We start from the raw sequence: 57671 nt of genomic DNA on the forward strand, positions 1-57671 counted from the left end.
CTCTGGATTTACCGTATTTAGTTGAGTACCAGCATTCCGCCGGTCTGGCGGAGCGACGGTTCTTGCGACTCCCGCGCGGAGGCCATCATGGCACCTCAATTAAGTTGTCCTATCTGTCATCGCACAACCATTGAGCCGCTGCTTGAGGATCTTGGAATCACCATAGACGCCTACGGCAACCTGAAAAAAGTTGGTGGGCTCTCCACCTTCATGTGTACGGTGGAAAACCATATATTCTTCGTGCGTACATCCGATTTGGCACCGGAATACAGGCTAGAAGCAGCGAACCAAAGTTGAGGCTCTACTATGCTGAATGTGTCAGTTGTGGTTTGGACCAGCGTTGCCGTTTGGATGGTTATGGCGTTGGCAGCTCTACGAGAGGCAAGCCGGAACCGGCCTTGCCCGCATGGCTGTTGCTAACCACGTGAGTGACGCTAGTTGCGTGGATGATTGTTTGGCGCGCTTGGCACTTAGGTTTTTCCCAAGTTTGGAGGCTACCGTGTCAAATTACCCGGGATCAAAAGGACAATCGGATAGGCCAGTCGCCTATCTGGATGGTACGCCGAGCACAGTTGAGCAAAAAGTGCGAGTCAGGGCCTACCAACTATACGAATACCATCGCGGGGTGGACGGTCGTGCCGAGCAAGACTGGCTAGAAGCCGAAGCTCAGGTGGTGGGAATAAAGCGAAGCTGGTAAGGCGCGCCCACGTCCGCCGCGAAAACCATACGGAGGCCAACGGCCTTCCCCATTACGCAGTTCGGCGCGCCTCTCGCGGATTACTTATTTCTCCGATCGAACCCTTTTGATTGTGACTGTAGCTGGCCGAACATACTTCCTGGCGACTTTAAGTTATTCCCGCGCTCCCCACCGGCTTGTACTATGACCGCGTATGCTTTCGTCGCTTGATCTGTTGCTGCTGACCTCGATAGAAGAGGGGATAACGACTGTCTATCGCCTGCGTGAGGAAGCCGGACTTTCACCGGGTACCACTGTTCCGGCGCTGCGCCGGCTGGAGAAATCCCGCCTGATAAGAAAGGCCCCGGCGGCAAAGCGCAGCAAGGCGGAACTGGTGGTGACGATCACCGGCAAAAGAGAACTAGCCTCGGGGATGAAGGATCTCCTTAGTACTGCCGTTAAAGATCCGCCTCCGGAACTCGAAGCTGTGCTGCGGCTGTTCGCCATGGCCAGTTCGCGCGGCCTGGCTTCCCTGGCTAAGGCATTGCTCGGCGCCGCCAGTGAGGGACGAAAGACGCGCCTAGAGAAGCTAGCTGCCCTTAATAAAGGAAGAAGATCCCCGAAATTAAGCGCCAAATATGCCAGTCTAGTGCGGCTGTGGGAGGTCGAGCGAATCAAGGCGGAGATTCGCCTCCTCGAGCGGTTGGCACCCAGCCCTCGGACCCGCTAGCCTTTTTCCCAATCTCAGTAAAGGGTTGAACATTGGAGAACATCTCCCAATCTGGCGCCTGAGGTGCCGCCGTATGGCGGGCACCTCAGGCCGAAAGATTTCACCGCGGAGCCGCGATTACTGTTGCGAGATCTCCCTCTCACTCGTCAGGATTACTGGTGAGAAGGGCTGTTCTCAACACCAATGTCCGCGAACCCAGTTCTTACCTGAGTAGCCCGGCCCTTTGCCGCGATCGGTTCCGAATCCACCCACTTGCAACCTGGCCAATTCCGCAGAGACGCGCGAGTGACTTACGGCGCTTGCCAATCGAGGGCGTAGATTTCCTTGCTTCCGGTGTCGCGGACTAGCAACGGCGAATCATCGGGCGTCAGCCCTGTCCATGATCCCAGATCTCCCGAGTACCGTCGCATTTCCTTGAGGCTGACCAGCCGCTCCACCTTATGGTCTGAAATCCGGACGCGAAAAACGTTAGCGTCCTGGGTGAAGGTTGTGTCGAAGTAAATGTATTGCCCATCGTGCGACCAACTGGGATATCCCATGGGCACCTTCACTAGTTGTTCCCATTGCTGGCGGACCCGATCGAATAACATCAAGGTGCCCGAGTCGTTTGTAAGCGCCGCAATGTACCTCCCGTCAGGGGACCAGCGCGGGGAGAAAAATTGTTTTGCTCCCGGCAGGGGAGAGATTTTTCCGGTGACCGAATCAAGGATCACAATGCCCGGCCCGGTCGGCATACTACTGGGCGAGCCCGCCTCGTTCAAAGTCAACACAATTGACTTACCATCGGCTGACCATCCGGGATCATATCCAGCTTCCGCGCCGGGGATCAGCTCGCGCAGCCCCGGGCCATCGCTGGAGATCAGGTACGCACGCCATCCGGTTTTCAAGGTTGTGCCCATGAATACGATTCGTTTTCCGTCAGGCGACCATCGGGGCAACGCTGCCGTCATCGGATCGAATGTAAGTTGAAGCCGCTGGCTGCCGTCCACTCGGCTCCGCCAAAGCTGACCCTCCGGGACGGAGATGTACGCGACCCACTTTCCATCAGCCGAAAAGGCCAGGTCGGTTGCCGATATGCCGCCAAAATAAGGTGCGAAGCCAGACTTGCTGTCGTAACGCACCAGCTCGCCACGCGGTTGGGACCCGACCGCGAAAATCCGCCTGCCGTCCTTGCTGGCTACGGGAGAATTGAAATCTAGTGGGCCATTCGTCAACTGCACAGGTTTGGGTTCTCTACTGAGCCAAGCTGATTTCTCGGCCAAGGCCCACAAACTGGTCCGACCATCTCGAAAGCTCTGAAAAAGGAAGTACTTCCCATCGGGAGTCCAGTTGCCGCAACATTCACGAGGGTTACTGTTCCAACCGGGGAGTAATGGATGCAAATCGGTTCCATCACGACGCATTTCCCAAATTGCGCTGGCGCCATTTCTCGGATCGACCACATCGAAGCGAAGTCTCCCGCCATCGGGTGAAACACGAATCCCAAAAACCTGGCTGCCGACAGTCGCCAGCTTCCGTGGTTCGCTGCCGTCACTCTTCGCCACATAAATCTCCGGTCCTTTGGAGAACAACAGTCGGCTCCCATCGGGCGACCAAGTTGCCGAGTCGATGACGAAGTCACCGAGCCTGCGTGCCGCCCCGCTAGGCAAGGGTAAAGACCACAGCTCCATGCCTTGGGCTGTGTAGCGAAATACTCCTAACAGAAGTGCAGAGCCGTTCGGAGCGACGCTAAAAGGACCAGCATTCTCGAAAGGAGTTGCCAACACGCTTGTCTCGCCACCTGCGACCGATACCTGGCTGGCCACAGCACGATCACCTTGCAACTCAGCAAAGTACAGTCGTTCGGCGTCGGTGGAGACAAGGCCCTTTCCCCGCGCATCGTGCGTGATCTGCGTGTAGCCCAGGATAGTCGGCTGCCGGGAAGGAGCGAGCCAGTACGCGGCCGCCCCCACGATGAAGAGGAGTAAGAGGATCGCTAGGTAAAAAATTGAACGTTTTCGCCGAGTCGAAACATCAGACGCAGCCCGACTCGACATCGGTTCGGCGGACGCCGCTGACAGCGAACCGATCTCAACGAGCGGAATCTGTTCAGGGTTTGGGGCTCCGCTTACCGGCGCGATGAATCGATATCCGCGACGGTACAATGTCTCAACAAACCGCGGATTTTCTGAGTCGTCATTGAGCGCCTGCCGCAGTTTCTTGACCGCACTGTTTAAGCTTAGGTCAAAGTCAACGAATGTGTCTCCGGGCCAAAGTGTTCTCTGCAGCTCGTCCCGAGTGACAATAGCGCCCGGCCGCCCCACTAACATGGCAAGGATCTGGAACGGTTGCTCCTGCAGTTTGATTCTCACGCCGGACTTGCGCAGCTCGCGTGCGTCCAGGTCGAGTTCAAAGAGTCCAAATCGAACCACTCTACTAGTGGCGGCCTGGGCCATCTTCCCTCACCCCCTTTGATTCAGAAAGTTTACACCTCATTGCCCTTCGCACACATTGGACGTCTCAGGTCACATTCTGTTTATATCCCATTCTTTTCAATAAATTAGCTGGCCTTATTTATTCCTAGCCCAAACCATTGGTCATCCATTGTTCTGCCTACTGCGTGCGCCGAAAGTTGCACCTGCAAGCCGCAAAAAGCGGCCAGGGCGGGAGGATCCAAACCGCCGGCAATAAGAAACAAGGAGAAATCGAATGAAAAAGCAAACTCTGATCGTCGCAAGCTTCTGTCTGGTATTTGGGTTGGTTTCGGCTCACGCTCAGGCAGGTGGTATCCAAGCGAACGTCCCATTCAGCTTCGCCGCCTCCGGCAAGACTTTTCCCGCCGGCGAATACACGATGATCGCGACCCCGCACCAGGTCAAAATCCAGGATGCCAACGGTAAAACGGTGGCTATGATTTTGGCCAATGAAGTGTCAGGCCGCACTGGTGGCGCGAACGGGCGGATCATCTTTCACTGCTACCGCGAGGGCTGTTTCCTCTCGGAACTCTGGTCACCGGTACAGGAAAACGGGAAGCAGTTGCTCGTGTCCCGGACCGAGGCAAGGTTGGCGATGGAGGAACGCGGAAATTACTTCGCAGTTATGGGAGGGAAGCCGCAGAAGTAGATTCACAGTGGTGGGCACTGCGCCGACCCGCACCGAAATGCCGATATTCCTCGCGGCAACCACCATGTCCGGGATGGAAAAGGAGTCTTGCGTAGCATCTCAGCGGCAAGGCTCCTCCCGGAATGCCGAACTGCTACGGAGGTCAGGTGCGTAACTCAGAAGAAAGCGCTGGCGTAAATTCTTGTCCTCTACATCAGAAAAACGATTGAACTTAGGAGGAAGCGCGTGAGAGATCGCTTGCGGCGATTTTTTGTCAGGGATGATTCTGAGTATGTTGCCCTAGTGGAGAAGTATCAGGCCAAATCAGTTGCTTCGAAGGTCTTCTATTTGTTCTTTCACCTGCTGCCGGGATTGCTGGTTTACGTCATCATCAATGTACTCCCAGTTCATAGCGCCGCACTTAAGATTACTGGCTTATCGGACTCGATGCTGCAAGGTTCTGCAGTGCTGGCAATGTTTTTCACCTGGCACTTGATAATGCCGTTTCTGGTTCTTGGTCTAGCGGACAAGCTCTCGTTCCGCGAGTCAATCAGCTTTCTAAGCTTGCACCAGTTTGACACTAAAGGTTTCTTTATTGTCCTGCCTGTTGTCTTCGCGGTCTTCACGATCGGCTCATTGCCGTATATGAATACGCCTTTCCGCTGCTCACCTCTTGGATAGAGTCGATTCCGGGCTTGAATCCCCCGCATACAGCATTTATCGAGACCCCAGTGCGGTCTACAGCCTGTTTCCCGCATGGTTGGTTGCGGTTGCGCTGGTGGGCAATTTCTTGTGTGAGGAAATCTACTTTCGGGGATACCTGCTGAAGAAGGTGGGCTTCCTCGGCTCATGGGCTTGGGTCGTCAACTCTCTACTGATGGCTCTGTACCATGTTTGGCAGGCACCTACAACCTGGGCACTGATCCGGACCGGCGTTGGCCTTCGGGTTGCTCATGCAGTGACGCAAGAATCTCTATCCGCTTATTGCCTTTCATTTTCTGATCAATATTGTCCGGGGCGCAATCATTGGTGCGGTTCTAGCAAACTGAGGTGTCGTCGTGGCAGTCGTGCCGCGTGCCATGTATAGGATTACAGTTGATAATGTATGGTCCGCGGCGCGACTGCAAGAAGAAGAAGTCAAAGAACGAAATTCAGTCTGCGCAAATGTATCCGGGCTCTTTGTGGAGATGGTCTCCGGGCCATGATGAGTTCCGTGCGTGCCTGTCCTGGTAAATCCCCCGGTCGTTGAAGACCATTTTTCGACCCAGGTCCTCAGGTACGCGGTTTGACTGTTCTTTCGTCCTGGCTGTTCTCCTCTGCAGACCTATTGGGTGAGCTCTGTTCGCTCACGGAACAACGCAGCAGAGCGGGGAGCCTCGCGCGGTACGGGAATATACCGCGGCCATCAGACGCCGGTCACGATGCGGGTCCGTACGGGGCTGCCCGTGCTGAGTCACACCTCTCCCGGCCCCGCGCCACAAGTCGGACGAAGGAAAGCCTGTGCCTGTTTACGGTAAGGCCACGTCCCAAAATGATAGTTAAACTAATGGAAATATATATGCTTAATAGTTATAATATTACCGTGAATACAGATTTTACTTGGCACGAAATTGGGTATCGGATCCGGGCCTGGCGCTGCGCTGCGGGCATGACCCAGCAGGCGCTTGCCAAAGCGGCGAAGATGAGCCAACCGGGTTTGGCCCGCATTGAGAACGGGACGGTGAACCCGCAACTGGACACCTTGCAAAAGATAGCAACAGTCCTCGGCCGCAGCCTGCGCGAATTATTCTGCGGTCGACAGGAGACGCGCACGGCTGCTATCGGTGGACTCTTGCAGAGAGCACGGCTGATCGCCGAATCGCAGGATGCAATCGCGTTATCCACCTTCACCAGTGGACTGATCGCAGCCGAGGCGCTGTTGAGCCGAAAAAGATGCGTTGTAAAGCGCAATATGGAAGTTCCAGAACTGCTGTTTTCGCCGGAGGCCCCGATCGTGAGGACCGTCGCTGGTAGCGAACGCAAAGGATCGTCCGCTCCGCACGCTCGGGCAGCTTTCCGCCAATCACAGTCACGGCGCACTATAGCAGCCAGAACATCGAAGCCGCGATCCAGGCAGCCACGCCGCGATGGTCCATAAGGGGGTGGAGGGTTTTTGGAACGCTTGGTCGTGCAACCGGAGTGGGGCCATGTTGAAGTCCAGCCGCAAGGCAGCTCGACGCGAAGTCCGCGGGCGGCAATCCAGGCAGTCAGAAGGCGCCGGCTTCGACCTAATCACCCCCCAAGAACTCGCGGATATTCTGCGAGTGCACAAAAATTGGGTGTACGGCCATCAAAGTGAGCTCCCCACCATCCGCTTGGGGCGCTACATCAGGTTTCGCCGTCGCGACATACACCGCATGCTCGAAGCCAGGGTCTCTTGCCTTTAGCGCTATTTGCTGGTACTCATAGCCCACGGTTGAAGCACCACGGAAGGAGAATCGTGGTGCGAGTGCGTTATCAGAGGCCCGAGGTCAAAGACCTTGGGAATAAATGGAAGCTATGGTACTGGGACTACAGCTCGGTTGCTCGGCGCAGACGTTCGAGATCCTGGTCAAAAAACGCGGTGCCCGCCCGTCGCGATGCACAGCGCTTAGCTGACCAGTTCATGAAGTCCATCAACGAACACAACAATGACCCTACTTTTTGCCAAGCTGCAGAGGACACGTATGGGGCGCTGGTCCGGATGTGCGGAGAGAAAACCTGGCCGCATCTCAAAAACTCCACCCGACAGAGCTATGACTTCTTCAACGCTAGCTACCTGCTCCCGATTTGGGGAAGGGCTCCGTTGAGCAAGATCAGGACGGTGCACTTGCAGGACTACTTCAACTCGTTTTCACCCCGGCTATCGCCAAAAACCATCCGCCTGATGCATGGCTGCATGCGCGCGACCATCAATCAGGGGAAAGCCTGGGGACTGATCGACCGCAATCCAGCGGTAGGTGTAAAGCTTCCCCGGAAGAAGGCGCGAAAGCCTCCGGTGTTGCTCGAAAAGAGGGACATCCAACGCTTCCTTCGTGCCCTGCCCGAGCCCTCGCGTTCAATATGCACATTAATAGCGTGCGGCTCTTTGCGACCAGGCGAAATTCTCGCTCTGCGCCGTAAGCGAGTGCTGCGGGATCGCATCCAGGTTGTCGAGCGAATTTACGAGGGCGAGTTCGACGAGGTCAAGACCGAGGCGGGCGTGCGGGACGTGCCGCTTGATCGCCAGGGCCACATGCGCGCGGTGCTGCAGAGAGCTTTGAACTCGTCTCGTTTTCGCGGGGCCGACGACTTGGTTTTCTGCAACCGTAACGGCGGGCCGCTTAACCGCCGAAACCTACTTCGACGCCAACTGAAACCAACAGCTCGCAGACTGGGACTGCCGGGAAGCATCGATTTCCGCAGTTTCCGCACCATGCATGCCAGTCTCATGCTGCGCAACGGTACACGACCTGAAGTGGTGCGCGACAACATGGGCCAGGCCAACATCGATACCACCCAGAACATTTACGGTAAGACCTGGTGGGGGGAGCGCGTTGAGGCCGTGTCGCGCACCTCGGATTCCATCTTTGGAAAATTCTCCGCGGTTCGGCGAAGCAAGGTGCCGCAACCACGGTCGCGTGGACGTCAGCGGAATCTGTAACAACGGAGCGCAATGGGCACCCCTTTGGGAACCCCAAGAGCATGCCGGATGTAGCAAACCTCAAAAACATTGGTCGGGGAGAGAGGATTTGAACCTCCGACCCCCTGGTCCCGAACCAGGTGCTCTACCAGGCTGAGCCACTCCCCGACGTCAGGCAGGAACAACGTTTCCGGGCAGAATCAGAGCGATCGGCCAGAGCGATTGGCGAAACGTTTCGACTGAAATTATAGCATTCGCATCTTTGGACTCTGCCGCGAACTCTGCCCCGAACTCTGCCGCGAACTCTGCCCCGAACTCTGCCGCAGCTAATTGCCAGAATCAGATGTGTGCGAACCTTTCCCAGCCTTGCTAGTCGTCGCTTGAATGCCGTTCGTGAGACCGAGGCGACACGCTCTTCCCTGGAATCCTATTGACTGTCGAAGGCTTCATCGCGATGGCGTGTGGCACGAGCGCCGTTTAAGCAAATGGTCCTACATCGGAAGTCGCACAGAACCGGCCACCTTAAGCTGCTCGCGCATCGAAATGAAGGCCATAGGAATCAAAGGTATCGAACCTTGGTACCCATCAGGAGGAAGTGAAAGGCAAGAAAGTGATTGATGAACAACGAGTCACCGAACGGCAATGGACAAGGCGCAATGTTTTGATAGCTGTAGCTCTCATGCATCTTTCTGTACCGGTCCTTCTCGCCGGCCAGACTTCCGTAGCCACCCCCCTGCGACCATCTACTCCGCCCGAAGATATAAGCGCGTCATCAGCCATGGTGAACTCTGCCGCGACTAATCTTTCGAACGCGCAGAATCCATTCCTGGGAAGCGTTCCCCAAAAGCCGATTCCGGGAATTTTTCCGCTATCGTTGCGCGACGCCATCGATCGCGGGTTGAACTACAACCTTGGCGTAGTGTTCGCTACCCACAGTGAGCGCCAAGCCGAGGGGGCGCGGCTGAACGCGCTCAGTAAACTCCTGCCCAATATCAGCGCGCGAGTGATAGGAACCGAGCAGCAAATCAATCTTGCAGCACTAGGTCTTCCAACAAACGCGTTTCGGGGGATTCCCACTGTCGTCGGCCCCTTCAGCGTTTTTGACGCTCGCGCATTGCTGTCGCAGCGTGTGGTAGACCTGGAATCGCTCTATCGGTTGCGCTCGAATTCAGAAGATCGCAGGGCCACCCAGAACAACTACACCAATGCGCGAGACATGGTTGTGCTAGTGGTGGGCGGACTGTACCTGCAAGCGGTTTCGCAAGCGGCACGCATTGATTCGGTCCGCGCACAGCTGCAGACAGCCCAAGCCTTGTATCGCCAATCCGCGGACATGAAAAGTGCCGGCGTAGCGGCCGGTATAGACGTGCTGCGAAGTCAGGTGGAGATGCAGGTGCAACAGCAGCGATTGCTGGCTGTGCAAAATGAATATGAGAAACAAAAGTTGATGTTGTTGCGAGCCATAGGCCTGCCTACGTCACAGGAATTCACTTTCGCGGACAAGATCCCCTTTCAGCCTGCTCCACCTCTTACCTTGGATGAAGGGTTGGCACGTGCCTTGCGCTCTCGCGCCGATTATCGAGCCGCACAGAATCTGCTGCGAGCAGCGGAGCTGGCCAGAAAAGCTGCGGTTGCTGAGCGGCTACCCTCGCTGGCCCTGAATGGCGACTATGGCGTGATCGGGCCGGAGCCGGGTAATTCTCATGGGACCTTTACTGCTGCCGCCGCGCTCAACATCCCGGTTTTTCAGGGCGGCAAAGCACACGCCGACACGGTGCAGGCCGACGCATTGATGCAGCAGCGCGGCTCCGCGCTCCAGGACCTGCGCGGCCGTATCGAGCTGGAGGTGCGCACGGCTTTCCTCGACCTGAACACTGCGGCTGACCAGGTGGCCGTGGCTCATAGCTCGGTCCAACTCGCGACTCAACAGGTGACGGAGGCGCGGGACCGGTATACCGCGGGGGTGGTGAATACTGTTGAAGTGGTGCAGGCACAGGAGGCACTGGCTACAGCCGAAGAAAATTATATTTCCAGTGTCTTTGCACATAATTTGGCCAAGCTCTCTCTGGCGCGTGCTCTCGGAGTAGCCGAAGAAGCGACCAAGAACTATTTGGGAGGTAAGTAAGTGGCGGACTCGAAAGCAGAGGCAAGATCGCTAGTTGAGGTTGAACAGCCAGCACCCATCCGCGAGCCCTGGCCGGAAGAAGTCGAAGAGCCCAGCCGCCGTGCCCGTGCCCGCTCCTACTTCCGTGAGCATCCCGGCGCTAAGTGGATTTTACTGGTTGCATTACTTGTGCTGGTGGTGGCAGTTTTTGCGATCTGGAGCTACTACGCCGCACGAGAAACAACTGATGATGCGCAGATTGATGCTCACATTATTCCTATCAGCGCACGCGTCGGCGGAACGGTGATCAAGATTAACTTTAATGACAATCAGTACGTTCCAGCCGGTGTGGTCCTGATCCAACTCGATCCCACCGACTATCAGGTTGCTCTTGAGCGCGCCCGGGCCAACCTCCAGGACGCTGTTGCCCGAGCTCAGGCTGCTCACACCGGTGTGCCGGTCACTTCGACAACGTCGTCCAGCCAGCTCCAAAATGCACAAGCCGCGCTGAGGGCTGCGCAACAGCAGGTGGACGCGGCCCGCGCGCAGCTTCGCGATGCTGAAGCCAGATACGCGCTGGCCGTCCAGGACTTGGAGCGCTACAAGCGGTTGGTGGAGCGCGACGAGATTCCTCGTCAGCAGTACGACACCGCTTTAACTAACGAACAGCGCGCAGCCGCCAGCGTGGACGCGGCCAAGGCAGCCGTGGCGGACGCGCAAAGCCGCGTCCAACAGGCCGAGTCACAAGTCGAGTCTGCCATGAGCGCGCCGAAACAGGTCGCCATCAGCCGTTCACAGGCTAGCGCCGCCGATGCGCAGGTTGCAGTCGAGAAAGCAGCCCTATCACAAGCCGAGCTGAACTTGCAGTACACCACCATTCGCGCCCCCGTGAACGGTATAGTCAGCAAGCGTACGGTCGAACTCGGGGAGGTTATTCAGGCCGGACAGCCCTTGGTGGCGGACGTTAACCTCGATGACATCTGGGCCACGGCAAACTACAAAGAAACCCAACTCAAGTACATGCGTCCCGGGCAGCCCGCCACCATTCATGTGGACACCAATGGCCGCGATTACAGGGGCCATGTGGACAGCTTTGGTGGCGCGACGGGTGCTCGCTTCAGCCTCCTACCGCCGGAAAATGCCACCGGCAATTACGTGAAGGTGGTGCAAAGGATACCGGTGAAACTCGTCTTCGAAGGCGGTCAAGACCCACAGCACCTCTTGCGACCTGGAATGTCGGTGGAACCCACGGTTCGAGTCAAATAAGGGCTTCTTCCGCATGGCTACATCCGAGCAGGCGCGCTTCCAACCCGCAATCAATCCCTGGATCATCGCCGTGGCGGTGATGATGGGCACCTTCATGGAGGTGCTGGACACCACCGTCGTGAACGTCTCCCTGCCGCATATCGCGGGCAACCTCTCGGCTACGGTTGATGAGTCCACGTGGGTGCTGACGTCTTACCTGGTGGCCAACGCGATTATCCTGCCGATGACCGGCTGGCTTGCAAATTATTTCGGCCGGAAGCGCATTCTGATGGTTTCCATTGCTGGATTCACAGTCGCGTCGGTGTTGTGCGGCCTGGCGCCGAATCTGCCATTTCTGATTATTTTTCGAGTGGTTCAGGGCGCCACCGGAGGAGGATTGCAGCCGCTTTCGCAGGCCATCATGCTGGAGGCATTCCCGCCGCAGGATCGCGGCAAGGCCATGGGTTTCTGGGGCCTAGGCATTGTGGTTGCGCCTATGCTTGGGCCGGTCTTAGGTGGCTGGATCACGGATAGCTACAGCTGGCGCTGGATCTTCTATATCAACCTTCCGGTTGGTGCCGGCGCATTGCTGATGTCAAAGCTATTCATTTTTGATCCACCCTACATACGCCGCACCACTGCACGGGTTGACTACTGGGGAATTGGATTCTTGTCCTTGGGAATCGCGTCGCTGCAGGTGATGCTGGACAAGGGCCAGGAAGAGGATTGGTTTAGCTCCAACTTTATCCGCGTCCTCACCGTCATGGCGGCTGCGGGCCTGATCGCGTTCCTCATTCACGAGCTCCGTAGCCAGCATCCGATCGTCAATTTGAGAGTATTCCGAATACGCACCTATGCCACCGGGGTATTCCTTATGACGGTGCTGGGTTTTGGACTTTACGGCAGCCTGGTACTGCTGCCGATCTTTTTGCAGACACTGCTGGGCTACCCCTCGCTTAATGCCGGCTTTGCCATGCTGCCACGAGGTCTGGGATCGTTTGTTACCATGCCGCTTGTAGGCATTCTGTTGTCAAAAATTGAGGCTCGAAAGCTGTTGCTGGGCGGATTCATGGGCGCTGCTGTCAGCATGTACCTGCTGTCGTCTATAAATCTGAATGCCGGCTACTGGAATATCTTCTGGCCGCAATTTCTGCAGGGCATAGCGTTGGGATTTCTTTTTGTCCCGCTCACCACAATTACTCACGGCCCGATCAGACAGGAAGAGATGGGCAATGCGACCAGTATCTTCAACCTGATGCGCAACATCGGTGGCAGCATAGGGATTGCCACCGTAACCACGCTGCTAGCTCGATATTCTCAGCGCAATATTAATGTCCTGGGCGCTAATGTCACGCCGTATGACCTCACCAGCCGTCGCGTGTTAGAAAGCATTCGCGCCGCCTTGATTGCCAGGGGAATGGACGCAGTCACCGCAACCCGCCAAGCTTATGGTGCCGTGTTCGGGATGGTGCAGCAACAGGCTTCCATGCTCGCGTTCAACCATATTTTCCTGTTGCTGGGCGGGTTCTTCTTGGCAGTGACACCCCTGATTTTCCTGATGAAGAAGCCGAAAAAAGGTGGGGCGCCGGTTGCAGCGCATTAAAGCCTGTTAACGGCTCGTTTGGCGCGGGCTGACGCCCTTAAGCCGGAATGTCGGCCCTCCGGGGCTTGCATTGTTGGCGACTCCTACCCAGCGCTTACGCGCTGGGCTAACGGCTGTGCCGCTGCTCCGCAGCTGGGCTGTGGTCTTTCTAAGAGCGGCTCTATAGCTGCGGAATGGATTGTGCCGCCACTCCGCTTTGGATAACGGTCGTTTAGGGACGTGCTGACGCCCTTAAGCAGGAAGGTCGGCCCTCCGGGGCTTGCATTGTGGCGACTCCTACCCAGCGCTTACGCGCTGGGCTAACGGCTGTGCCGCTGCTCGCAGCTGGGTTGTAGTCTTTCTACGAGCGGCGCTACAGCTGCGGAAAGGATTGTGCCGCTGCTCCGCTTTGGATAACGCGCTTCCGCAAACTCATCCGTTACAATGAGCGGCTTAGATGATTGCTATCACAGCCGCGGCCTTGATTACTCCACTCGAGCGAATCGAGCTGCCGTTGCTACTTGTTGATGGCAATACCATCGCCGAAGTCACTTCGCGCTCCGCACGCCAAGCCCCTGCGGATTGCCGGGTTGTGGATTTTCCCGATGCAATCCTCGCGCCGGGGTATCTGGACATTCACATCCACGGCGGCGGCGGGCACGACATCATGGAATCTGATCCTGAAGTTTTGCCCGGACTTGAGCGTCTGCTGGCACAGCACGGGGTCACTGCCTACGTACCCACAACCGTCACTGCACCTTTGGACAAAACCCTCGCCTCCCTTGAGCGGCTGGCATCCGCCATCGAAGCCGCCGCTAAGCAACCGGCGACCAAGGCCGATCTCCGTGCCCGGCCGATCGGGATTCATATCGAAGGGCCGTTTCTCAGCCACTCCAAACGGGGAGTGCATCCTTCGGAATATCTCCTTCAACCTTCACGACAACTCTTCCAGCGTCTTTGGCAAAGCAGCCGCGGCCACATCAAGGTGATGACCATTGCCCCTGAGTTGGAAGGCGCTCTCGAGGTCATCGAAGAGGCTACCAAGCACGGCGTTTGCGTCAGCCTCGGCCATTCTGACGCTGATATGGCTACCACGCAGGCTGGAATCGGGCGTGGTGCACGCCACGCCACACATACCTTCAACGCTATGCGCCCACTGGACCATCGCGACCCTGGAATTCTGGCCGCGGTCCTCACTGATGACCGTCTTAGTGCGGACATCATTGCTGATGGCATTCACGTCGATCCTTCCGTAATCAAGTTGTTTCTTAGGGCCAAAGGTCCGGAACGCGCGGTGCTTATCACTGATGCACTGAGCGCCACGGGTATGCCCGATGGCCGGTATCGCCTGGGAAGTTTCGACATCGAGGTGCTGGACGGTAAGTGCACTGCTGCCGGTACGAACATTTTGGCTGGAAGCATTCTCACGTTGGACCGAGCAGTCCGCAACGTGATGCAGTTTGCAGGCTGGGAGCTCCCGCAGGCTGCTCGGCTCGCAAGCCTTAATCCCGCGTGCGCGTTACAGATCAAAAATAAAGGAGTGCTCACGGCGGGAGCTGATGCGGACCTGGTGGTGCTCAATGCCCGGGGTGAAGTCATCAGGACCGTCGTGGGAGGAGTTGGACTGTAGATTAACTGAGGAGGCATATTGGAGCATCACAAGATCCGCGTCATCCAGTACGGGGTAGGCCCGATTGGTGCTGGCATGGTGCGGTTGATGTTACAAAAGCCCGAGATCGAGATTGTCGGGGCCATAGACATTGACCCCGAGAAAAACGGCAAGGATCTCGGCAGGGTGGTCGGCGCCGATCGCGATCTAGGCGTCACCGTGCGCCAGGATGTGCGCGATGTACTGCGCACCGGCGCTCATGTGGTCGTGCACACCACGTCCTCTTACCTGGAGAAGGTTGCCGATCAGTTGATCGGCTGTTTGAATGCGGGTCTGCACGTAGTTTCCACCTGCGAAGAGTTGGCATATCCCTTTCGCAAACATCCGGAACTGTCACAGAAACTGGATCGAACTGCCCGCGAGCATCGCGTTGCGCTGCTGGGAACAGGTGTGAATCCTGGGTTTGCAATGGACAAGCTGGTGCTCACCCTGGGGACTGCCTGTCAGCAAGTCAGCAAAGTACGCGTCCGTCGTGTAGTTGATGCCGCAGGCCGCAGATTGCCGCTCCAGAAAAAAGTCGGGGCAGGAATGACGGAGCAGGAATTTCGCGCCCAAGTGGCGGCAGGCGTCATCAAGCACCACGGCCTGCCCGAATCCGCCGCGATGATTGCCGATTCCTTCGGAATATCTTTAGATCGGATTGAAGAAACCATCGAGCCAGTGATTGCCGATTCTGCTGTTCGCAGCGAGTTTCTCGAAGTGCCAGCCGGCCGAGTGAAGGGCGTGCGCCAGGTCGCCCGTGGAATGGCTGCTGGTGGCGAGAATGTTTATCTTGAATTGCAGATGTACTTGAAAGCGCCGGAGCCCGTGGATGCCATTGAAATCTTCGGTGTTCCCGACCTCAAGCTCTCGATTCCCGGCGGTATCCACGGCGACCTTGCCACCGCCGCGATTGCCGTGAACTGCATCCCGGCGTTGTTGGAGGTAAAGCCTGGTCTCCGCACCTCACGCGACATCCCGATGTGTTATCTACCCGGACTCACGCAGCGCTGAAGTCGCATTGGGGTCAAATGCCAGAGAGCGAAAACCGCTGTTGGGACTGATTACGACGTGACTGGGAATGAGTAGTGGTTAGTTCGGCTTTTTTCCATTCAGCCGGTAACGAAGAAATGCCTTGTCGGCAGCGGACCTCAATTTTTCTGGCGGGGTGTCGGTGGGCGTTGCGGCTTCCTCTCCGCCGCCTTGCTGAAGCGCACGGCGCAGAGTCTCCTTCAGGCCTGATCCGTTGCTCATGATCTGGCCGTAGAACCAGAGGAAGTGACGCATCTGGTCAAGTGCCGCCCGCAAGGTATTCAGGGCTTCGCCTGTGGGCAGTTCATTCGCTTCTCCCTGTTCCACATTCGCAGAAGCTTGAATGGCCGCGAAGTTCAGTTCCTGCTGAATAATTCGCAGGTCCTCGGTGACGCGGCGCATGCGGGCATAAATAGTGTCCATTGATCGTCCTCTTACAACCAGCTGATCGCCTGAGGGAGGAGCAATGAAACAACCTTCTCACCCGTGAGATTTTGTCACCAGATGTCCACTGTGCACTGCCTTTGGTTACTGCCTTTCGTAATGGCCCAGAGGGGCCAAATACCGCTGTCGGCGCGGCTTTTGGAGATCCTTATGGCGAGGAAAGATGTGACTTAAGGCTCGGTACCGAGGCGAGGGCGACGCGGAACAATGCCGATGGCAGGCGGCCCGGGGCTTCAATCCCCGGGGCTTCAATCCCCGGGGCTTCAACCCTATGAGCGGCAGAAAAGGACGAGCCCCGGAGCGTTCTTTGCGAGACCTATGTAGCAGTGGTTCGCGGGCCGCGCACCAGATGCAGGACCAGCGAAATGATCGCCACGATGAGTAACAGGTGGATCAGACCGGAAGTGATGTGTACTCCCAGCCAGAAAATCAGCCACAACGCGACCAGCAGGATAAATAACCCCAAAAACATGGTGACCTCCGCGGCCCCGCACGGGGCCATTCACTGCGATTAGAACAAGGTGGCGCTGGTCGGGTTGCACCATCCGCGTTGCTGCAGTTGATGGCGAGTCCGCTTTTCGTCTTAGGCCACGTCAATCCGTGCTACAACGCTGCTGTGAACACGTCCCGTGAAAGCGCTGGCCTGGTACGCAGCATTGGACGCTGGAGCCTGGCTGCGCTGATGGTGAACTCCATCATCGGCAGCGGTATCTTCGGCCTGCCTTCAATCATTGCTCGGCAGCTTGGGCCGGCCGCCCCGCTCGCTTGGCTACTCGCGGCCGTGTTCAGCGGCATCATCATGGGATGCTTTGCGGAAGTGGCTTCCCGCTTCACCGAAGCAGGCGGTCCCTACCTCTATTCGCGGGTCACTTTTGGCAGGTTTGTCGGAATTCTGATGGGTTGGTTAGCCTGGCTGGTCCGCATCGCTGCAGCCGCTGCCAGCGCCAATCTCTTTGTTGTGTACCTAAAGGAGTTCTGGGGAGTGGCCGGGAATTTCCTTCCGCGATTGCTCATCCTGAGCCTTCTCATAGGCCTGCTCGCTGCAATCAATGTTCGCGGCGTGCGCGCAGGAACGCAGCTCAGCAATGTGGTTACGGTCGCCAAGCTGACCCCGTTGGCCGTCTTTATCGTTGTTGGCGGTGCCTATCTTATTACGCGGCATCAGCACATGGTTGTAGGGTGGGTTCATACGAGCACGCAATCATGGCTCGACGCGATGCTACTCATGGTATTTGGCTATGGCGGTTTTGAGGGCGCGCTGATGCCACTGGGCGAAGCTAAGGATCCCCGCCGCGATGCCCCGTTTGCGCTGTTCACCGCCTTGATCACCTGCACAGCGGTTTACACCACGATTCAAATCGTCGTAATGGGCGTTTTGCCCAACGCTGCCTTAACCGACCGTCCTCTTGCTACCGCCGCTCGCGTCTTTATGGGGCCTGCAGGAGCTGTCCTCTTGACCCTGGGTACCCTTCTTTCCGGTTATGGGTATCTGGCCTCGATGATGCTCAACGTTCCACGACTCACCTATGCTCTGGCTGAGCGCGATGATTTTCCAACGATTTTCAGAGCTGTCCACCATCGCTTCCGCACGCCCTACATTTCCATCATGGTATTCGCAGCGCTGATATGGCTGCTGGCGCTGTGGGGAAATTTTGAGTGGAACGCCACGTTGTCGGCAATTGCCCGACTCTTTTATTTTGCCGTGGTATGTGCGGCATTGCCGGTGCTCCGGCGACGTGAAGCTCGGATCGCCGGAAAAGCAGATTTCGGAGCCGCCGTCTTTCGCTTGCCACTGGGCATTCCGTTGTCATTCGTCGGGGTTGTTACCTGTGCGCTTCTGGTCGGCGGGATCCGCCGTGGGTCTTTCGCAATTCTGTTGGGAGTACTGGCCGTCGCATTCATGAATTGGCTTTGGGCGACCCGGCGACAACGTTAGAACACAGCTGCGGAGCAGCGGCACAGCTTTTAGCCCAGCGCGCAAGCGCTGGGTAAGGCCAGGCAAACAACGCAAGCCCCGGAGGGCCATCCATGCTCAAGGGCGTAAGCCCGGCTTGTTCCCGCCCAGCCCAGATGTTAACCTGCGCGATTCATGAGATCGCTCCCGCAGATTGGCGCGCTGCTGATTTTCCTTGCGCTCTCCTCATTTGCTGACCTGCCCGACTTCGCCGTGGACAAAGACGTTGCGGTTCCCATGCGCGACGGTGCCGTGGTACGCGCGGACATCATGCGCCCGCGCCGTGGTAGTCGCTTCCCAACCCTCGTTTATCGCACGCCATATAACAAGGAAGAGGCCCTCAAGAATTCCACGACATTTCGCCACGCGGTCGAACGCGGCTATGCGGTGGTCGTACAAGATGTGCGTGGCCGGTACGCCTCTGGAGGCGAGTTCGCGGCGTATGAGAACGAGGGGCGCGACGGGTACGACACCATTGAGTGGGCTGCACGCCAGCCTTGGTCAAGCGGCGACGTTGGTACCTTCGGCCTGTCTTATCCCGGAGCGGTGCAGTGGCTGGCCGCCATTGAGACCCCGCCGCATCTCAAGGCAATGGTGCCGGCCATGACCTTCTCGACGCCGCGCCAGTTCTTTTATTCCAGCGGCGTCTTTGATATGTCCTGGATCGAGTGGATCTGGAACAACATGGCTCCCGATGTCCGAATAAAGAAGAACCTTCCCGGCCCTCGGACCTATGCCGATGCCGTCGCCGACTGGAAACGTAATCGCGAGAAGATGCTTAACGTTCTGCCTCTCGACTCACTGCCGGAGCTCCGCCAAATAGCTCCCTATTACTATGAGTGGTTGCACCATCCGCCCGAGGATCCCTGGTGGAACTGGGCGGAGCTTCACGACAAGTACGATCGCGTACACGCCGCCGTGCTGAACCTCTCGGGCTGGTATGACGAAGATTATGGGCCGGAAGGGGCCACCACTAACTTTCTCGGGCTGGTGGCCTCGCGGAAGGGTGACGCTGACCCGCGCACCCATCTCTTGATCGGCCCATGGGTACACGGGGCGGAAGAAACCGGCATCACTCACTCGGGAGACCGCGAATTTGGGCGAGCGGCGCGGATTGATTATGACGACACTGTGCTCCGTTGGATGGACCATTATCTGCGCGGCATCGACAACGGCGTCGAGCGGGAGGCCCCGGTTCGATTGTTCGTCATGGGGGACAATCGCTGGCGAGAAGGTCGCATCTGGCCACCTCAGGGAGTGCAACCCACGGCGTTCTACATTGGCGGAAGTCACCGCAATGACCAGCCGAAAAATCGCGGTGTTCTGACCCGCAGTGCCCCGCAAGAAGAACGATCCACGGTCTTCACCGCCGATCCCGCACATCCCGTCACCGACCCTTACGCGGGCGTTCTCGGCGCCCACGATTTCCGCGAGTTGGCGAAACGCTCCGACGTGCTGGTTTTCGATACCGATCCACTAGAGCACGACCTCGAAGTCACTGGGCCGATCACAGCCGAGGTTTATGTTTCATGCGATTGTCGTGACTTTGATCTATGGGTGCGCCTGCTTGATGTTTTGCCCGATGGCACCGCTTACAACCTGATGAGTCCCGGATCTGACGTGTTGCGAGCCAGCCACCGGAATGCGCAGCATAGCCGTGAGATGCTGAACCCCGGACAAATCTACAAACTGACTCTGCCCAATATGCGGTTGAGCAACGTCTTTAAGTCGGGCCATCGCATCCGGGTGCAGATTTCAGCGTCCTTCTTCCCCGATTTCTCTCGCAATTTGCAGAGTGGAAAATTGGAAACGACTTCTGCAGAGATGCGGAAAGCCAACATTCACATCCACCACGGACGGGGCCATGCCTCGCGACTTGTACTGCCGGTAATGCCTCGATGAATCGAGAGAAGAAATTGCGCCTGCGAATTCTAATTGTATTAATGCTTGTCGCACCCTGCGCCTTTGGCCAGCGTCGTCCCCTATTGCAGCAGATTGATCTCCCTCATCCTTATTACTACCGAGAAATGTACCTGCCCCAGCTCACGACGGGGCCGAGCGCGGTCGCGTGGTCTCCAGATTCGAAGTCGCTGGTCTATTCCATGGCTGGAACGCTTTGGCGGCAGGAGCCCGGGTCCTCCACGGCGCAACAATTAACTGACGGACCCGGCTACGACTACCAACCGGACTGTTCACCTGATGGCCGTTGGATCGTTTACACCTCGTACTACAAAGATGCATACGAGCTCCATGTTCTGGACTTGCAGACTGGTCACTCCCAGGCGATCACCAGCGGCGGCAACGTCAATGCAGAGCCGCGCTGGTCGCCAGACGGCAAGCACATCGCTTTCGTATCCACAGCCTACAATCGCCGCTTTCATATATTCGTGGCTGACGTTGCAGAGGGTGTGCTCGGCAACGTGCAGAGGCTCACAGGTGAAACTCGAAGCTCTCTGCCCCGCTACTACTACAGCCAGTTCGATACGGAGATCAGCCCGGTGTGGTCGCCCGATGGTTCGGACCTGGTATTCATTTCCAATCGCGGACACATCTATGGCAGCGGCGGGTTCTGGCGAATGAAAGCACAACCCGGCGCCGAAGCCCATGAGATCCACTATGAAGAGACCACATGGAAAGCCCGGCCGGATTTCTCACCCGACGGCAAGCGTCTGGTCTACGCCTCATATCTCGGCAGGCAGTGGCACCAGCTTTGGCTTTTACCGTCCAAAGGGGGAGATGCCTTTCCCATTTCTTATGGCGAGTTCGACAACATCAATCCGCGCTGGTCTCCCAACGGCAAGCACATCGCGTTCATCTCTAACCGTGGGGGAAACACCTCACTGTGGATACAAGAAGCTCTCGGCGGAGCGCAAACCCAAATTATTCCCACGGAGCGTCGCTATCGAAAGCCAATGGGCACGCTGACCATCAGCGTCACTGACAACAAAGGGCAGCTCACGCCGGCGCGCGTCTCCATCCTTGGTCAGGACGGCCGGGCTTATGCTCCCGATGACGACTGGATGCGCGGCGATGACAGCTTTGATCCCACGGCTCCGTTCGAAGTGCATTATTTCCATACGCCCGGAAAAAGCACCATCAGAGTTCCCGTGGGCGAGATTTCGGTCGAGACGATGAAGGGACTCGACTATGAGGTAAATAAACGAGAACTGCAAATCGCACCCGGCCAGAATACTGAGATCACACTTCGTCTGCAGCCTCTCTTGGTGCGCAATGAGCCCGGATATCGTTGGGCCAGCGCTGATCTCCACGTGCACATGAACTATGCGGGTGCTTATCGCGACACTCCGCGCAGACTAGTAATGCAAGCAACTGCAGAGAACCTCGGGCTGGTGGAAGATTTAGTTGTCAACAAAGAGCAGCGGATTCCGGATATCTCGTATTTCCGCACTGATCCCGATCCCGCGTCCACGCCCGACATGCTGCTTATGCACAGCCAGGAATTCCATACCAGCTATTGGGGACATCTTGGGGCACTCAATCTGACCAGAAATTTTATTTTGCCGGGCTATGCTGGCTATCCCGAGACCGGCGCAGCGAGCTTGGTTCCTACAAATGCCGATGTCGCTGACCTGGCCCACGCTCAGCAGGGAGTCGTGGGATACGTGCACCCCTTTGAATCCCTTCCCGATCCGGCCAACCCTGCGCCACTCACTGATGAGTTGCCGGTCGATGTCGCGCTCGGCAAGGTTGACTACATTGAAATTGTCGGCTTCAGCGATCACAGGTCGACCGCCGAGGTCTGGTACAAGCTGCTGAACTGCGGGTTTCGGATACCCACAGGAGCCGGCACCGATGCCATGGCAAACTTCGCATCGTTGCGTGGCCCGGTCGGCTTGAACCGCGTGTACGCGAGAATTCCGGACAAGCAGGGACCGAATACCCGGTTGGATCCTCAGGTCTGGCTGGATTCGCTTCGCAAGGGGCACACCTTTGCGACCAATGGCCCCTTGCTGGGGTTCACCCTGGGCGGCCAGAACCTCGGCGAGGAATTGAAGTTGCCGGGTCAGCAGGAAGTCAAATTTACTGCCTGGATGCGTTCTATTGTGCCGGTTGATCATCTTGAATTAGTTTGCAATGGCCAAGTCGCTAAGGACCTCAGATTAGGTCCCGCTCGAACTGCCGCGGACATTCAGGGAACCCTCCCGATTTCGAAGAGCGGCTGGTGCCTCTTGCGGGCATGGAATGAAAAAGCCCACCATGCGGTGCTCGACCTTTACCCATATGCAACCACTAGTCCCGTGTATATCAATGTGGGCTCCGCACCCGTCCGATCGGCAAACGATGCTACATATTTTGTGGCTTGGATTGATAGGTTGACCCAGGCGGCGAAAGCCTTTTTGGACTGGAACAGCGAAGCCGAGAAGGCCCATGTCCTGAAACAGCTATCTGACGCCCGGAATGTTTACGCCCGACAACTCAAGTAAGCATGCTTGATCGGGATCTCAAACAAACACATCACATTTGAGGTTTTTTCTGACGTGAACTACACTTCCGGCTACCGGGGCCCTAATGCCCCCACCGTGATGTGAGGTACCCCATGGCAGTGGCTTCTTCTTCCCGGCAGGTGATCTCGATTGCTAGCCTCGTGCAAGATCTGCGCAATTTTCCGGAACGCTCTTTCGTCTCAACCGAAGAAATCCGGCGCTTCCTGGCGGAACACCCGGTGGATCCGGCTTCACTCGATGGCTACTTGTTCTGGGATGCTCAACACTACACCCGCAACCTTATTGACAAAACGCCGCTCTACGAGTTGGTCGCCATCTGTTGGGAAGTTGGCCATCACAGTTCCATTCATAATCACCGCGACCAAAACTGCTGGATGGCGGTCCCGATCGGCCGGCTGATGGTGCAGAACTATCGCGTGCTCTTTCAGGACTTGAAAGCTGGGAAATGCCACATTGAGAAGTCGTTTGCGGTGCAGATGGATGCGGCAAATCCGGTGGCGGTGGATCCCAATGCCCCAGTGCACAAGGTCTACAATCCGCGCGAGTGGGCCCAGCGCGCGGTCAGCTTGCACGTTTACTCGCGGCCATTCGATAACTGCGATGTCTATTCAGAGGAGCAGCAGACGTGCGGCACCATTGCTCTGAGCTACACCTCCGAGCGGGGCGTACGCTCTCGCCCAGCCTGACAGACTGGTGGCGCCGAATTGACTACCAACTCAAGCTTCTGTAACGTTGATTGTTGCCCTGTGTCTGCAGTTAGGACCTGGAGGAATTATGTTTGAGGGTCTGTTTCAACCCATGCATCTGTTGGTGATCTTTGCCATCGCTCTCTTCATCTTCGGACCCAAAAAGCTACCCGAATTGGGCAAAGGGATTGGCGATGGCATTCGCGCACTCAAGGAAGGTCTGCGCGACGATTCCAGCAAATCTGCGGAGAAGGCTCCGGATCAAACCATCAAGAGCTGACCGGCCCTGCTGTCCGATTGGGAGTGGTCCAGGCCTGGGGCCACAGTCGTCCAAATGGATAAAAAAACCGGGAGCATTGGACTAGCCAATGCTCCCGGTTCGCTATGTTCGATACGGCGTTACTGCAACACAGTCGCAGCGCCACAGTTCGCGATTGCAGCCTGCGCGAAGTGGATCACAGCATCTTCAACCGAGCAGAAGGAGCGCACGCCGGTTTGGTTCTGAGTAACCGGGTCCGAATTCACCAGGTAAGTGGTGAGTGCGCCTGCCGCGTTCGCGTTACCACCAACTGCGGTGAAGTTGTAACCACTCTTGGAACCTCCGCCCAGCGTGGTGTCAATTAAGCACGCCTGGGCGTTTGTGGCTACGCAACCTGCGCCGCCACCGCCACCAAGGTTAGCCAGAGCCGCAGCATAACCGAAGGTCGGAAATGCAACGTTATAAGAGATTTCCGCAGTGTTGATGGTACGCACCGAAGCCACAGCCGATGATTCGTTGGCGGCGATCCTGGCGCGCAACAAGTTCGGAATAGCAATCGCAGCGATGATCAGGATGATCGCTACTACGATCAGCAACTCAATCAATGAAAAGCCTTTATCTTTACGCATCTTTTTTCCTCGACTCGGGATGAACAAAATTTGACCCCTTGGGGGTGTAATCTCCACATTCTCAATTGCATTTTCCTCGCCAGTTCGGGCCAGGGATCGGTTTAAAGTAACCCTATTTGATTCAGCCATTTAACTTCGTATGTGGCCTGGACTTCGAGCCAAAATTCGCAGTGATTGACATTTTTTGTCGCCAGACTGAGGGTGGGCGACATTTTCCGTCAGCCCGTCTGATATGCAGGTTCGTTGCGGATGGCCCAAGTGCGTGCCGGCATATTCCTCACGATGAGCTGGCAGAAAGGACGCCGGGAGGACTTGGATCGCAAAAAAGAAGGGAGCATTGAATCTCTCAATGCTCCCAGATATTGCGACGAGATTTGCTCTAACTATTGCAGTACAGTCGCAGCGCCACAGTTCGCGATTGCAGCCTGCGCGAAGTGGATCACAGCGTCTTCAACCGAGCAGAAGGAGCGCACGCCGGTCTGGTTCTGCGTTACCGGGTTGGTGTTCACCAGGTAAGTGGTGAGCGCGCCTGCCGCGTTGGCGTTGCCGCCAACTGCGGTGAAGTTGTAGCCACTCTTGGTGCCGCCGCCCAGGGTAGTGTCGAGCAAGCAAGCCTGCGCGTTTGTGGCTACGCAACCTGCACCGCCACCGCCACCAAGGTTAGCCAGAGCCGCAGCATAACCGAAGGTCGGGAATGCGATATTGTACGAAATTTCCGCGGTGTTAATGGTACGCACCGAGGCCACAGCCGATGATTCATTGGCGGCGATTCTGGCGCGCAACAAGTTCGGTATAGCAATAGCAGCGATAATCAGGATGATCGCTACCACGATCAGCAACTCAATTAGTGAAAAGCCTTTTTGCTTCCGCATGTTTTCCTCGCTCCGAGATATTTAGGGGACTTCGGTGGTATTACTAGGCAGGTTGGTCGCCATTCGTATGGCAGGCCTGGTTCAGTGCACGAAACGCGCTAAGTGTAGGGGTGTCAACGACTTTTCGATTGGGTTGTAAGAAACTTTTCGTGATGTGCTAGCGTCGAATGACAGAATTTGTCATTATTTCTTGCCAAACTGCGTCTCTCGGTTTTTTTCATCGTTCGCCAGAGGATTGGCCGCTACTTTTAACGATGCCCACGAAAGGAATGCCAGAATGCCCAAATACGTCATTGAACGAGAAATCCCCGGCGCTGGGAAATTGAAGCCTCAAGAGCTACAAGCCGTGTCGCAGAAATCTTGTGAGGTTCTAAGGAATCTCGGTCCGCAAATTCAGTGGGTGCACAGCTACGTCACCGACAATAAGATCTATTGTATTTACATTGCTCCCAACGCCGAACTGATACGCGAGCACGCCCGTAAAGGAGGTTTTCCCGCAAACCAGGTCTCTGAAGTTAAGACTGTGATTGACCCGACGACTGGAGAAAACCACCCCGCCTAGCCGCGATGGCCTGGGCTCGATGACGGGGAAAGCTGATTTTAGATAAGAACAGTACTGTGGCTATTCTCCCAGCCAAACGCCGTAGGGCTGCAGCGATTCAACGTGATCGAAAATGATTTTCATCGCCCCCGTGATTGGGATCGCCAATACCAATCCCATGCCGCCCCACATCCAACCCCAGAAGAGAAGTGCCAGGCTGACCACCAGCGGATTTAACTGCAGTCGATTGCCCACCAGTTTCGGATAGAGCACGTTCAGGGCAAACAAGTGCAACACAAAGACGGTTACAGCGATTACGAGAGCATCGCCCGAGGAAATCTGCCCCAGGCCGACCATCAAAGGGGGCACCAATGCCAACACCACTCCGAGGTAAGGCAGCAGGCTCAGAAATCCGCTGAAAATACCGACAAAGTAGAAAAACGGCAGGTGTATCAGGCCAAACACCGCGGTACTTACCGCCGCCAGGAACAATCCTACTAGCAGGTTTCCCACCATGAAACTGCGCATCATGCGTGCGATCAATCCCAGGGTGACGTAAGCGGCGTGCCGGTTTTCAAGCCGGAACAGCATGACCGTCGCCGAGCGCACATGATGGTGCCAGGTGAGCATGAAGTACACCAGGAATGGAATAAACGAAATCGCGACCAACACTTGTGACACGGAACCTAAACTCTGCGCGAGTGCCTGCCACGCCGGAGTTGCTGCTGGCCGCACGGTCACAGTAGCTCTGTCCTCTCCATCCGGTTCGAGTACTTCTGTAGTTGTTTTCTGAAATGTCTCGGCGCGTGCGCGTGCGCGGTTGATGGCATCGCGGATCTCCCCTGAATACTTCGGCAGGGTTTGCATGAACGTGACGGCTTGACTGTATGAGTAGAAAGTCGCGGCACCCATGAAGGTTAGTAGCAGCAGGATAGCGAGCAGCGAACTAATGCTGCGTGGTAAATGGAGCCGCTGGAGGAAGTCTCGGAGCGGCGCCAGAATGAAAGTAAGCATTATGGCCACCAATAGCGTGATCAGGACTAATCGCGCGACGTAGCAGATGGTAAGGACCACCCCGGCGGCAATTATCATCTCGGCGCGGTCTCTTCCGGTCGGGTGGCTAACCACAGGTGGAGATGAAGGGGCGGTGGTCTCTAATACTAAATGGGCGGCCTGGTGCATTTTCCACTTCCTGGGCTAGGTGGCCGTATATTCGCAGAACAGCGGGAAACTAGCACCTTCCAGAACTTTGGTCAATGAGCGTTTGCGGGAACCAACAGGACCTCGGGTGAGTATGCCGCCAGCTATCTGCCGCCGGCGAGCGGCCGCTCCTGAGTTGCGCCGGGAAATTCTGAACTGTAGCTTGTGATACCCTCCTCCAGGCTGCTCAAACCGGAGCCGTTTCCCGCAGAAACTTTGTTGTTGTGAGGGGTTGAATCACTTGCTGTGCCGCGGCCACGCAGCCATAGTTTGGGCTATTTGGGACATCCAGATATACGAAGGTTGAGCTGGTTGCTAACAAGAGATAAAACTCAGGAGATCTTCGAGCGCGTTCGCAGGCACGCGGCCAGTGATGAGGTAGAAGTCCTGATCGCCGGCGGTCACAGTGCGCTCACGCGCTTCGCTAATAACACGATCCACCAGAACGTGGCGGAAGAGAACTACGTTGTTTCGGTGCGGACCACCTTCAATGGTCGAACTGCACGCGCTACCACTAATAGGTTTGACGAAGAGAGCCTGGGAAGCGCGGTAAAAGCTTCTGAAAGCCTGGCCCGAGTTCAAGAGCCGGATCCCGACTTGTTGCCCATGGCCGGAGCGGAAGTGACCACGGGCACTCCGGAAGTGCGCCGCGCTCACGTTGAAACTTCGTCGCTGACTCCCCAAGACAGGGCCGCAGCAGTACAAAAAATCGTAGGCATAGCAAAAAAGCACCAGCTGACCACCGCCGGAATCTTCTCCAACTCCGAAAGCGTAGAGGCCATTCTGAATTCGCGCGGGCTGGTCGCCTACCACACACAAACTTCCTCAGAAATCTCCGTGACCATGCTGGCCGGCGACTCGTCTGGCTGGCAAAAGGCCAATTCCCCTGACGTGCGCAACCTGAATCCCGTTGCCCTGGCGGAGACGGCTGCCGAAAAAGCACTCAAATCAGCCCACCCGCAGGAACTCGCGCCAGGCAAATACACGGTGATTCTCGAGCCTGCCGCGGTGCTCGACCTGGTGGGATTCATGTTTTGGGACTTCGCGGGCATGGCTATTCTCGATCAGCGCTCCTTCTTGAATAATCGGATGGGGGTGAAGATATTTGGAGAGAACATCACGGTGCGCGATGACGTCACGCACTCTTTGCAATCCGGCGCTCCTTTCGATGGCGAAGGGGTGCGACGTGAGCGGGTGCCGCTTATCGAGAACGGAGTCGTAAAGCGGCTGGTATATGCGCGTGCCACCGCGGAGAAGATGAAGAAGTCAGAGTACGCTTCCAAAGTGGGGCCCATCGAGGCCACCGGCCACGGCTTTCCCTTGCCGAACGAGGTCGGCGAGGCGCCGGTAAATGTTGTCTTCGAAGGGGCGCCAGGGAAGTCAGCCAAAACGATTCCACAGATGATCGAGAGCACTGAGCGGGGAGTCCTGGTCACACGCCTGTGGTACATCCGCGAAGTTGACCCTTACGAAAAGATCCTCACCGGAATGACGCGAGACGGCACTTTCTATGTCGAGGGTGGCAGACTGCAGCACGGAATACGCAATTTCCGCTTCAACGAGAGTCTCATCCACATGCTGAGTAATGTTTTAGAGATGGGCACTTCAGTGCGCGCCAGCGGCGAAGAGTCCTTCGATATGGTGGTCCCTCCGATGAAGGTAGGGGAGTTCAATTTCACGGAAGTCACGAAGTTCTAAGGGGCTTTTCAGGTGGTTGGCCCCTGAGTTCCAGCCCAAGCCAAGTACTGAGAAGCAAAGGGGCCATTCGGGCGTCGAGACATCTTGGCGGCCTTGCATGGCCTTTTTCTGCATCGGAAATTCAATAACCTTTCGTAACTTTTCGACGTTTTCCCTCAAGTGTAAGCTGCGAATACGGTAACTAACATTCGGTGGAGCGCGGTTCCCCGCCTGCGCCACCACGTTACTGGAGACATCAAGGGTGACGGAAGAAGTTACGCCCAAGGCGGGGACAGAACCGGCGCAAGAACCACAGCCGGTGGGGCGCTTCATTGAGAAGCAAAGCGCCATGCGCTTTCCCCTTCGGCTTCCCGTCGAATTTCATTCCCAAAATGGCGATCAGGCCGGCGAGACGCGCAACATCTCCGCCAATGGAGTGCTGTTTCAGGTGGAGAGCGAAATGCCGATCGGCTCCAGTGTGGAGTTCGAGATTTCCATGTCCCCTGAGATTTTAGGGGCGCCCATTGATGTTGCGGTGAAGTGCCGCGGGCGCGTGGTACGCAGTTTTCAAGAAGGCGATCAGCGCTGGGCTGGTGTCGTGATTGACGAATACAAGTTCCAGCGGCGTTAAGGGTTCGTAAGGGGAGAAGATGTCCAGCAGCACGGTCAAAATGACGGAAGCAATTACCCCGCAGGAGGGTAAGCTGCCGCCCATCCGGCTGATCGTAGCCGATAGCCAGACCATCTTCCGCGTCGGTCTGCGCAAGATCTTCGCTGTAGAAGATGATGTTCGGGTTGTTGGCCAGGCCGAGACCTATGGCCAGGCAATCTCGGCGATCAGCAAATTTACCGCTGACGTCATTTTGTTTGAAGCCGCTCTTGCCGGCGATCCCGCGGAAGCGGTAACGGAATTGTTACGCCGTTCTCCGCAATCGAAGCTGGTAGTGCTTACTGCCAACTCGGACAAAGATCTCACTCTGGAAATTTTCCGGCGTGGCGCGCAGGGTGTAGTGGACCGCGCAGTTGAACCAGAACTGCTGGTGAAGTGCATTCGCAAGGTAGCGAGTGGCGAGGTCTGGCTGGACCAGCAAGCAGTGAACTGGGTGCTGCACGCATATCGCAGTCAAGCTACCCGGCCGATGGCCGCTGCTCCCAAGGTGCATCTCACGCAAAAAGAAATGAACATAGTTGCCTGCGTTTCGCAGGGTATGAAGAACAAAGAAATTGCCCAGCGCGTAAACACCACCGAGCAAGTGGTAAAGAATTATTTGCGAAAGGTGTATGACAAGCTAGGCGTTTCCGATCGCCTTGAGTTGGCGCTCTACTGCCTGCATCATCGGTTATTGGAAAATTCTGAAGGCCTCACTGGCCCAGTTGCTCAGCCTGTCTTTCGTAGGCCTGAACCCGCCTCCACCCCAGAAGTACCTGGAACCCAAGCTCCTACCGCAAAGTCCCATGCCGAGAGCGTAACTGAGCCGGCCACGGTTGGGCCGACAGGGACTAAAGCCGAATAATCGCGCAAATGAATTCCAGCCAGTGATCTCCTGGACTGATTGCGCCCTGGTTTGCTCCGAAGTAATTTCGACCAGTACAATCCAGAGAGAGCATTGCGAGTAGTGGGTCCTGAAATAACTCAGCCAAGCCCACGTTGCTTCCTTTAAGCGGAGAGATGGCCGAGTGGCTGAAGGCGCACGCTTGGAAAGCGTGTTTAGGGGAAACTCTAACGTGGGTTCGAATCCCACTCTCTCCGCCAGACTTTACTTTTAGGCGACACAGCTCACCATCCGATAAAACTTGCCCGTGTAGCATTTCATCTAGCCTTCAGTCTCTCTTAATCTGCAGCCCGTACAATTAGTGGGGCTCCGATAACATCGGGCAGACCTTCAGGAGATGAACATGAAATCGCGCTTGGCCGTTTTATTCAGTTTCTGGATGTTCTGGGTGGCGAGCCTGCACGGGCAGGCTAATCCACCATTGAAGTTTCTGCAGAGCATCGACATGCCCAATGTAGAAGGCTACTTCGACCACCCGGCCGTTGATGTTAAAGGCCAGCGCCTGTTCGTTCCCGGCGAATTCCAAGAGACGCTCGAGGTCCTGGATCTTCGTGCCGGCAAGACGATTCACTCGATTACCGGTTTGGGCGGGCACCCGCGGAAAGTCATCTATATCCCGGAATCAAACCAGATCTGGGTAGACCTGGGAAGCGGTCAGTGCAAAGCGTTCAGCGGCGATTCGTACCAGCTGCTCAAAACGGTCCAGCTGAATCCTGATTCGCCACCGGAAGCCGGACGGGAACCCGATAACGGTGTGTACGATCCCGCCACACATTTGTTTTATATCGGCGATCGCGGTGACCGTTCTAAAGAAGATACGAAGGGTTCGATCGAAATCGTGGACACCAAAGCCGGTTCGTACGTAGGTGCGATCACTCTGGACGACAATGATCCCGCCGGCCTGGCGCTTGACCCTGGCTCACCAAGGATGTATGTCGTGCTGGGGCAGACGAGCCGTGTTGCAGTGATTGACCGGGAGAAGCGTGCCGTTGTTGCATTGTGGCCGATCACGGGAGGGCCGCTGCCACATGCGCTGGGTCTCGATGCAGCCCATCGTCGCCTGTTCATCGGCAGCCGCGTTAAGAAAGGACATATTTACAAGCCCGGGAAGATGGTGGTGATGGATGCCGACAACGGCAAAATAATTACGGTCATAGATAGTGAGGGTGGCGTGGATGAAGTGGAGTATGAACCTAAGAGTCAGCGCGTCTACTTCACCGGCACCACTGGCGGGGTAGACGTTTTCAAGCAGGTTGATGCCGATCACTATCAGCGGTTGGCACTGGTTCCGACAAGCCCTATCGCCAAGACATCCCTGCTAGTGCCTGCGCTTAAACGGTTCTACGTGATCGTTCCGAAGCACATCATCCTCACACCACCGATTCCGCAGGAGAAGGAAGCGAGTATCGAGGATGCGAAAGTGATGGTGTTCGAAGTGCTGCCATAGGATGGTTGAGTGGAGCGCGTGATCGGTTTCTGAACAACATTTCACTTCCTTTTCAGACGGAATTCATGTTTCGTATGTAGTTTCAGAGGGCACCAAAGCCGGAATAGGTTTTGTAAACGTGTCAAAGGGAGGATTCTCTTGAAGCTCTTCCGCTTAACTCGCATCGTGATGTGTCTGTCAGTACTTGCCGTGTTTGCGCCCAATGCACTCTCGGAATCTGGTTATCATTTATCCAAGACATATAAATTCGGGGCGGCGCCGGGAGGTAAGGAGTATTTCGACTACATCACGGTAGATGCGCCCAACCGTCGCGTTTATCTCTCCCATGGCAGTGAGGTGCTGGTGGTGAATGCAGACACGGGCGCGCTGGTGAAAAAGATTTCCGGGTTCGACCGGAACCATGGAGTCGCACTGGTGAAGCCACTTGGACGCGGATTTGTGAGTGATGGCGATGCGGGCAAGGTCGTCGTATTCGACCTCAAGACTCTGAAGACCATTGGCTCGGTAAAAGCTGCGGAGGATGCTGATTGCATCGTTTACGATCCGGCATCAAAGCGCATCTTTACTTTGAACGGCGACGCCGGTACTACCACAGCGATCGATCCCCAAGCCCAAACTCTGATAGGGGCGGTTGAATTGGGCGGAAAGCCCGAATTTGCCGCAGCGGATGGGAAGGGTACTCTTTACGCCAACCTTGTGGACAAGAATGAAGTGGTCGCCGTTGACACTCGCGCGATGAAGGTAAAGTCTCATTGGCCGGTGGCGCCAGGCGGTGCTCCTGTCTCCATGGCGATCGATCGAGTACACCGGCGCCTCTTTATTGGAGCGCGGGATCCCAAAATGCTGGTTGTCATGAATGCTGATAACGGGAAAGTTGTCCAGAGCTTGCCCATCAGCGGGGGAGTTGACGCTACTGTTTTCGACCCAGAAAGTGGCACCGTATTCACTTCCACGCGGGAAGGGAAGATTCACATATTTCACGAAGACTCGCCCGATCACCTCAGTTCCGTGGAGACGGTTAATACTGAGGTCGGTGCCAAGACCATGGGGTACGACAGCAAGACCCACAATCTGCTAACGGATACGGCTGACTTCGGAGCGCCTCCGGCACCGACCGCGGAAAAACCGCACCCCAGTCCGGCGGCAGTTCCGGGAACGTTACGCCTTCTGGTTTACAGCAAGTAGCGACCCTCGGGAGGGCAAGGGGCAGGTTGGAGTACTGAGTTGGGCGTTCAGCTTCGCTGAAGCAATGGCCGCAGCGATCTGATGTCTTCTTTGTGATCGAGATTCAATACCGCGTCAATCAACGCCGTGCATTTAGCGGAATCCAGGAATGTTGCCAGCAGGTCGCGAGCTTTCTGAACCACTTCGTCGCGCGTCATGGGATTTTCCACGGTTCCACGTACCGCCTCCACTCGTTCGGTCAGATGTGTCCCATCCTTGAGAGTCAGCTCCAACACTGCCACTCGCTTGGGATAGAGTCGTTCCAACTGCTCATCCGGAACAAGCTGTACCTTGGCGCGCTGCCGGAGGATCACGGGGTCCTGCATCCGCGCCTTATCATGGGCTGCGCGAAATGAGGCATTTTTATCTACCAGCATGACGGCCATCATGTGCTGCAGACAAATGTCGGGCATCTCACGATTGTTGACCGTGTGTGCCTCGCTGTTCGCCATCCGCACATCCAGCTTCTGCACCTCGTCGGCTTCGAACGGGTGGCGTTTGCGTAGGTTCTCCAGCGCGTCTAGGGGGGCCTGGATGGGCGACCCGACAGTCCACTTCTTGATGTTTGTCCTGGTCACCTCGTACCTGCTCCCGAGTTTGTCAATCAATCCGGTTGGATTGGCGCTGGGGGAAAACGCTAGAAGAAAGTTATCTGGGCCCGAAAAAATGTCCTCGACACCCGTCCCCCCGGAGTGGATCAGCAATGCCGCGGTAACCCCGTTGCGCGCCGGCATTCCGGCAAATACAAAAGATTTCTCGATGTGCTGAGTATCGCGCTGCCAGGCAGCTACACCTGACGCCTGCTGTGCGGCATAGTCAAGCAACCATCGCATCTGCTGCGCATTCAATCCGGCAGCACAACCAGCAGCCGCAGCCGATCCAAAGTTTCCTGCAATGCAGTGGTTACTGCGATGGCTCTGCATCTGGTACTGAAAACCTCCCAGCGTCATGGTTACGCGCGACCCGATGTCGTATCCGAGCGCCACGGCGCGCAGGAAGCGCGCGCCACTGATACCAAAATATTCGCCAGAAGCAAGGGCCGCGGGAACTACTGAACAACCAGGATGGGAATGTGAGGGAGCGTGGGAGTCATCGGTTTCGTCGGAGTGGGCCAGCATGCCATTTGCGATTGCCGCTTCCAATGGGCCACAAAGCAGGCTGGAGCCCACCACGGTCGCGGTTTTCTGTCCCGATTGCGCACCTGCAAAGCTGAATGCAACCTTGGCAGGCGGTAAGTCGGCGCCGGAAATCATGGCAGCGATAGTATCCAGAATGTGGTGCTTCGCCTTCTCCAATGCTTCCTCGGGAAGTGGGCGATCCCCGGCGCTGCTCATGTAAGCGCTGAGTTCTTGAATGACCGAAACGGCAGGCGGTGACGTCGCACCCGGAGCTTCTGTTTGCGTGATCGCTTTGAGGGGCAGTGCGCTAGCGGCCAGCGCGAACCCCGTGCCTTTCAGCAAGCCGCGGCGGGTTACCTTGGTCGAGCTCTTTTGTTCAGAGTGTTGTGGTTGCCGATTTGCCATTTTTTGTGTCTCGAAATGTTGGGAAGGCTGGGAGCTATTTGGCCTACTCTACCTTGTAAGCATAGATCTCACCCCGCGAAGTTCCTTGCGGGGGTATTGCAACGAAGTACCGCTGGATGGAATTCACCAGGATTGCATTCTTTCCCAGAGGACCCGAGGGCACTTGCGCCAGAGTGTCAAATTTGTCGGGGTCCTTCTCCTGGATTACCGCAATCGCGCCACTGCCGCCTCCAGAAGCGGCATAGATGCGCTTTCTCGCGGCGTCGAAGATCAGCTCATCGACATTCTTTTCGATAGGAACAGCTTCGATTTCCTTGCCCGTATCCGTGTTGAGCACAACCACCGCGCCACTCCGGCAGCCGACGAACAAGCGATGGTTACCCTCATCAAGCGCCATGGCCACATTCACCTTGCCACGCGTGATTGGCCAACTCGCCACCACGGCCCGCTTCTCACGATCGAACACCTCAACCTGATTCTTTGCCCGATTATTGATGTAAATCCGCGGACTGGATTTGGCTAATGCCATCGCCTCAAGCGTCTCCCCATCAATCTTGACGTCGGCAATCTTCTCCCCTGAAGTGGTGTCCACAATGCTGAACATGGAGAAGCTGTCGTGGGCGTCGCCCCCGCCGTTGTCGATGTAAAGATATTTGGTAGCTGGATCGTAGCCCACGGAATCGGCATCAACCTTCAGTCCCACAGTCTTCAATAATTTATAGGTCTTTCCATCGAAGATCTTGAGATCGCCAGTGCCGCCATCCGTGACGTAAAGCCGGTCCAGATCGTCGCGATAGAACACGGCGTGCGGAACCTGCACCCCGTCTATGTTGCGGATCCACTCTCCGCTTTGGAGGTTGAAAACCAGGACGGCGTGTGCCGCCTCTGCGGCGAGGAACAAGCGATTGCCTGCAACATCAACTCCGAAGTGGTCGAAGCGGGTCGCCTTGATGGTCTCCGGCATTGGATATTTTCCGACCAACGTCAAAGGGCCGGCCGCGTAAACGCTGGTTGCAAGAGCCGTTACAACCGCCGCCAGTGCCAGCTTTTTTACGAGCAACATCTGACTCTCCTCGACAAGCCGGAATGCAACTGATCCCCTCTTGGGCTACGGGACCACCGCAAGCTGAGGTATACCACCCTATGATTAAGGACGCATGAAGATGAAATTAATTTGGGACCCGCCGAAAGCGGATCCCACTCTACACACCTGCCGATACTCTGTTCGAAGGCGAACGTTCCAGGTCCGTTCCACCGCCGGCCTGGTCAGTGAATGGCACCGCTTTCTTTTCCGGTCCGAGAGCGATCACGGTTGCGGCAAAAGCAAAAAGGAAGAGCATAGTGAAACCGAGCGCCTGTTTGTAGGTGAAGTGTTCGGCCAGAATGGATTCAACATAGGCTACTCCGGACGCGCACAGGACCCCCATTTGATAGGCGAAGCCGGGGAAAAAGCCGCGAATTTCGTTGGGAGAAAGCTCGTTCAGGTGCGCGGGAATAATGCCCCATGCTCCTTGCACCATAAACTGCATCAAAAACGCCCCGACCGTGATGATCCCGATCTTCGGTATCAGTATCCAGAAGGGAATCAGGCATGCTCCTAGCGCTGCCGCGGTCACCATCGCACGCCGCCGTCCCAGAGTGTCTGAGATTCGGCCGAAAAATAGTCCCCCACAAATTGCACCTATCATGGAAATTACTGTAATGGTCGCCGTCGTCTGCACGCTGAAGTGATAATGATGGCTCAGGAAGGTGGGATAGAGATCCTGTGTGCCGTGCGACATGGAGTTCATGCCTGCCATCAGCACGACCAAATAAATAAAAAGTCGCCAGTTCTTGGCAAGGGCGCGCCGATACGTCGCCCACGGCATTCGTGACGCATGCCAGACGCGGCTCTCCTTCACTTTTGCGCGGATAAAAAGTGACAGCAATGCCGGCAGTCCACCGATGAAAAACATAGGGCGCCAGCCCCAATGTGGAAATACGAAATAGTACACAACTGCCGCCAGCAAATAGCCGGCGGCGTATCCCTCCTGCAACAAGCCGGACACTATTCCGCGCCATTTTGGCGGGATAGACTCCATTGCGAGCGAGGCGCCTACTCCCCATTCGCCACCCATGCCAATTCCATAGATCAACCGCAAAATGAGGAAAACCGTATAGGTCGGCGCAAGCCCTGAGAGGACCTCAACCAACGAGTAGAGGACGATATCGAGCATGAGGGGGAGACGCCGTCCATAGCGGTCCGCCATCAGCCCAAATATCAGCGCTCCTAGTGGACGGGTTGCCAGGCTGGCGGTAAGTGTTAGTGCGATGGCTGGGATGGTGCGGTGAAAATCCCTGGCGACGGCGCTCATTACCATCACCAGAATGAAAAAATCGAAAGCGTCCAACATCCAGCCCAGAAAGGCTGCAATCACTGCGTTGCGTTGATTGGCGCGTTCCTGTGCGACGGCAGAATTGCTAGCCATGTGGCGCTCCTCCATGCTGCTTACTGCCGAACTGGTTATCTACCAAGCCGAGCGTGTGGTCAGGACTTTCTTTGTAATTGGGCGTAGCCTGCTTCGTGTACCTCGGAAGGAATTTTCGGCGGCGGCGCAGGAGTCTGGCCAGTAACTGCTCCAGTGGCTAACGGCAATTCCACTCGGAAAGTACTGCCTCTACCTTCTTGGCTGGACACGCTGACGTTTCCACCGTGAGCGACGCAGATGGATTTAACAATAGACAGCCCCAGACCGGCACCGCCGGAATATCGGGATCGCGCTTTGTCGGCCCGGTAGAAACGTTCAAACAAGTGCGGCAGCGATTCAGCAGAAATTCCTGCTCCATTGTCGGAGACTTCCAGAATGGCATTGCCAGCCTGGGTATACACCGCGATTTCTACCCAGCCTTCCTCCCCGGTGTAACGGATGGCGTTATCCAGGAGGTTGACTAGGATCTGTCTGAGACGGGAAGGATCGCCCTGTACCCTGATTCCGGGCTGCAACCTGTATCGCAGAGATACCAATTTCTCGTCAGCGAGCAGCTGCATCTGTTCCGCGGTAGTGCTCGCCAGATCGGCAAGATCAATTCGTTGCTGCTCCATCCGCGTCTCGCCGGCGTCAACCCGGGAAATAGCGAGAAGGTTCTCCACAATTTTGGTCAGCCGATCGATTTCTTCCAGAGCACTGCCCAGGGTATCGAGCACTTCCGGAGCCAGCCGTTGCCGCTCGGTGACGTACTCCAACTCTCCGCGCAAGATCGTCAAGGGGGTGCGCAGCTCGTGAGACACATCTGCCGAGAAGCGGTTGATGTGTTGGAAGGCTTCATCCAGCCTGGCAATCATGCGATTCAGGGCGGTGGATAGCCGCTCAAGTTCATCGCCAGTTTTCAGAACAGGAAGCCGCTCGCTAAGGTTTCTGGAGGTGATCTGCTCGGCCTGCCGAGCAATCTCGTTGACCGGGTACAAGGCGCGATACATCAGCAGGTATCCGCCCGCAATCGCGCACGCCAAGATAAACGGCAATCCCACGGCTAACACCACAACCAGCCCGTGCAAGGCATGTTCGATAGGCTGAAACAATGCGCCAGTCTCCACCAGGAAGCGCTTGCCATCGGGAGTCGTAACCGGCATCGCTTCGACGATCAGGCGCCGAGCATCGGGCAGGGTTCGGTCCGCTGAGATATCCTGTTCTACCTGCCCTGAAATTCTGGGAACTTTTTGTGGATCAAAACCTTTGTCTGCCGGGGCGATGGATTGGTATAGCACGCTTCCGTCTTGTCGGCTGACGCGAAGGAACATCTTGTTATTGTCGAAGTCCTCGTTCATCTCGTTGGCAAACCAGGGTTCCCCCTTGGCAGGCACTTTGGCAACGTTCAGGGCGACGTCCTTGGCCTTGTGCCGAAGAGAAGTTCTGAGGGTCTGCTCGAGATATCTTCCGAGACCCATGTAAACGGCAAAACCGAAAAGGACAACTGTGACTGCCAGCACGGCTGCGTACCAGGCTGCCACGCGGAAGCGCAGGGAATGAGTATTCATGCTTCCGCCTGGTCGCTGATCACATAGCCAACACCACGAACTGTACGGATGAGCTTGCGGTCGTGCAGTTCATCCACTTTGTTGCGGAGATGGCGAACGTAAACGTCCACGATGTTGGTGATACCGTCGAAACTTCGGTCCCACACGTGTTCAATAATCATGGTCCGCGAAAGCACTCTCCCCGCGTTCGACATCATGTACTCAAGCAGAGAGTATTCCTTGGACGTGAGCTCAATGCGCCGACCGGCGCGCTTGACTTGCTGAGACAGGCGATCCAGTTCCAAGTTGTCGAGCCGGATGACGCTTGAACGGTTGACGGGACCGCGCCGCAACAAAGCTTTCACCCGGACCAATAATTCCGCAAAAGCAAATGGCTTCGTAAGATAATCGTCGGCGCCGGCCTCGAAGTTCTCCACCTTGTCCTGAATGGCATCGCGCGCCGTAAGCACCAGGACGGGCACCTTGGAGTTCGTGCGCCGCACCTGTCGCAGGACCTCTGTGCCCGGGAGTCCCGGCAACATGAGGTCGAGAATAATCATGTCGTACTCGTAAGTTTGAGCTAGTTCCAGCCCAGTTTTGCCGTCTCGCGCCACATCCACGGCAAACCGCTCGGCAGTGAGCCCACGACTGACAAAGCTCGACACCTTTGCCTCGTCTTCGATCAACAAAACTCGCATTGTCCCTCAGTATAGCGGTTCAAATGAAGCTGAAATGAAGTGAAGATTAAATGTTGTTCAAACAACAACAAATGCCGGGTATTTGCGCTCCAGCCGCGCATCTGGCAGCCATTTTACCCTGTGTTGGCGTGGTACTATCCTGCGCGCCCCGGGAGATCTGCCAGATGGTTGAGTCAGCCGCGATAGACAAGCTCGAGATCGCACCCTCACGACAAAAGCTTACTGGGAACCAGGTCCGTGGTTTCTGGGCGGCCTGGGGCGGCTGGGCCCTGGATGGAATGGATTCCTTCATTTATGCCCTGGTTATGGTGCCGGCCCTGCACGAGTTGTTGCCGCGCTCCGGGATCCCAGATACGCCGGGTAATCAAGGTTTTTATGGAGGGCTGCTGTTCGCCTTCTTCTTGGTGGGCTGGGGCTTGGCGATGCTGTGGGGCCCATTAGCAGACAAGTTCGGCCGGGTTCGCACCCTTATGCTTACCATAGCCTGGTATTCCTTATTTACATTCCTGGGTGCAGTTGCCCATAACGTCTGGCAATTGGCCGCTTTTCGCTTATTGGCGGGCATCGGCATCGGCGGAGAGTGGGCCATGGGAGGCACTTTTATTGCCGAAGAATGGCCCGAGAGCCGCCGCGCCATGGGGGCTGGCCTGATGCATACCGGCTACTATTTCGGCTTTTTTCTAGCCGCGCTATTGAACTATGCGGTTGGAGCTCATTACGGCTGGCGGGCGATGTTCGCTGTGGGTGGAACGCCCGCGTTGCTGGTCGGCTTGATCCGCTACGGAGTAACCGAACCTCGCCGCTGGACGGAGAAGGTACAGCACATCAAGCGGAAATCGATAAGCCATTCCTTCCTGATCCTGTTTAGTCCAGTGTTTCGGCGCCGCACAATCCTGAATTGCCTCTACGTGCTGGTATCGATTATTGGACTGTGGGCGGGTGCGGTCTATGTTCCCTCCTCGGTGATTTACCTTGCGAGCCATGCGGGAATGACAGCCGCCGCAAGCTCTCGCCTGGCTTCTTATGGAACCATGCTTCTTTCCATAGGCACGATCGTAGGATGCATCGCCTTGCCGCCGATGGCGGAGCGGCTAGGCCGCCGCATGGCACTGGCGTTCTATTTTGCAATAATGTTGGTCTTTATCCCGCTCGCCTTCGGTTACGCGTTTTATCGTCCGACGCACGCGCTGGGCTTGTTCATAGCGTGCTTGCCATTCCTGGGAATCGGAGGCGCGAACTTCGCCATGTACACGCTGTGGCTACCTGAACAGTATCCAACCGAATGCCGGGCCAGCGCCTTCGCGCTCGCGGTATCTGCGGGACGGTTTGTGGGAGCGGGCATCACTTTCCTGGTGGGTGCTGGTGTTGCTCACTTTCACAGCATTGGCACCCCCGTGGCGCTCACCGGCGCCGCATTTGCCGTGGGCTTGCTGCTCCTCGCCTTCGGAGAAGAGACGAGAGGACAACCTCTGCCCGCATGAATTTCGCCGCTCAGGAGTTATGGCCGGGCACTGAAAATCGTTGTTCATCCTGACTTCATGCGGGTTTCATCTGAAATTGATAACGTGCTCCGGGTCTTTGAGGGAACTTGAATGCGGTCGTTGTGGTGCGCAGTGGCGCTGGTGTGTGCGATTCCTGGTTGGACTCTGTCCGAAACTCTGCCGCCCGCCCGCGTGTCCCGAGTTCTCCTGATCAGCATTGACGGTCTCCACGCCTTGGATCTTGCCAACTATGTACAAGCCAAACCGGATTCGACGCTCGCAAAGTTAGCCAGACATGGCGTGACCTACACCAACGCACTGACCGCGATGCCCTCAAATTCCTGGCCGGGCCTGCTCGCGATGATCACGGGCGGTTCGCCCATCTCAACTGGAGTAATGTTCGAAAACAGCTACGATCATAATCTGTCTCCGCCAGGATCGAATTGCAGTACGCGAGGGACCAGAGTTGTGTTCGACAGCTCGATTGACCGCGATCCCAATGCCCTCGATGGGGGCGGAGGTATTGATCCCGAGAAGCTGCCCCGCGATCCTGCTAACGGATGCACGCCCGTATATCCTCACCAATTTCTGCGCGTAAATACCGTCTTCGAGATCATCAAAGCTGCAGGACGACGTACCGCCTGGTCGGACAAGCACCCCGCTTACGAGTTGGTGAACGGGCCTTCGGGAAAGGGCGTGGACGATCTTTTGGTCCCGGAAGTCCGTGCCGCGAGCAGGGCGAGGAGTATTCCCCGAATCGAAGAATTCGACGATATGAGAGTGCAAGGTGTGCTCAATGAGATCAGGGGAAAAGATCACAGTGGCGCTCACGTAGCCGAAGTCCCGGCATTATTCGGCATGAATTTCCAAGCCATTAGTGTTGCGCAGAAGATTCCCGGTAATGGATATCTGGACGCGCAAGGTACTCCCAGCGCCGGATTGGCAGAAGCGCTGGATCATACCGACCGCTCGCTTGGCCAGATGGTTGCCGCATTGCAATCGCAGCGGCTACTCGCTTCCACTCTAATCATTGTGACGGCCAAGCACGGCGATGCTCCTATTGACCCGCGCGCCTTGCAGTACGCGGACCTCGAGCTTATTCCCAAGCTTGTGAACGGGATTCATCCGGGGCTGCTAGCTCAGGCAAACCAGGATGGCAGTTGTGCGCTAATCTGGCTCAGCGATCACAGTCGCACGCAAGAGGTGGTACGCACTCTCGAACTGAGACGCAGCGAGGCCAAGATTCAGACCATTTATGCAGGGAACTCTCTCCGGCTCAGGTTTAATGATCCGCTGGCTGACAGTCGAATGCCAGATATCATCGTCCAACCACAGCCTGGTGTGCTCTACACTGATGCCAACTTTATCGCCGAGCACGGTGGGTTCACGGAGGACGACACTCACGTGGCGCTGCTAGTCTCGTTTCCATCTTACGAGGCTACGACCATTAAGTCTCCGGTTCGAACCGCGCAGATCGCACCGACCATTTTGAAAGCGCTGGGTTTGAGCCCCGACGCTCTTGAGGCGGTGCGAATGGAGATGACATCTCAGCTGCCCGGCTTAATTTTCCAGGCGGACAAATGACAGGCAAGCGTCGTCCCGGTAGGCATTTTCTTCAGGTTCCGGGACCAACCAATGTCCCCGACCGTGTTCTTCGTGCCATAGATCGCCCCACTATCGATCATCGCAGTCCAGATTTCGCGGCGCTTGCCACGAATGTGCTGGAGGGGTGCCGCTCGATTTTCCAGACCTCCGGCCCGGTTTTGATCTTCCCCTCATCGGGAACCGGAGCTTGGGAAGCCGCGATCGTCAACACCCTCTCGCCCAACGACCAGGTACTGATGTTCGAAACGGGTCAGTTTGCCGTCCTTTGGCAAGCCCTGGCAAAGAAACTGGGGCTGAAGGTTGACTTCGTACCCGGCGACTGGCGGCATGGAGTAGCCCCCGAGGAAGTGCACGCTCGCCTTTCTGCCGACCGGAAACGCGAAATTAAAGCGGTCATGGTTGTGCACAGCGAGACCGCCACTGGAACTGCCAGCAGGATTCCGGACATACGCCGGGCCATTGATGACATAGCCCATCCCGCGCTGTTTATGGTGGATGCCGTTTCCTCGTTGGGCGCAATGGAGTATCAGCACGACGCCTGGGGTGTTGATGTCACCATTTCAGGCTCGCAAAAAGGTCTAATGCTGCCGCCCGGCTTGGGCTTCAATGCTGTATCCGCCAAGGGATTGGAGGCGTCAAAGAGAAACGGCTTCTCGCGTTCGTATTGGGATTGGCGCGACATGATGGAGTTCAATGCCACCGGTTATTTTCCCTATACCCCTGCCACCAATATGCTTTATGGCCTGCAGGAAGCGATCGCCATGCTGCATGAGGAAGGATTACAAAATGTTTTTGCGCGGCACCGACGTCACGGTGCAGCTACACGAGCCGCTGTCCAAGGCTGGGGACTCGAAGTCCTTGCTCTTGATCCCCGCGAATACTCGAATTCAGTGACAGCGGTTCTTTTGCAACCGGGGCAGGACGCCGACGCGTTCCGGAGAGTCACATTCGAAAAGTACAATCTCTCACTCGGCATGGGATTGGGAAAACTGAAAGGCAAAGTCTTCCGCATCGGACATCTTGGTGACTTTAACGATCTCATGCTGATGGGCACTCTTGCGGGGGTAGAGCTAGGTCTGCGTGCCGCCGGCGTTCCCTATCGTCCCAATGGAGTCCGGGCTGCAATGGAGTGTCTCGGCGGAGACACTTTCGACGAAACTGCTCGAGACAAGTGCGCTGCATCCGCTGCGCAACCACCAAGACCGCTTGACCATACTGATCGAGGATGATGTATCACGAGCCGTCCGAAAATGGATCGAGCACAATGAATCCTGATCCAGCCCTGCCGCGAACTGCGGCACTCACCTCCGCGGACTCTTTGCGACAAGAACTTGAGCAACAAGTCAGCGGAGAGACCAGGTTCGACGCCGTCTCGCGCGTTCTCTACTCCACCGACGCCAGCGTGTATCAAATCCAGCCGTTGGGGGTAGTGCTGCCGCGTACAACCGATGACATCGTACAAGTGGTGCGTATATGTGGCCGACATGGTGTACCGATTACGGTACGAGGCGGCGGCACATCTCAGGCGGGCCAGGCGATTGGGAGCGGTGTTGTACTGGATACATCGAAATACCTAAATCGAATTTTGGAAGTGAATGCTAGCGAGCGATGGGCGCGGGTTGAGCCTGGGGTTGTGCTTGACCAATTGAATGTCACTTTGCGCCCGCACGGGTTGCGTTTTGCGCCGGATATCTCCACCGCCAGCCGAGCCACCATCGGTGGCATGATGGCAAACAATTCCAGTGGCGCTCGCTCGCTGGTGTATGGGAAGACCATTGACCACGTGCTCGAACAATGTGTGGTGCTCGCCGACGGATCCATCGCTCACTTTCGTGTTTTGTCCGCAGACGAACTCGATGCCGCTAGCACCGGCGACACGCTTGAGGCAAACGCATACCGAATGGTGCGTGAACTTGCTGCCACGCATCGCGACGAGATAGATCGCCGTTTCCCCAAAATTTTACGCAGAGTAGGTGGCTATAACCTTGATGCGTTTGTTGGGGACCAGCCGTTCAACTTGTGCAAGCTCATGGTCGGTTCTGAAGGCACTTTAGGAGTCGTCGTTGAAGCGAAAATCAAACTAGTCCCATTGCCGAAGGCCAAGGCAGTGTTGGCAATTCACTTTGCCGATCTCTTGCAGTCGTTGGCGGCAGTGCCGGCCATTCTCGAACATCACCCCGTCGCCATCGAGGTAATGGACAATTTCATTCTGAACCACACGCGTGAGAATCCTGCCTTTGAGCGCATGCGGGATTTTATCGTGGGTGATCCGGGGGCGCTCCTGGTTGTCGAATTCTACGGCGACACCGACGACCTGCTTGGCCCCAGGCTCGACGCGCTCGAGAAGGACCTGGCCGGAAGGCACTTTGGATACCACTTCCACCGCGCTCTCGACCCAAAATCCCAAGCCAAGATCTGGAACCTGCGCGAAGCTGCTCTCGGTCTATCAATGGCAATGAAAGGAGACGCAAAATCGCTCTCTTTTGTAGAAGACACCGCCGTCGCACCCGAAAAGTTGCGTGATTACATTGAGCGGTTTCTGGCCCTTATACACCGCCATGGCACCACCGCCGGGGTTTACGCACATGCCTCCGTCGGATGTCTGCACGTGCGACCTGTTATCGATTTAAAAACCAGCGAGGGCATCGAACGATTTGAAAGTATTGCCAACGGCAGCGCGGACCTCGTGCTGGAGTTTGGCGGAGCTATTTCCGGCGAACATGGCGACGGTCTGGTGCGAACTCCTTTTGTGCGAAAAATGTTTGGAGACGAACTGTACGGCGCGTTTCGCGCGATCAAAAAGCAATTTGATCCCGCGGGAATTTTCAATCCTTCAAAAATAGTTGATCCCGTTTCACTTACGGCAAACCTTCGCTACGGCGCCGAGTACAAAACGGCGGATCCCCCCACGTTCTTCGATTATTCCGAATACGGCGGCGTCGTTCGTGCCGTGGAGATGTGCAGCGGACTTGGCGTATGCCGCAAAAAGCTGGACGGGACCATGTGCCCCTCTTACATGGCAACTCGCGAGGAAGCGCACAGCACGCGCGGGCGTGCCAACGTTCTGCGTTTAGCAATGAATGGAACTCCCGGCGCCATGCCGCTAGCCGCGAAAGATGTGTACGCCGTGTTAGACCTGTGTTTGGAGTGCCGCGCTTGCCGGTCAGAGTGCCCGGTTGGAGTGGACATGGCCCGATTCAAAAGCGAATTTCTAGCGAGCTACTGGGCGTCGAACGGGACTCCCTGGCGCGCCCGAATGTTCGGCGCCATCGATCGCATGTCACGGTGGGGAAGCCGGTTCGCTCCGGTTTCCAACTGGGTGATGGCAAATAGCGGCGTTCGCTACCTGAGTGAGCGATTGATTCATCTGGATCGGAGAAGGCGGTTTCCTCAATGGAAGCGTCACACCTTCGAAGATTGGTCAAAGGCAAACGCGCCCGCCCAACAAGCCAATTCGGTGCTCCTCTTCAATGACACGTTCACGAACCATTTTGATCCGGAGATCGGAATTGGAGCCACGCAGGTTCTGAACTCTATAGGGCACAAGGTCGGCGTGCTGCCCTACCACTGCTGCGGACGTCCCCTTATCTCGCAAGGCTTGCTGGAACAAGCGCGTGCGCGCGCCCGGGAGACGACGGAGGCTTTCTACTCTGCCGCGTTAGCCGGGAAACACATCGTCTTTTGCGAGCCGAGTTGTCTCTCCGCGGTTCGCGAAGATCTGCCGGGATTACTACGAGGCGAACTCAGAGAGCAGGCAGACCTAGTGGCTAGTCAGTGTGTGCTGTTTGAAGAATTTATGGAAGGGGAACTGCGGTCGGGCAACAGCCCGCTTAATTTCACTCCGGGACCACGCAAACTGCTCTTGCATGGTCACTGCCATCAGAAATCCATGGGCCTGCTGGCTCCCGCGTTGGCGCTGCTGTCCAGGATCCCGGGCACGTCGGTTGTGGATTTGGACGCAGGATGTTGTGGTATGGCCGGCTCTTTCGGTTATCTTCGGGAGCATTACGACGTCTCACGGCAGATTGGGGAGCGCAAACTGCTTCCCGCAGTTCGCAATGCGGATGAGGGGACCGTGGTGATAGCTGGAGGCACTTCTTGCCGCCATCAGGTAATGGACTTCACTGGCAGAGTGGCGGTTCATCCCGCCATTTTGCTGCGCGATCACATCCGGCCTGCCCCGATAAGCGTTGAGCCGGCGTTTCCGTCTCAGGACCTCTCGACCGTTTCTTCTTCCATTCGATAGAACTCTTCGAGTCCTATAGTGTCTTCTATTTCCTTGCGCACTCCCACGTACACTTTCTGATCCATACCGGTACGTCCTTGGGTCTTCAGCTGGACAAACAAGTCCTTGACGCTTTTGAACACCACGCTGATCGCGCTGATCGCATCATTCGCCATCTTGAAGCCCATGTCCTCGAGTTCCTGGATAGCGAAGATCGGCCGCCCAAAACGGTTTCCTTCGCTGTTAACAAATATCAGGGGCGCCTTGACGTCTTTGGGTGCTTGCCGTGCTTCTGCCACGCTGTTGGGAAAGAGCATGACCATGTCAGCTCCAGCCTCGGCATACAAATTGGCGCGACGGATGGCTTCGGCATAGCCATCGGTAATCATGGCATCGGTCCGTGCGGCAATTACAAAGTCGGGATCGCGGCGGGCCCGCAACGCGTAACGTATCTTCACGCACATCTCCTCGGCCGGAATCAGATGTTCGATTCCCTTGTGGTAGTGGACCCGCTTCGGGTACACCTGGTCCTCAATATGGATAGCGGCAGCGCCAGCTCTCTCCAGTTCTTGTATTGTCCGCACTACATAGGCAGGGTCGCCGTAGCCTGCTCCGCCATCCACCATCAACGGAATATTTACCGCCGCCGTAATCCGCCTGGTGGCTTCCGCAACATCGGTCAATGTAAGCATGGGTTCGGGAACGCAGTTGCTCGCGCCCAGCGCGTATCCGCCTAAGTCCAGGGCTTTAAAACCAACTTTTTCGGCAATCTTGGCGGTCAAAGGATCGTATGCAATGGGAGCATGGATGATTCCAGGACGCTGTAGCATCTCCCTGAAAACTTTGGTCATTCTCTCCACGTGATGGGCCTCCTAGACATTTTTGGTCAGCCAGCAGAATCCATTGCCGTAGTTGAGCATAGCGGAATAGTTCAGCATCAAGGGCGTTGCTGTCCGCCACTCATTTGTGCTGTTGCCACACTGGCGCTTTGAGCGGCCGGTTCCAGTGATGCCTCGGCATTAACAAACATCCACAGAACTCCGGCGGTAAATGAAATGATTGCGCCAACGTCGAGAGCGCGGCTCCAGCCGAACCTGGTTGCGATATACGCAGTCAATATGGGCGCTATACCGCCCGCGATGTTCGCACACGTGTTCATCAAACCGGAGAGCGAGCCGGAGTAATTGGGGGTCATATCAATGCACGTGGCCCACCAGCTTGCGGCGGCAAATGCGCTGAATCCTGCGGCCAGAGCGAGCAGCGAAACTGCAAGACTGGTACTGGTGGCGTGACTTCCCGCCCACAGCAGGAGTGCTGACGAAGTCATTCCCAGCATGGCAGCAATCTGTCGGCCACGACGGCGACCGTAGCGGGATGCCGCCCTATCGGAAAACCAGCCTCCCAGCGGCGACATCAACGTAATCGCAATAAACGGAGTGGTTCCCCATATTCCACCCTTGGTAACCGTAAGGCCGCGAACGCGCACCAGGTAGATAAAGAACCAAGTGTAGTAAATATAGGGCGTGTATCCATGGCAGAAATAACTGAGAAGCAATGCCCATGCTGAGCCGCTGGAAAAGAACCTTCTCCAAGGCGTGCGCCCTCTCCCGATCCGCGTTCTGGCGTTTGCAGAGGCGGTAATGAGTGCCAGCTCAGCGGAATTGATGCGCGGGTGCTGCTCCGGACGGTCGGTTGCGAACACATACCAACAGAAGGCGATTACAGCGGCTACGGCGCCGCAAAGGACGAAACTGCTCCGCCACCCCCATCCTTGTGCCACCCGTGAGAGGACCAGCGGAGCAAGGATTCCGCCCGCGCCAACTCCGCCGAGCAGGAAGCTGCTGCCCAAGCCACGCTCCCCAGCGCGCGTCCAGAACGCGACGACCTTGTTCGCGTTCGGATAACTGGCTGCTTCGCCGGCTCCCGTTAGGAGGCGCACAATTCCGAAGGCCAAGGCAAGGTGCCACCACGTACGGAAGTGGATCGCCGGCACGAAAGACATCAGGACGGTAAGACTCGCCCACCACAACATCGCCGCGGTCAGGGTGCCGCGAGGGCCAAACCGATCTCCCGCCCATCCGCATGGCACCTGGCACAATGCATAGCCAAAGGCGAACGCCCCCAGTATCCACCCCATCGCTTCGGTGCTGAACTTGAATTCGTCCTGGATGTACTTGCCGGCAATGCTCAGGTTAAGGCGTCCCAGGGCTGTTACTGCCATGATGAGCGCCAGCAGCGCCAGGATCTGCCATCGCACGCGGGTTGGCCTGACGGTCGCCGTTTCAGTACCGGGCATCATCGGCGGCCTCGGGGCCAGTGTTGAATTCATTGAAGACAGTTCTCGCTTCGGACCGGCGTGCGTGTCGGCCGAGAACGGGTGAGGGTCACTTCACATCGAACACTTTGACACTTGCCATTTTTGACCCGACTTTAGAGCCATCGGCCTTACAGACGGCGACGTATAAGCGGCTTAACTCGGGGACAAAAATGGCCGTCTTACCTCCGGGAGAGCTCGGCACATTGGCTACAACCTGGTAGTGGTCTGCATCAGTTTGCCCATAGACAACTACGACGCCTGCACGCGTTGAAACGTAAATTCGCTTGCGAGCTGGGTCTAAAAAGATGTCGTCCGCGCCGGTGGCGCTGGGTAGGCTGGCGACTTGTTTCCCGCTGGTTGAGTCCAATACCACCAAGCGCGGTGGCGTGCGAGTAACCACAAGCAGCCTGTGGTTCGCCTCGTCGAGTGCCATGGGAGAATTCTTCTGGCCTGCCGTAATGGGCCAGGTTTCAACGATTGCGCGCTTTTCGCGATCAATCACCAGGACACGGCTATTCGCTGTATCGTTCACGAACATCCGTGGACTGGAGGGTTCCAATGCGATCGCCTCCAGCTGCGGTGACTCGATACGAATATCGGCAATGTGCTTGTCGGTGTTCGTGTCGGTGATGCTAACCGCCGAGTATTTCAGGTTTGCGCCTTTACCGCCGTTCACTGTGTACAAATACCCGGTAGAAGGATCGAAGGCAGAAGAGTCCGCATCTTCCATTAACTTGACGGAGTCAATGGGCGCGTAGGTATCTCCTTTGAGGAACTTCACCTCAGCAGCGCCACCATCAACCACAACCAGTTTGTTTGCCTGTGGAAGATAACGCACGTAGTGCGGCTCGCCAAACCCGCCGACACTGCGGAGGTGTCTTCCGGACTTAAGGTCGAAAACTTCGATGCTCTTGTGATCTTCGGCTGTAAGAAAGAGGCGATTACCTTTCAGATCAAGGCCAAAATGGTCGAAGTCGCCATCAATGTCCTTGAGCGAAATAGTTTGAACTAGTCGGAGGGGAGCGCTGGCTGTGCTCTTGGCGGCAGCCTTCGTGATCTTCGGTTTGGAGTCCCAGGAATGCGCATTGCTCGTCAATGCAAGGACAAGAGACACACAGACGAGATTGAACTTTCTCACAAATCCTCCTTCAGCCGCCCTACCCCTGGCCAAAAGCCCCTGATACCAGACGATGAAACTATAGCCAGTGCAGATTAAGGATTCCTGAACGCCAAATAAATCGGATTCCAACGCCCCGAGACGCCCAGAGGACAGAATGCCGGCAATTTGATCTCCCATTTTCGTCCGTGCTGCTACCGATCACACGCACGCGGCCGTCTCTTCTCTCACTTATGCCTTGACACGCCGTCATACAATGTCAGCTCATGAGAGCACAACTGCCGTGGTTTTGCGCTGTTTTTGCGCTGTTAGTAGTCCTGCCGCCAGGTAATTCCGTTGTGGACGTTGCCGCCGAGCCCCATCACCACCTCGTACTGCAGAATACGTACATGCGCGCCTTCAGGGTGGAGGTACCAGCGCACGAACCGACCCTGCCCCATCACCACTCGACTGACTACGTGTCTGTGAGTCTCGCGGACGCGGCAGTTGAGAACGACGTCGAGGGTAAGCCACCTGTTACAACAAAGAGCCTCGCCGGTGACGCTCGCCTGGTTAATGGCGGGTTTACGCACCAAGTGAAAAATTTGGCCGACACTCCGTTCCGCAACATGACAGTCGAAATTCTTCGCACTCCGCCATCTTCTGCTCCGGCGGAGGCGAGCAGTCATCCGCAGCCGGCGAAAATAGCTGAGGGTGTGGTCAAGACTGCGAAGGGCGAAAGCGCCGCGGTTCGAGTGTCGGAGACTGTGATTAACGCCGGAGTCACCGTCCCCGAGCATAGTCATTCTGTGCCGCACCTGCTGATCGCCATCAGCAACCTTAATTTGCAGAGCAATACCGCTGGAAAGCCGCCCCAAGCTGTGCGGGTTGCCGCTGGCGACGTGGCTTGGTTCGACGCTGGCATCAAACACTCGGTGACGAACATCAGCCAAGAACCTGCCCGGTATGTGACTGTGGAGTTCAAATAGCTACAGTACTGTCCACTAACGCATGACAAGCGTGTTCATGCGCTTCGGAACTTCACCCACCGGTATGAGCGCAATCGGTTTTATCGTTTGCGAATCGATGACTGAAACCGAGCGTGCTCCAGAATTTGAAACGTACACCCGCTTGCTGTCTGGCGTGAACGTTATCCATTCAGGCACCGCGCCGGAGCGTTCCGCACCCAAGGAATGGACCAGGGGGAGAGATGCGTGTCCCATTAACGTAAGGTCGGGAAGGGAATATTTGAAGACGGCGTTCGCCACCGTGCTGTTAACCCATAGCGACTTGCCGTCTGGCGCGACGCCGATCCCGTGGGACGGGCTTCCCATACGTCCCTCAGCGATGCCGAATCCACTCGGCTCATCGGGGAGCTTGATCCTGGCTGCTTCTGCTCGCTTGGCGAAATCCACCACGGCAAACCCATTGAAATTCGACAGCTGCAGAAAAATTCGACTGGTGGATCCATCCGCATTCACGGCAAACGTCATGGGGCGAACGCCCTGGTCAAACTTGACTTCCCACACGGCTTCGTTTTTCTGAAGATCGAGAACCGTCATGGTTTTCGCCTCGATAGAGCCGCTCACCGCGAACTTTCCGTCTGGCGTGACATAGATGTTGTGCACGCTCCCATTCATCGGAATAGTGTTCAGTCGCCGTAGCGAACTTGCGGAGATTACGTCTACCGCGCCTCGCGGGTGGCGGATGCCTACCAGCACTCGTTCTCCATCCTTTGTAATGGTCAGGTTGTTGGGACGGCCGCTCAAAGGTACCTTGTGCAGAATTTCCCCTGTATGCGAGTCAACCACATCCAGAGTGCTCTCCGATTCGTTACTGATGTAGACTCGGCTGCCGTCAGGTGAGAAGACCACTCCGTGGGGCAACTCTATCCCACGAATAACCTGCACAACCTTGTTTGTGGATGCGTCCACAACATCAATGGTGTCGGCTGCGCTGTTGGTGACATAGATGCGTGCCCCTCCACCGGGCATGGAAATCGCCCCCCTTTTTAAGTCCCTCACCCACTGAGCGAGAATTAGCCAGTCAGGATCGTTCTCCGACTGGAATTGCCGGCCGCCGGAATGAAAAGGGTCGCCTCCCGCTTCCGGAGCCAGGGGATGCATCAGCAGTCTGCTGGATCCCGGGTCCCCTGGTGCCACTTGCTGGACTGCGCTCTGATAATTGCGTCGGGTTTGCTCGGGTGTCCAGGCTAGCGCGCCAGGGGGCAATGGCTCGAGTCGGAAGATCCGGTTGGCTTCAGTGTGGCAGCCGTAGCAGCGCGCGTGCCCCGGCCGCTCCTTCAGGAAAACAGGCTGAACACGGGTCGCAAAGAAGTCCAGTTCGGGAGTGTCTTGTGGTCTGGCAGAGCTTCCACTGGACGGAGCACCAGAAGAAGCGCCGCCGATCCAATTTGCCACCAGTTGCCATTCCGGGTCCTGCCGCGATTGCCAGAATTTGCCGCCAGTGTGTGTGGGATCTCCTCCCTCCTCAGTCGCAAGCGGATGGAGCAACAAGCGACTCTCAAGAGGTGCTGAGGGGACCACTAGTTGAGAAACTGCCTCGAAATTCTGGCGCGACTGTTCCTCTGTCCAGGAAGAATTACCTTGTGTCAGCGGCTGTAATCGCAGGCGCGTAGCAATGGCAGAGTGGCAATCGTAGCAGCGCATTCCCCCGGGACGCTGCTTGAGGAAGATCGGCTCGATCCGCGAGCGATATACCTCAAAATTCAACGGTGATGCCGGTGCTGCTTGTCCGAAGGGTTGCGGACTGTGGGTGGCGAACAAAATGCCCACCACCCACAGCGCTTGCGCTAGCTTAGGCAATTAATTTTCTCAGCCCCGCAATTACCAGATAAATTTCACAGCAAATTGAATTTCCCGGGCCGTGGTACTGGTCCGCGAAAGTCTTCCGGCGACCCCCGTTGGAGCTCCAGTTCCGTCAAATATATCCGTATTGTCCGGGGTAGTAGGCGGGGCAAAGTTCGCATGATTCAGTGCGTTGAACAATTCCGCCCGGAACTGCACGTTGAAGGTCTCCGATATTCTTCGAATGTGGTTGTTTTTGAATATTGAAAAATCCATCTCTGTTACTCCAGGGCCGGTAAGGATGTTCCGTCCCGCGTTACCGCGAAGATTGAAACAATCCGGGAAGGAGACGGGTCCACCAACGCTGGGTGGATTCTTGTCACAGTTGGCATTCCAGAATGCCAGAGTAGGCGCCGCAGGTACGGTGAAGCACTCTGTCTTGACGTAATGGTCGGGATTTCCTGGATTAATAAGGCTGCTGCATCCAGGGGTAGTAAGGCGATTGGGAACGTCCCAGTCATCGCTGCTTAACGTTCCCAGGGGGTCACCGCCAGTGGCAAAGGTAGGACTGAAAGGAACCCCGTCACTAGCCTGGAAAATCATTCCCAGCTGCCACCCATCCGAAAACCAACGCACCGGACCGGAGAGCGACTTGGGCGCGGGCACTTCCCAAGTTCCGTTGAGTACGAAGGTGCGTCCAATGTTGTAATCGGATACACCGCGGCTCACGCGCGGGTCAAACCACGTCAAGCTCGAAATGGAATTGCCGAACGCGTCTCCCGCCACGGTTGCCGAACTGGTATCAATACTCTTGCCCCAGGTGTAAGCGCCTTGCACTTGAAAACCATGGCTCATGCGTTTAGCCACCTGCAATTCGAGCGCGTTATAGTAGGAGCGGCCCACGTAGAACATTCCTCGAATTGACCCGAAGTTTTCATTAAAGCGTGAGGGAGGCTGACCGGTTGTAAGTAAGTTGCCATCGGCATCCACCTGCGGCCACAGATAACCGGCAGCGGTTTTCGTCGGCATTACCTGGTCTGCGTCATCAACCCGGAAGGGTTGATGGACTCCGCGTGATCCCACATATGCCACCATTGCGCTGAGGGTTGGCGTTAGTTGCTGCTGCACATTGAGGTTCCACTGCATCACGTAATTGCGTTTGGGGTTGGGCTCAATATATGTGCCTCGTATTTTGCCGGCCGGTAGAACCGATGGCAGTCCAGAGAAAAAAGCTTGTGGCGTGGTGAAGTCCGACTTTGGGATTACCGTGTACTTGAAGAATGGTGTAGCGAGAGTCGTCAAAAGTATGAACTGATAGGGCAGTGGCTGCACATCAAATAGACCGACTCCGCCGCGGACCGCCGTCTTCCCGGTGCGGAACGGGTCCCAGGCAAACCCAACCCTCGGCTCGAAATCCCGCGTGGTGGGATTGCTAAAGAATGGATCCCCGAGATGTGGAACCGCGTCCGTAAGATTCCGCAGATTCGAGAGCTTGCCACTTGTTTCCGTTGGCACCGTGGACATCTCGTAGCGGAGTCCCAGGTTCAGTGTCAGGTTCGGCTTCCATCGCCAGTCATCCTGCACGTAAGCGCCAAACAGTGTCTGGCGGAGATGCCTGGGGCTGACTGTACTTACTACGCCACCCTGGAATCTTTTGGGGTTGTTCGTCAAGAAGTCCTGCAAGGTCTTGAATTGCCAGATCCCGTTCGGGTCAGTGAATGCGGAAACATTCAGATGCATGCGCTCGGCAGAGAACCCGAAGGCGAGTGAATGCGTGCCCTTGGTGAGAAAGGCATCATCGTAGATTTGAAAGGAATCCCAGCCATACAAATATGTCGGAAGCCCGCCAACTCCACCCGGCATCGGGGTCACCGCACTGATCTGAACTTGCGTCGCGTTTCGACCCGCAAACGATCCCAGCGATGGGTCGGCTGCTGCTGGATTGATTGCGCTCACGCTCTGATTGTTGTTCACGATTTGATGTTGGTACCCGAATCGAAGGGCATTAACGAGAGCAGAGGTAAACGAATGTGTCTCCTCCACGGCCAGGATGTGGCGTGAGGTCAGGCTTCCGAGCAAGACGTTGTTCATCCCATCGGGAGAGTTGTAAGGAGTGCGGTCAAACATGTACGTGCCAAAAAGGCCGTCTTTTTCGGAAAAGCGGTGATCAATGCGCGTCGTAACGAAATTTTCGTTGACCACCTGCTGACCTGCAAAACTGAAGGTTGCGATATCGGGATTGTCAGTGACCGCGCCGTTGGGTATGGGATAGAGTGCCAAATATTTCTGCGCCGCGGGGTCTACGGATACGGTTATAGGATTACCCGAAGAGTCATGGATGTGCCCGGCACGCGCCGCGAGTGTCGGAACAGTATCCACCGCTGTTAGGCCTTTGGCCTGCCGAACTCCTTCATAATCGGCAAAGAAGAACGTACGATCTTTGAAGATGGGGCCCCCCACCGCTCCACCGAACTGGTTTCGCTTGAATGGGGGAATTTTGTCCCCATCGAAGTAGTTTCTCGCGTCCAATGCGCTATTGCGCAGGAACTCGTAAGCACTGCCGTGGAAAGCGTTGGTTCCGGTGCGCGTTACTGCGTTCACTACACCCCCGGAGGTCTTGCCGTATTGCGCTGAATAGTTACTTGTCAAGACTGAGAACTCCTGGATGGCATCCACTCCCAGGTTCCCGCCCAACACGCTTCCGGGTGCCCCATTTGCATAGTCGTTGAGGCTGACGCCATCCAGACGGTAGTTGTTCTGCTGCGGCCGGGCCCCCGAAATCGTCAACTGTTGCCCAAAACCACGATTGCCGCGATCGGCTCCTACGGCAAAAGATGGTTGCGTATAGATGGTGTCCACGCCTGGCTGCAGCGTCGCCAGGTCCGTCCAGCTCCTTCCGTTCAACGGTAATTCACGAACCGTGGTGGCATTCACTACCGCGCTTATGTCGGAGGAAATCAGCTGGATCGCGGGCACCTCAGAGGTCACTTCAACTTTCCTGGTCTCGGTCCCGACTCGCAGGGTCAGGTTCAGCGTTTGCTGCGCCCCAACCGTCATCAAGATTCCTCTTCGCACCTCGGTATTGAAGCCGGCAGCTGAAGCCGTGATTTCGTAGGGGCCGGGAGTCAGGTTGGCAACGGTATAGAAACCATCGGTATTGGTCTCGGCCGTCCTTATAACTCCCGTTGACGTGTTCTTAATGTCCAAGTGAACGCGCGTTACAACCGCGCCCGAGGGATCCAGAATCGTTCCTTGCAACGCACCGCCTGCTACCTGTGCGTGTACGTGAAGACAAACCGCCAATGCAAGCACCGCGAACGAGCTTGCTGCCAGGCGAGCACTGCTTCGCGAGCATAGTCGTAGGTTCATAACCCCTCCTTGGCTTATCGGGAACTCGAGACCCCTGATTGTGCGCTTCTTTCCTACCTGTATCCAGTACTTCTGAAAGCGAACTGCCGCAATCCCACGGTGAGGCTATCCATCGAACATGAAAGACACATGAAAACAACGTGAACTTCCAATTTATCCTGCGCTGGGTGCTTGGTCGCGACGCTTTCCCACCAAGAGCATGAACCCACCCGAAGCAAAAAGACTAATAACCAGATAGAGCATGCCCGCTTTGAAGGAGTGCGTACGGCCGGCCAGGTATCCCATTACCGCCGGACCGACGAACCCGCCGAGATTACCCACTGAATTAATCATGCCTATGGAAGCGGCGGCTGCCGATTCGCTAAGAAAACGAGTGGGCACCGCCCAAAAGCATGGATGAAAGGCGTAAAAACATGCCCCCACCAGAGTGAAGATGAGCAATGAGACTGCAGGACTTGAAGAGAAAACCACTGCAAGCGAAAGCGATGCACCGCAAGCGATCACCGGAATCGCTGCATGCCACCGCCGCTCACAATGTCGGTCGGAATGCCACCCGTTTAGCTGTTGGGTAATGAAGCCTGCAATGTAGGGTAGGCTTGCCAATAGGATTACTCGGGAGTCACTCTTCCCGGACAGCCGCTTCAGAATGCTCGGTAGCCAAAAGCCAATACCGTAGCCGCCCGTCTGCGCACAAAAATAGCAGAGCGTCAGCAGGAGCACGTCACGTTGGCGCAGAGCCTCCCAGATGCGATACGAATGCACCCGCTTCTTAGCTTCTTTTTCCTTGGCTAGCTGTTCCGTGATCCAGGATCGCTCCGACTCCGACAGCCAGCGAGCCTGGTGCGGCCAATCGGTGAGATAAAAAAATGTTATGACGCCAAAGACTACCGCCGGAATTCCCTCCATAATAAAGAGCCACCGCCATCCCCTTATACCGAGCCAGGAGATTCCAAGCAGCCAACTGGCAAGGGGTGACCCAACCACGTAAGAAAGAGAATTGGCAGCATAGAAAACGGCCACCGCCTTGGCGCGGTCCTGGTACCGAAACCAGTGGGTCATGTAGACGATGGCGCCGGGAAAGAATCCGGCCTCGGCGGCGCCCACCAGAAAACGCGTCATATAAAACTGCCGGGCGGTGTGAATGAAAGCCATCAGAATTGTTACGAGTCCCCAGGAAACCATGATTCGGCAAATCCAACGGCGGGCACTCCAGCGCTCTACGATCAATGCGCCCGGAATTTCGAGCAGGAAATAGCCAAGAAAGAAAATACCTGCCCCAAAGCCCAATACACCGTCACTGAAGCCGAGGTCGTGGGGCATCTGCAGCGCGGCGGCTCCAACGTTCATTCGATCTATGAAGGCGATGATGTACAGCACGAATAGGAACGGCAGGATGCGCCAGGCAATACGACGCCGGGCACGTTGAGCAATATCAGTTTCCAATTCCAATACTGGAGAAGACATCTCGCCTCTCTTGGAACATGCTGCCGGTCCGCATTTTGCGAGACACAGCATGGACACATGACATTAAGGCTGCGTGAATGCTACGTGAAAAACAGCCCGGAATGCGATTTTTGCCTTCCTATGGAATGGAATAACGTTGTAACAATAACAACAGTACCGACATGCTCTATTTTTGGCCATCGATTATCGCTGAAATGTGATCGCCGAGGCAGCTTGAAAAGAATGACCTTCGCAAAAGGGGAAACAGATCCAAGATGAAGCGGCGCGCGTTCTTGAAAAGCTCAGCCAGTATCGGCGCCGGACTTGGTCTGGTGGGCAGCTCTAGTCTTGGCTTCGCGTCTGCTACATCTGAATCGTGTTCAGTCCAATTTCCCCAAATCCCCGGGCTAACAAAGTATGTGG

At 56.4% G+C, this 57671-nt stretch carries 46 protein-coding genes and 2 tRNA genes (1 of these 48 running past the window's edge); 30 read left to right on the forward strand and 18 right to left on the reverse strand.

The window, feature by feature from the left end; translation table 11 throughout:
• Window positions 1-499: 499 nt before the first annotated feature.
• Entirely contained in the window at window positions 500-697 is a 198-nt protein-coding gene (locus VFA76_05850) for a DUF2934 domain-containing protein (GenBank protein HZR31358.1), read from the forward strand.
• A gap of 193 nt (window positions 698-890) precedes the next feature.
• Window positions 891-1406: a hypothetical protein gene (locus VFA76_05855; protein HZR31359.1), complete on the forward strand. Its 516-nt coding sequence runs from the start codon at window positions 891-893 to the stop codon at window positions 1404-1406.
• 290 nt (window positions 1407-1696) lie between these two features.
• Here VFA76_05855 and VFA76_05860 read toward each other — a convergent pair whose 3' ends face one another.
• Window positions 1697-3841, reverse strand: coding sequence for a winged helix-turn-helix domain-containing protein (locus tag VFA76_05860; protein HZR31360.1), 2145 nt, complete (start codon window positions 3839-3841; stop codon window positions 1697-1699).
• A 253-nt stretch (window positions 3842-4094) separates the two neighbouring features.
• Here VFA76_05860 and VFA76_05865 point away from each other — a divergent pair, with 253 nt between their 5' ends.
• The 5 genes from VFA76_05865 to VFA76_05885 all read left to right on the forward strand — a co-directional run bounded on the left by VFA76_05865 (window position 4095) and on the right by VFA76_05885 (window position 8148).
• Window positions 4095-4508, forward strand: coding sequence for a hypothetical protein (locus VFA76_05865; GenBank protein ID HZR31361.1), 414 nt, complete (start codon window positions 4095-4097; stop codon window positions 4506-4508).
• A 225-nt stretch (window positions 4509-4733) separates the two neighbouring features.
• Window positions 4734-5168 carry a hypothetical protein gene (locus VFA76_05870; protein ID HZR31362.1) on the forward strand — a complete coding sequence of 145 codons (435 nt, stop codon included), beginning with the start codon at window positions 4734-4736 and terminating at the stop codon, window positions 5166-5168.
• 877 nt (window positions 5169-6045) lie between these two features.
• Window positions 6046-6624: a helix-turn-helix transcriptional regulator gene (locus VFA76_05875; protein HZR31363.1), complete on the forward strand. Its 579-nt coding sequence runs from the start codon at window positions 6046-6048 to the stop codon at window positions 6622-6624.
• 49 nt (window positions 6625-6673) lie between these two features.
• Complete coding sequence (locus VFA76_05880; protein ID HZR31364.1) at window positions 6674-6913, forward strand: helix-turn-helix domain-containing protein; 240 nt, start codon at window positions 6674-6676, stop codon at window positions 6911-6913.
• A gap of 53 nt (window positions 6914-6966) precedes the next feature.
• On the forward strand, window positions 6967-8148 hold the full coding sequence (locus tag VFA76_05885; GenBank protein HZR31365.1) for a tyrosine-type recombinase/integrase: 1182 nt from the start codon (window positions 6967-6969) through the stop codon (window positions 8146-8148).
• A gap of 70 nt (window positions 8149-8218) precedes the next feature.
• On the opposite strand, the gene VFA76_05890 is transcribed toward VFA76_05885, so the two are convergent.
• Window positions 8219-8295: transfer RNA gene (locus VFA76_05890), tRNA-Pro, on the reverse strand.
• Between the two features lie 427 nt (window positions 8296-8722).
• On the opposite strand from VFA76_05890, the gene VFA76_05895 reads away from it, so the two are divergent.
• From VFA76_05895 to VFA76_05915, 5 genes are all read left to right on the forward strand, one after another.
• Window positions 8723-10252 (forward strand): TolC family protein, encoded by a 1530-nt coding sequence (locus VFA76_05895; protein ID HZR31366.1) that lies wholly within the window; start codon window positions 8723-8725, stop codon window positions 10250-10252.
• Window positions 10253-11497 carry an HlyD family secretion protein gene (locus tag VFA76_05900; protein HZR31367.1) on the forward strand — a complete coding sequence of 415 codons (1245 nt, stop codon included), beginning with the start codon at window positions 10253-10255 and terminating at the stop codon, window positions 11495-11497.
• Between the two features lie 13 nt (window positions 11498-11510).
• Window positions 11511-13079, forward strand: a complete 1569-nt coding sequence (locus tag VFA76_05905; GenBank protein HZR31368.1) for a DHA2 family efflux MFS transporter permease subunit — start codon at window positions 11511-11513, stop codon at window positions 13077-13079.
• Between the two features lie 436 nt (window positions 13080-13515).
• A complete protein-coding gene (nagA, locus tag VFA76_05910; GenBank protein ID HZR31369.1) occupies window positions 13516-14688 on the forward strand; it encodes an N-acetylglucosamine-6-phosphate deacetylase in 1173 nt (390 codons plus the stop codon).
• 18 nt (window positions 14689-14706) lie between these two features.
• Complete coding sequence (locus VFA76_05915; GenBank protein HZR31370.1) at window positions 14707-15720, forward strand: hypothetical protein; 1014 nt, start codon at window positions 14707-14709, stop codon at window positions 15718-15720.
• A 78-nt stretch (window positions 15721-15798) separates the two neighbouring features.
• On the opposite strand, the gene VFA76_05920 is transcribed toward VFA76_05915, so the two are convergent.
• Both VFA76_05920 and VFA76_05925 read right to left on the reverse strand, forming a co-directional pair.
• Complete coding sequence (locus VFA76_05920) at window positions 15799-16161, reverse strand: hypothetical protein (protein ID HZR31371.1); 363 nt, start codon at window positions 16159-16161, stop codon at window positions 15799-15801.
• Window positions 16162-16498: 337 nt separating this feature from the next.
• Complete coding sequence (locus VFA76_05925; protein ID HZR31372.1) at window positions 16499-16654, reverse strand: DUF5670 family protein; 156 nt, start codon at window positions 16652-16654, stop codon at window positions 16499-16501.
• Between the two features lie 90 nt (window positions 16655-16744).
• Between VFA76_05925 and VFA76_05930 the strand changes: the two genes are divergently transcribed.
• From VFA76_05930 to VFA76_05950, 5 genes are all read left to right on the forward strand, one after another.
• Entirely contained in the window at window positions 16745-18118 is a 1374-nt protein-coding gene (locus tag VFA76_05930) for an APC family permease (GenBank protein ID HZR31373.1), read from the forward strand.
• A 153-nt stretch (window positions 18119-18271) separates the two neighbouring features.
• Complete coding sequence (locus VFA76_05935; GenBank protein ID HZR31374.1) at window positions 18272-20038, forward strand: CocE/NonD family hydrolase; 1767 nt, start codon at window positions 18272-18274, stop codon at window positions 20036-20038.
• 41 nt (window positions 20039-20079) lie between these two features.
• On the forward strand, window positions 20080-22581 hold the full coding sequence (locus VFA76_05940; GenBank protein HZR31375.1) for a CehA/McbA family metallohydrolase: 2502 nt from the start codon (window positions 20080-20082) through the stop codon (window positions 22579-22581).
• A gap of 113 nt (window positions 22582-22694) precedes the next feature.
• Entirely contained in the window at window positions 22695-23288 is a 594-nt protein-coding gene (locus tag VFA76_05945; GenBank protein ID HZR31376.1) for a cysteine dioxygenase family protein, read from the forward strand.
• An 88-nt stretch (window positions 23289-23376) separates the two neighbouring features.
• Window positions 23377-23568 (forward strand): twin-arginine translocase TatA/TatE family subunit, encoded by a 192-nt coding sequence (locus tag VFA76_05950; GenBank protein HZR31377.1) that lies wholly within the window; start codon window positions 23377-23379, stop codon window positions 23566-23568.
• A gap of 119 nt (window positions 23569-23687) precedes the next feature.
• Here the strand turns inward: VFA76_05950 and VFA76_05955 are convergent, their stop codons facing one another.
• Window positions 23688-24176: a prepilin-type N-terminal cleavage/methylation domain-containing protein gene (locus tag VFA76_05955; protein ID HZR31378.1), complete on the reverse strand. Its 489-nt coding sequence runs from the start codon at window positions 24174-24176 to the stop codon at window positions 23688-23690.
• Between the two features lie 383 nt (window positions 24177-24559).
• Window positions 24560-25048: a prepilin-type N-terminal cleavage/methylation domain-containing protein gene (locus tag VFA76_05960; protein ID HZR31379.1), complete on the reverse strand. Its 489-nt coding sequence runs from the start codon at window positions 25046-25048 to the stop codon at window positions 24560-24562.
• 277 nt (window positions 25049-25325) lie between these two features.
• Here VFA76_05960 and VFA76_05965 point away from each other — a divergent pair, with 277 nt between their 5' ends.
• Entirely contained in the window at window positions 25326-25610 is a 285-nt protein-coding gene (locus VFA76_05965; protein ID HZR31380.1) for a DUF4242 domain-containing protein, read from the forward strand.
• 60 nt (window positions 25611-25670) lie between these two features.
• Here the strand turns inward: VFA76_05965 and VFA76_05970 are convergent, their stop codons facing one another.
• On the reverse strand, window positions 25671-26681 hold the full coding sequence (locus VFA76_05970; protein ID HZR31381.1) for an AI-2E family transporter: 1011 nt from the start codon (window positions 26679-26681) through the stop codon (window positions 25671-25673).
• 420 nt (window positions 26682-27101) lie between these two features.
• Here VFA76_05970 and VFA76_05975 point away from each other — a divergent pair, with 420 nt between their 5' ends.
• The 6 genes from VFA76_05975 (at window position 27102) to VFA76_06000 (ending at window position 32651) form a co-directional block, all read left to right on the forward strand.
• Window positions 27102-28487 carry a TldD/PmbA family protein gene (locus VFA76_05975; protein ID HZR31382.1) on the forward strand — a complete coding sequence of 462 codons (1386 nt, stop codon included), beginning with the start codon at window positions 27102-27104 and terminating at the stop codon, window positions 28485-28487.
• Between the two features lie 241 nt (window positions 28488-28728).
• Window positions 28729-29097, forward strand: a complete 369-nt coding sequence (locus VFA76_05980) for a PilZ domain-containing protein (GenBank protein ID HZR31383.1) — start codon at window positions 28729-28731, stop codon at window positions 29095-29097.
• Between the two features lie 19 nt (window positions 29098-29116).
• Window positions 29117-29980 (forward strand): response regulator transcription factor, encoded by an 864-nt coding sequence (locus VFA76_05985; protein ID HZR31384.1) that lies wholly within the window; start codon window positions 29117-29119, stop codon window positions 29978-29980.
• 149 nt (window positions 29981-30129) lie between these two features.
• Window positions 30130-30219: transfer RNA gene (locus tag VFA76_05990), tRNA-Ser, on the forward strand.
• A gap of 143 nt (window positions 30220-30362) precedes the next feature.
• Window positions 30363-31466: a hypothetical protein gene (locus VFA76_05995; protein HZR31385.1), complete on the forward strand. Its 1104-nt coding sequence runs from the start codon at window positions 30363-30365 to the stop codon at window positions 31464-31466.
• A gap of 138 nt (window positions 31467-31604) precedes the next feature.
• A complete protein-coding gene (locus VFA76_06000; protein ID HZR31386.1) occupies window positions 31605-32651 on the forward strand; it encodes a hypothetical protein in 1047 nt (348 codons plus the stop codon).
• A 47-nt stretch (window positions 32652-32698) separates the two neighbouring features.
• On the opposite strand, the gene VFA76_06005 is transcribed toward VFA76_06000, so the two are convergent.
• The 5 genes from VFA76_06005 to VFA76_06025 all read right to left on the reverse strand — a co-directional run bounded on the left by VFA76_06005 (window position 32699) and on the right by VFA76_06025 (window position 38905).
• Window positions 32699-34213 carry an MmgE/PrpD family protein gene (locus VFA76_06005; GenBank protein ID HZR31387.1) on the reverse strand — a complete coding sequence of 505 codons (1515 nt, stop codon included), beginning with the start codon at window positions 34211-34213 and terminating at the stop codon, window positions 32699-32701.
• A gap of 43 nt (window positions 34214-34256) precedes the next feature.
• Window positions 34257-35276, reverse strand: coding sequence for a YncE family protein (locus VFA76_06010; GenBank protein HZR31388.1), 1020 nt, complete (start codon window positions 35274-35276; stop codon window positions 34257-34259).
• 139 nt (window positions 35277-35415) lie between these two features.
• Window positions 35416-36681 carry an MFS transporter gene (locus VFA76_06015; GenBank protein ID HZR31389.1) on the reverse strand — a complete coding sequence of 422 codons (1266 nt, stop codon included), beginning with the start codon at window positions 36679-36681 and terminating at the stop codon, window positions 35416-35418.
• A 59-nt stretch (window positions 36682-36740) separates the two neighbouring features.
• A complete protein-coding gene (locus VFA76_06020; protein HZR31390.1) occupies window positions 36741-38228 on the reverse strand; it encodes a heavy metal sensor histidine kinase in 1488 nt (495 codons plus the stop codon).
• Window positions 38225-38905, reverse strand: a complete 681-nt coding sequence (locus tag VFA76_06025) for a response regulator transcription factor (protein HZR31391.1) — start codon at window positions 38903-38905, stop codon at window positions 38225-38227. Before VFA76_06025 ends, VFA76_06020 begins: the two co-directional genes overlap by 4 nt.
• Window positions 38906-39069: 164 nt before the next feature.
• Here VFA76_06025 and VFA76_06030 point away from each other — a divergent pair, with 164 nt between their 5' ends.
• The 4 genes from VFA76_06030 (at window position 39070) to VFA76_06045 (ending at window position 46237) form a co-directional block, all read left to right on the forward strand.
• Window positions 39070-40386, forward strand: a complete 1317-nt coding sequence (locus tag VFA76_06030) for an MFS transporter (protein ID HZR31392.1) — start codon at window positions 39070-39072, stop codon at window positions 40384-40386.
• A 192-nt stretch (window positions 40387-40578) separates the two neighbouring features.
• Window positions 40579-41970 carry an alkaline phosphatase family protein gene (locus tag VFA76_06035; GenBank protein HZR31393.1) on the forward strand — a complete coding sequence of 464 codons (1392 nt, stop codon included), beginning with the start codon at window positions 40579-40581 and terminating at the stop codon, window positions 41968-41970.
• On the forward strand, window positions 41967-43220 hold the full coding sequence (locus VFA76_06040) for an aminotransferase class V-fold PLP-dependent enzyme (protein HZR31394.1): 1254 nt from the start codon (window positions 41967-41969) through the stop codon (window positions 43218-43220). Before VFA76_06035 ends, VFA76_06040 begins: the two co-directional genes overlap by 4 nt.
• Window positions 43221-43255: 35 nt before the next feature.
• On the forward strand, window positions 43256-46237 hold the full coding sequence (locus VFA76_06045) for an FAD-linked oxidase C-terminal domain-containing protein (protein HZR31395.1): 2982 nt from the start codon (window positions 43256-43258) through the stop codon (window positions 46235-46237).
• Here VFA76_06045 and VFA76_06050 read toward each other — a convergent pair.
• From VFA76_06050 to VFA76_06060, 3 genes are all read right to left on the reverse strand, one after another.
• The gene (locus tag VFA76_06050) at window positions 46201-47067 is read right to left on the reverse strand and encodes an isocitrate lyase/PEP mutase family protein (GenBank protein ID HZR31396.1); all 867 of its coding nucleotides are present in this window, start codon (window positions 47065-47067) and stop codon (window positions 46201-46203) included. The two genes, VFA76_06045 and VFA76_06050, sit on opposite strands and share 37 nt — an antisense overlap.
• Window positions 47068-47153: 86 nt before the next feature.
• Entirely contained in the window at window positions 47154-48545 is a 1392-nt protein-coding gene (locus tag VFA76_06055; GenBank protein HZR31397.1) for an MFS transporter, read from the reverse strand.
• Window positions 48546-48600: 55 nt separating this feature from the next.
• The gene (locus tag VFA76_06060) at window positions 48601-49671 is read right to left on the reverse strand and encodes a hypothetical protein (GenBank protein HZR31398.1); all 1071 of its coding nucleotides are present in this window, start codon (window positions 49669-49671) and stop codon (window positions 48601-48603) included.
• Between the two features lie 245 nt (window positions 49672-49916).
• Here VFA76_06060 and VFA76_06065 point away from each other — a divergent pair, with 245 nt between their 5' ends.
• Window positions 49917-50618 carry a hypothetical protein gene (locus VFA76_06065; GenBank protein HZR31399.1) on the forward strand — a complete coding sequence of 234 codons (702 nt, stop codon included), beginning with the start codon at window positions 49917-49919 and terminating at the stop codon, window positions 50616-50618.
• A 15-nt stretch (window positions 50619-50633) separates the two neighbouring features.
• On the opposite strand, the gene VFA76_06070 is transcribed toward VFA76_06065, so the two are convergent.
• The 3 genes from VFA76_06070 to VFA76_06080 form a co-directional block, all read right to left on the reverse strand.
• Window positions 50634-52454 carry a cytochrome D1 domain-containing protein gene (locus VFA76_06070; GenBank protein ID HZR31400.1) on the reverse strand — a complete coding sequence of 607 codons (1821 nt, stop codon included), beginning with the start codon at window positions 52452-52454 and terminating at the stop codon, window positions 50634-50636.
• Window positions 52455-52475: 21 nt separating this feature from the next.
• Window positions 52476-55805 (reverse strand): TonB-dependent receptor, encoded by a 3330-nt coding sequence (locus tag VFA76_06075; protein ID HZR31401.1) that lies wholly within the window; start codon window positions 55803-55805, stop codon window positions 52476-52478.
• 153 nt (window positions 55806-55958) lie between these two features.
• Complete coding sequence (locus VFA76_06080) at window positions 55959-57269, reverse strand: MFS transporter (GenBank protein HZR31402.1); 1311 nt, start codon at window positions 57267-57269, stop codon at window positions 55959-55961.
• Window positions 57270-57523: 254 nt separating this feature from the next.
• On the opposite strand from VFA76_06080, the gene VFA76_06085 reads away from it, so the two are divergent.
• Window positions 57524-57671, forward strand: partial view of an MmgE/PrpD family protein gene (locus tag VFA76_06085; GenBank protein ID HZR31403.1) — the 5' portion only. Its footprint extends 1364 nt past the window's final position; 148 of the gene's 1512 nt are visible here — the first part of the coding sequence; it begins with the start codon at window positions 57524-57526; its stop codon lies beyond the right edge, outside the window.

The organism is Terriglobales bacterium, assembly GCA_035651655.1.
Classification (GTDB): Bacteria; Acidobacteriota; Terriglobia; order Terriglobales; family Acidobacteriaceae; genus DASRFG01.

What these genes read in the sequence shown, in the direction of transcription:
- VFA76_05855 (HZR31359.1), top strand. Translation starts at nt 891, where the DNA reads ATGCTTTCGTCGCTTGATCTGTTGCTGCTGACCTCGATAGAAGAGGGG.
- VFA76_05860 (HZR31360.1), bottom strand. Translation starts at nt 3,841, where the DNA reads ATGGCCCAGGCCGCCACTAGTAGAGTGGTTCGATTTGGACTCTTTGAA.
- VFA76_05865 (HZR31361.1), top strand. Translation starts at nt 4,095, where the DNA reads ATGAAAAAGCAAACTCTGATCGTCGCAAGCTTCTGTCTGGTATTTGGG.
- VFA76_05875 (HZR31363.1), top strand. Translation starts at nt 6,046, where the DNA reads ATGCTTAATAGTTATAATATTACCGTGAATACAGATTTTACTTGGCAC.
- VFA76_05880 (HZR31364.1), top strand. Translation starts at nt 6,674, where the DNA reads ATGTTGAAGTCCAGCCGCAAGGCAGCTCGACGCGAAGTCCGCGGGCGG.
- VFA76_05905 (HZR31368.1), top strand. Translation starts at nt 11,511, where the DNA reads ATGGCTACATCCGAGCAGGCGCGCTTCCAACCCGCAATCAATCCCTGG.
- nagA (HZR31369.1), top strand. Translation starts at nt 13,516, where the DNA reads ATGATTGCTATCACAGCCGCGGCCTTGATTACTCCACTCGAGCGAATC.
- VFA76_05920 (HZR31371.1), bottom strand. Translation starts at nt 16,161, where the DNA reads ATGGACACTATTTATGCCCGCATGCGCCGCGTCACCGAGGACCTGCGA.
- VFA76_05925 (HZR31372.1), bottom strand. Translation starts at nt 16,654, where the DNA reads ATGTTTTTGGGGTTATTTATCCTGCTGGTCGCGTTGTGGCTGATTTTC.
- VFA76_05930 (HZR31373.1), top strand. Translation starts at nt 16,745, where the DNA reads ATGGCGAGTCCGCTTTTCGTCTTAGGCCACGTCAATCCGTGCTACAAC.
- VFA76_05935 (HZR31374.1), top strand. Translation starts at nt 18,272, where the DNA reads ATGAGATCGCTCCCGCAGATTGGCGCGCTGCTGATTTTCCTTGCGCTC.
- VFA76_05940 (HZR31375.1), top strand. Translation starts at nt 20,080, where the DNA reads ATGCTTGTCGCACCCTGCGCCTTTGGCCAGCGTCGTCCCCTATTGCAG.
- VFA76_05945 (HZR31376.1), top strand. Translation starts at nt 22,695, where the DNA reads ATGGCAGTGGCTTCTTCTTCCCGGCAGGTGATCTCGATTGCTAGCCTC.
- VFA76_05950 (HZR31377.1), top strand. Translation starts at nt 23,377, where the DNA reads ATGTTTGAGGGTCTGTTTCAACCCATGCATCTGTTGGTGATCTTTGCC.
- VFA76_05955 (HZR31378.1), bottom strand. Translation starts at nt 24,176, where the DNA reads ATGCGTAAAGATAAAGGCTTTTCATTGATTGAGTTGCTGATCGTAGTA.
- VFA76_05960 (HZR31379.1), bottom strand. Translation starts at nt 25,048, where the DNA reads ATGCGGAAGCAAAAAGGCTTTTCACTAATTGAGTTGCTGATCGTGGTA.
- VFA76_05965 (HZR31380.1), top strand. Translation starts at nt 25,326, where the DNA reads ATGCCCAAATACGTCATTGAACGAGAAATCCCCGGCGCTGGGAAATTG.
- VFA76_05970 (HZR31381.1), bottom strand. Translation starts at nt 26,681, where the DNA reads ATGATAATTGCCGCCGGGGTGGTCCTTACCATCTGCTACGTCGCGCGA.
- VFA76_05985 (HZR31384.1), top strand. Translation starts at nt 29,117, where the DNA reads ATGTCCAGCAGCACGGTCAAAATGACGGAAGCAATTACCCCGCAGGAG.
- VFA76_05995 (HZR31385.1), top strand. Translation starts at nt 30,363, where the DNA reads ATGAAATCGCGCTTGGCCGTTTTATTCAGTTTCTGGATGTTCTGGGTG.
- VFA76_06005 (HZR31387.1), bottom strand. Translation starts at nt 34,213, where the DNA reads ATGGCAAATCGGCAACCACAACACTCTGAACAAAAGAGCTCGACCAAG.
- VFA76_06010 (HZR31388.1), bottom strand. Translation starts at nt 35,276, where the DNA reads ATGTTGCTCGTAAAAAAGCTGGCACTGGCGGCGGTTGTAACGGCTCTT.
- VFA76_06015 (HZR31389.1), bottom strand. Translation starts at nt 36,681, where the DNA reads ATGGCTAGCAATTCTGCCGTCGCACAGGAACGCGCCAATCAACGCAAC.
- VFA76_06020 (HZR31390.1), bottom strand. Translation starts at nt 38,228, where the DNA reads ATGAATACTCATTCCCTGCGCTTCCGCGTGGCAGCCTGGTACGCAGCC.
- VFA76_06025 (HZR31391.1), bottom strand. Translation starts at nt 38,905, where the DNA reads ATGCGAGTTTTGTTGATCGAAGACGAGGCAAAGGTGTCGAGCTTTGTC.
- VFA76_06030 (HZR31392.1), top strand. Translation starts at nt 39,070, where the DNA reads ATGGTTGAGTCAGCCGCGATAGACAAGCTCGAGATCGCACCCTCACGA.
- VFA76_06040 (HZR31394.1), top strand. Translation starts at nt 41,967, where the DNA reads ATGACAGGCAAGCGTCGTCCCGGTAGGCATTTTCTTCAGGTTCCGGGA.
- VFA76_06045 (HZR31395.1), top strand. Translation starts at nt 43,256, where the DNA reads ATGAATCCTGATCCAGCCCTGCCGCGAACTGCGGCACTCACCTCCGCG.
- VFA76_06050 (HZR31396.1), bottom strand. Translation starts at nt 47,067, where the DNA reads ATGACCAAAGTTTTCAGGGAGATGCTACAGCGTCCTGGAATCATCCAT.
- VFA76_06055 (HZR31397.1), bottom strand. Translation starts at nt 48,545, where the DNA reads ATGAATTCAACACTGGCCCCGAGGCCGCCGATGATGCCCGGTACTGAA.
- VFA76_06065 (HZR31399.1), top strand. Translation starts at nt 49,917, where the DNA reads ATGAGAGCACAACTGCCGTGGTTTTGCGCTGTTTTTGCGCTGTTAGTA.
- VFA76_06075 (HZR31401.1), bottom strand. Translation starts at nt 55,805, where the DNA reads ATGAACCTACGACTATGCTCGCGAAGCAGTGCTCGCCTGGCAGCAAGC.
- VFA76_06080 (HZR31402.1), bottom strand. Translation starts at nt 57,269, where the DNA reads ATGTCTTCTCCAGTATTGGAATTGGAAACTGATATTGCTCAACGTGCC.